Genomic DNA, 57,671 nt, shown 5'->3' with positions numbered 1-57,671 from the left:
AACAGATCCCGGCGGTCGTGATCTACGCCCGGGAGAGCGGTCTGACCGCCGAGGACCGGGCGACGATCACGGCGGACGTACGGGAGCTCAAGCAGCTCACCGCCCACGGCATCATGGGCGACCAGACCCGCGGCCCGGTCTACGACCGTGAGGTCGATCCGAGGGCCGCCCAGGTCCTGGTGCCGATCACGATGGACGAGAAGGGCTGGGAGCGGATCGCGCCGGCGGTCGACTCGATCCGCGACGATGTGGGCGAGGGCGGCGGCGGGATGTCGGTGCACATCACCGGCCCCGGCGGTACGTCCGCCGACTTCTCGGAAGCCTTCGAGGGCATCGACTCCACGCTGCTGATGTCGGCGATGGCCGTCGTCATCGTGATGCTGCTGCTCACCTACCGCAGTCCGACCCTCATCCTGGTGCCGCTCCTCGCGGTCATCGCCGCGCTGTTCACCGCCCAGGCCCTGATCTATCTGCTGGCGGAACACGCCGGTTTGACCGTGAACGGCCAGAGCGCGGGCATCCTCACCGTCCTCGTCTTCGGCGCGGGCACCGACTACGCCCTGTTGCTGGTGGCCCGCTACCGCGAGGAACTGCGCCGTCACGAGGACCGCCACGAGGCGATGGCCCTCGCCCTGCACCGGGCGGGCCCGGCGGTGCTGGCGTCCGGTGCGACGGTCGTGCTGAGCATGCTGGTGCTGCTGGCCGCCGAGATGAACTCGACGAGCGGTCTGGGCCCGGTGGCGGCCATCGGCGTCGCGGTCGCCCTGCTGGCGATGATGACGCTGTTCCCCGCCCTGCTGGTGATCTTCGGCCGCTGGATCTTCTGGCCGGTGATCCCGCACCTCGGCACCGCCGACCCGACCGAGAGCGGTGTGTGGGCCCGGATGGGCCGCCGGTTCTCCCGCCGTCCCCGCACGGTCTGGGTCGCCACGGCCGCCGCCCTCGCCCTGTGCTCGCTGGGTCTGATCCAGCTCCGCGCGGAGGGCATCAGCAACGCGGACGCCTTCACCGGCACCCCGGACTCGATCGTCGGCCAGGAGGTCTCCGAGCGGTACTTCCCGGCGGGCAGCGGCGACCCCCTGGTGATCATCAGCAACCAGGGACAGTCCAGGGAGGTGGGGCGCGTCGTCGCCGACACGGAAGGCGTCGTCGCGGACTCGCTCGGTCTGCCACCCGGCACGAAACCCGCCCACGACGGCCAGGTCCTTTTCGAGGCGACCATGTCCGACCCCGCCGACAGCGAGGCCGCGAAGCAGACCGTGGAGCGGGTCCGCGACGCCGTGCACGCGGTGCCGGACGCCGACGCCCAGGTGGGCGGCGGTACGGCGGCCCTGCTGGACATGGACGAGGCGACCACCCACGACAACATCCTGATCATCCCGCTGGTGCTGCTGGTGGTCCTGCTGATCCTCTGTGCCCTGCTCCGCGCCCTGATCGCCCCGCTCCTGCTGATCGGGACGGTGATCCTGTCCTTCGCCGCCGCGCTGGGCATCAGCGCGCTCGCGTTCAGACACCTCTTCGACTACGCGGGCGAGTCGACCGACTTCCCGCTCTTCGTCTTCGTGTTCCTGGTCGCCCTGGGCATCGACTACAACATCTTCCTGACCACCCGTATCCGCGAGGAGGCCGCCCACCAGGGCACCCGCAAGGCCGTGGTGACGGGCCTCGCGACGACGGGCGCGGTGATCACCTCGGCCGGCCTGGTCCTCGCCGGCACCTTCGCCGCCCTGGGCACCCTCCCCATGGTCGCCTTCGCCGAGATCGGCTTCGCGGTCGCCCTGGGCGTCCTCCTGGACACCTTCATCGTGCGGTCCGTGCTGGTGACGTCCCTGTTCCTGGACATCGGCCCGAAGGTCTGGTGGCCCCACCGGCTCGCCCACGAGGACGGCGGCGATGCCCCGCCACCCCCGAAGGAACCGGTGGCTACGCGACCCGGCGGATGAGTGCCAGGTACATGGCGTCCGTGCCGTGCAGATGCGGCCAGAGTTGTACGTCGGGGCCCTCGCCCAGCGCCGGGACGCCCTCCAGCAGGGGCCGCGCGTCGATGAGGTCGGCCGCGTCGCCGTACTGCTTGAGCACGTCGTCGACGACCGCGCGGGTCTCGGCGAGGTGGGGCGAGCAGGTGGCGTAGCCGACGACCCCGCCGACCCGTACGGACTCCAGCGCGGTCCGCAGCAGCGCGCGCTGGAGCGGGGCGAAGCCGTCCAGGTCCTCGGGGCGCCGCCGCCAGCGGGCCTCGGGCCGCCGCCGCAGGGCACCCAGCCCCGTACAGGGCACGTCCATCAGCACCCGGTCGAACGACCCCGGCCGCCAGGGCGGACGGGTCCCGTCGGCGGCGATCACCTGGTACGGCCCCGGATTGCCGTGCAGGGCCTTGGCGACCAGCCCCGCCCGGTGCGGCTGCTTCTCGGACGCGAGGAGTACGGCCCCGCGCTCGGCGGCGAGGGCGGCGAGCAGCGCGGCCTTGCCACCGGGCCCGGCACACCCGTCGAGCCACGCCTTGTCGGACCCCTCCAACGGGGCGTTGGCGAGAGCGAGCGCCACCAGCTGGCTGCCCTCGTCCTGCACCCCGGCCCGGCCCTCCCGTACGGCGTCCACGGCACCCGGCTCCCCGCCTTCGGAGAGCCGCACCGCGTAGGGCGACCAGCGCCCCGCCACGGCGGCCTCCTCCCGGAGGAGTTCCTCGGTGGTGGCGCGGCCGGGCCGGGCGACGAGGGTGACCTCGGGCCGCTCGTTGTCGGCCTCCAACAGATCCTCGATGCCGGCGCGCCCGCCGCCCAGGGAGTCCCAGAGCGCGGAGACGACCCAGCGGGGATGCGAGTGGACGACGGCGAGATGGTCCTCGGGATCGTCGTCGTAGGGCGGCGCGACCCGCTCAAGCCAGCCGTCGAGGTCGTGCTGCGCGATCTTGCGCAGCACGGCGTTGACGAACTTGGCCCGCCCGTCCCCGAGCACGACCCGCGCGAGATCGACCGAGGCGGACACGGCGGCATGGGTGGGAATCCGCGTCCCGAGCAGCTGGTGCGCCCCGAGGCTCAGTACGTCGAGCACCGGCGGGTCGACCTCGCGCAGCGGCCGGTCCACGCACTCCGCGATCACCGCGTCATAGGTGCCCTGCCGCCGCAGCGTCCCGTACACCAGCTCGGTCGCCAGCGCCGCGTCCCGCCCGTCGAACTTCTCGGGCCCCTCCTTCTCCCGCGCCCTGCGCAGCAGCGACGGCAGAACGAGGTTCGCGTACGCGTCCCGTTCGTCGACGGCCCGCAGCGCCTCGAAGGCGAGCATGCGGACGGGGTCCTTCTGGGGACGGCGGTACGGCTTGCCCGGCTTGCGCGGACGGGACTGCTCACTCACGAAAAAGGTGCTCCGGATACGGGACGAGATGCCAGGCCCAGGGTACGCCGCGAGGGCGGGGACCGTGTCGGCCCCCGCCCCTCGGCCGGTCAGTCTCCGACGGACTCGCCGGACTCGATACGCACCCCGCGCGCCCAGTCGGCGGCCCGCATCGGCTTCTTGCCCTGCGCCTGCACCCAGAGCAGTTCCACGGCGTACGAGCCGGTCCCGACGTACAGGTGGTTCTTGCCGACCTCCAGCGCCCCCGGGGCGAGTTCGGCGTGGTCGGGCACGGGCGCGACCTGGATGAGCTTCAGCCGCTCACCGCGGAACGTCGTCCAGGCGCCCGGCGCGGGCGTGCAGCCGCGCACCACCCGGTCGACGCGCAGGGCGGGCGTGGACCAGTGGATCTGCGCGTCCTCCACGGTGATCTTCGGAGCGAGGGTGATGCCGTCCCCGGGCTGGGGCACGGCCTTCAGGGTCCCGTCCTCGATCCCGTCCATGGTGGCGGCGAGCAGCCCTGACCCGGCGAACGCGAGCCGGGTCAGCAGGTCACCGCTGGTGTCCGTGGGCCGGATCATCTCGGTGACCGTCCCGTAGACCGGTCCGGAGTCGAGCCCCTCCTCGATCAGGAAGGTGGACGCCCCGGTGATCTCGTCCCCCGCCATGATCGAGTGCTGCACGGGGGCGGCGCCCCGCCAGGCGGGCAGCAGGGAGAAGTGCAGATTGACCCACCCGTGCGCGGGCACGTCGAGGGCGACGCGGGGCAGGAGGGCGCCGTACGCGACGACCGGGCAGCAGTCGGGCGCGATCTCCCTCAGCCGTGCGAGGAAGTCCTCGTCCCGGGGGCGGTGCGGCTTCAGCACCTCGATGCCGGCCTCCTCGGCCCGCTGCGCCACCGGGCTCGCGACCAGCCGCCGCCCCCGCCCCGCCGGCGCGTCCGGCCGCGTCACGACCGCGGCCACCTCATGCCTCCCCGACGCGAGCAGCGCGTCCAGCGCGGGAACAGCGACCTCTGGGGTACCAGCGAAGACAAGCTTCATGGATGACTGACGGCCTCTCACACGGAAATTCGTCCACCCCGCAGGCGACGACGCGGGACAACGCCCCAGTCTATGTTCCGCACCTGACCCGACGACGGTCCGCAGCCGCCGACGGCGAAGCACCCCCACAGGAGACCTGGACTCCTCCACCAAGGAGTAACGGGCGGTGCGCGGGTGGGAGACCCCCAAAACCCAGCCGCAGCGGGGGCGCACCCCCACCCACGCGCCCCACGCATATGCCCCCACGCCCCCACCCCGTTACCAGCGGAGCGAATTCGCGTTGGTCAAGAAAGAGTTGACACTACGGGCCGCAATCGCGGCACCTCCCCTTTTCAACGCCGGTTCGAGAGGCTTGTTCATGGCCGACCACGCAACCCACGACGCCCAGGCTCGGGCCAGCCTGCACTTGCTGGTGCGGGACATCGAGCGGGTCCGCCGGCAGGTGGACGCACTGCGCACCCTCACCGCCCAGTTGGGCAACGTCTACCGCCCGCGCCGCTCCGGCCCCTCCACGGGCTTCGTCGTCTACGGACGCGCCCCCGCCCCGACCGTCCGCCTCGCCCAGGAGCTGCGGGACAGCGTCGAGACCCTGGTCACGGCCGCCGTGGACTTCGACCGCTCACTCGGTTTCTCATGGGACGCGGTGGGCTCGGCCCTCGGAGTCACCAAACAGGCCGTCCACCGCCGTTACGGCGCCCGCCGTGCCGCCGCCCAGGCCGCGGCGGAGGCGGAGCGTACGGGAGAGCCCCAGGGCACCCGGACCGTCACCGTCGGCTCCGGCATCCCCACGGTCCCCGCGGCCCGCTCGATGCCCGCTCCCCTGCCGGCCTCGTTGCCCGCCCCGATGCCCGCGCAGATGCCGACCCAGCCGACAGCGGGCAGCCCCACCCTCCGCGAGGACGTCAGACCGACGGCGTTCCCCGGCCCGCGCAACGGCTGACCCACCCCGAACTGCCTCCCGGTCTCCGACCGGGAGGCAGTCGCACACCGGACGACACCCGATCCGCCCCGCCTCCGCTCCAGGCACGCACGCACGCAGCCGACGTACGCCCGACGCACAGCCGTCAGGCGGCGGACGGGCGGCTCACCCGATGTCCAACGGATCCACCCGGATCCGCACCCGCGCCCCCTCGCTCACCCCTCGCGCCATCCGCGCCGCCTGCGCACTCTTCAACGCGCCGGCCAGCGCCGCCCCGCTCCCCGGCGGCACCCGGATCAACGCCCGCTCCCACGACTCCCCCGCAGTCTGCTCCCCGGCCCGCCGCGCCCTCCGCGCAGCCGCACCCGCATCCGCAGCGGCCCCCGCCCCGGGGACCGGCGGCGCGGCCACCGGAACAGGCCCCAACACCTCGGCGTCCGACGGCAGTTCGACCGCTCCCAGAAAGTCGGCCACGGCCTGGGCGGGCCCGGACACCGCCGCCATCCTCGACACGGGCGGGAACCCCAGCTCGGCCCGCTCCGCGAGTTCCCGCACCGCGTGCCCCACCGGATCCCATCGCACGAGGGCCTGCACGGGCCGCAGGGTCGGTTCGGCGACCACGACGACCGTGCCGCCCACCCCCTGGTTCCGTACGAGTGCGGCGGCGCCGATCCACCGGCGCAGCGCGTCCTCCCCGGCCCGCAGATCGGGCCGTCCGAGCATGGCCCAGCCGTCGAGCAGCAGGGCGGCGGCGTACCCGCCCTCGGCGACCGGCTCGGCCCCGGGCGTGCTCACGACCAGCGCCGGTGTCCCCGGGACGGTGTCGAGCACATGCTCCCGCCCGGAGGTCCGTACGGGCACGGTGGGAAAGGCCCGCCCCAGTTCCTCGGCGGTCCGCCGCGCCCCGACGATCTGCGCCCGCAGCCGGTATCCCCCGCACTCGGGACAGTGCCAGCCGCCCTCCTCGCGCCCGCACCACCCGCACACCAGGGCCCCGGCGCCGTCCCTTGCCTCCAGCGGTCCCGCACAGTGCCGGCACCGCGCGGGCTCCCGGCAACGCGCGCACGCCATCCGCGGCACATACCCGCGCCGGGGCACCTGCACGAGCACCGGCCCGTCCCGCAAGCCGTCCCTGGCCACCTGCCAGGCCAGGCTGGGCAACCGCGCCGCCCTGGCCGCCTCGTCCCGGGCCAACTCCCCGTCCCCGACGGTCCGCACCAGCGGCGCGACGGTCCGCACCTGCTCCCGCCCGGCGACGATCGGCGCGGCCCAGCCACTCTCGACGAGCTGCGCGGCCTCGACCGTACAACTCCAACTCCCCAGCAGGAACGCGCACTTGTCCCGGGTGGCCCGCAGCTCCAGCACCTCCCGCACATGCGGGAAGGGAGCGTTGTCATCACTGTGACCGGCGTCGCCGTCGTCCCAGACGACGACCAGTCCGAGGTCCCGGACAGGCGCGAACATGGCCGCCCGGGTCCCGACCACGGCCCGTACGGCCCCTCGCCGGACGGCCAGCCACTCCCGGTACCGCTTCTCCTGCCCGGCATCGGCGGTCAGCAGCGCGTGCCGCCCCTCGCCGAGCAGCGCCCCGAGCGCCTCGTCGACCCGCGCGGCGGGCCGCCCGGCCGGGACGACGACGAGCGCCCCCCGCCCGGAGGCCAGCGTCGCCTGCACGGCACGCGCGATCTCCTCGGCCCACTCCGGCCCCGGCAGCGCCGTCCACACGGCCCGGGGCGCGCCCCCGCCGGCCAGCGCCCGCAGAAATCCCTCGCCCCGCCCGTACCGCGACCATGTTCCGGGCTCGGGCGGGACCGGAGGCGGCGCCGGCTCCCCCGTCTCCACGGCCTCCGCCCGGGCGTGCCGGGGCGGCACGGCCAGCTGCAGCACATCCGCGAGACTCCCCGCGTACCGGTCGGCCACCGCCCGCGCCAGCCCCAGCAGCTCCGGCCCCAGCACCGGCTCCGGCGAGACGACCTGCGCGAGCGCGGCCAAGGGCCCGGAGTAGTCCGATTCGGCGACCCGCTCGACGAGGAACCCGTCGATCAGCGAGCCGCCCTCCCGCCGCCCCTGCCTGACATTCCGGCCCCCGGCCCCGAACCGCACCCGCACCCGCACCCCGGGCTGAGCGACGGCGTCCAGCTCCTCCGGCACGGCGTAGTCGAAGTACCGATCAAGATGCAGCACCCCCTTGTCGACCAGCACCCGGGCGACCGGCAACTCCTTCGCCAGCGCCGCCCCCCGCCAGGTCCGCGGCTTGGCCCGCGGCACCTTCGCCTTCCGCACCGCCTCCCGAACGAGCGCGAGCTGCTCCGGCACCGCGTCCCCCGCCGCGCCACCACTCCTCTGCCCGCCCTCGCCACTCACACCACGCATTCTTCCAAACACCACTGACAGCCGACGCCGCCCTAGATCGCGGAACGCCGAGGCCCGGCATCCCCTGAGGGACGCCGGGCCTCGGCGGAGTACGGAAAGACGCGCGGCCTACAGCCCCGCCGCCGTGCGCAGCGCCTCGACGCGGTCCGTGCGCTCCCAGGTGAACTCGGGGAGCTCGCGGCCGAAGTGGCCGTACGCGGCGGTCTGGCCGTAGATCGGGCGGAGGAGGTCGAGGTCGCGGATGATGGCGGCCGGACGGAGGTCGAAGACCTCGTCGATGGCCTTCTCGATCCGGTCGGTGTCGACCTTGGCGGTGCCGAAGGTCTCGACGAAGAGACCGACGGGCTCGGCCTTGCCGATGGCGTACGCGACCTGGACCTCGCAGCGCGAGGCGAGACCGGCCGCGACGACGTTCTTGGCGACCCAGCGCATCGCGTACGCGGCCGAGCGGTCCACCTTGGACGGGTCCTTGCCGGAGAAGGCGCCGCCGCCGTGGCGGGCCATGCCGCCGTACGTGTCGATGATGATCTTGCGGCCGGTGAGGCCGGCGTCGCCCATCGGGCCGCCGATCTCGAAGCGGCCGGTCGGGTTGACCAGCAGACGGTAGCCCTCGGTGTCCAGCTTGATGCCGTCGTCCAGGAGGGCCTTCAGCTCCGGCTCCACGACGAACTCGCGGATGTCGGGGGCGAGGAGGGACTCCAGGTCGATGTCGCTGGCGTGCTGCGAGGAGACCACGACCGTGTCCAGACGGACCGCCTTGTCACCGTCGTACTCGATGGTGACCTGGGTCTTTCCGTCGGGACGGAGGTAGGGGATCGTGCCGTTCTTGCGGACCTCGGAGAGGCGCTTCGACAGGCGGTGCGCCAGGAAGATCGGCAGCGGCATCAGCGTCGGCGTCTCGTCCGACGCGTAGCCGAACATCAGACCCTGGTCGCCGGCGCCCTGCTTGTCGAGCTCGTCGTCGTCACCCTCGACCCGGTTCTCGTAGGCCGTGTCCACACCCTGCGCGATGTCCGGGGACTGCGCGCCGATCGACACCGACACACCGCAGGAGGCGCCGTCGAAGCCCTTCTTCGACGAGTCGTAGCCGATGTCCAGGATGGTGTCGCGCACCAGCTGGGCGATCGGCGCGTACGCCTTGGTCGTGACCTCTCCGGCCACATGCACCAGGCCGGTCGTGATGAGCGTCTCCACGGCGACACGGGACGTGGGGTCCTCGCGCAGGAGCGCATCGAGAATGGCATCGCTGATCTGGTCAGCGATCTTGTCGGGGTGACCCTCGGTCACAGACTCCGAGGTGAACAGACGACGGGACACAACGCTCCCTGGGGTTGCAGCGGCTGCTGGCTGATCATTGGCGGACGTGCTCGGGGGCTGCGCCCGGCGTCGTCCGAGAACAGTTTATCGGTCGGGCTCGGCCACCGGCCCACCTGTCTCGCCTCTCGGGAGCTCTGTGACCTGCGGCACGTGCATTCTGCCCAATGGCCGTCGCTGTCCGCCAGGGTCGCCACGCCTCAATGTGCGAGGTTCGCGGGTGACGTGACGCGAATGGCACTGTCAGCCGAGCCGGCTCGCGACGAGGTCCCACACCGTTTCGGCCAGGGCCTCCTTCGGGCCGTACGGCACCGGGGTCTCGCTGCCGTCGGCGCCCAGCACCACGGCCTCGTTCTCCTCAGAGCCGAAGGTCTTGCGCTCCCCCACCTCGTTCACCACCAGCAGATCGCATCCCTTGCGTGCCAGTTTGGCGCGGCCGTTGGCGAGGACGTCGTCGGTCTCGGCGGCGAAGCCGACGACCACCTGGCCGGGCCGGGGGCGGTCCGCGGAGATCTCCGCGAGGATGTCCGGATTACGCACCAGGACGATCGGCTCCGGTTCCTGACCGTCCTTTTTCTTGATCTTGCCGGATGCGTACGTCCGGGGGCGGAAGTCCGCCACCGCCGCCGCCATCACCACGACGTCCGCGTCCGGCGCCGCCTTGAGCACCGCCTCGCGCAGCTGGACCGCCGTGCCGATCCGGACGACGTCCACGCCCGCGGGGTCCGGCAGTCCGGTGTTGGCCTCGATCAGCGTCACCCTGGCGCCTCGCGCGGCAGCCGTACGGGCGAGGGCGTAGCCCTGTTTGCCGGAGGAACGGTTGCCGAGGAAGCGGACCGGGTCGAGGGGCTCACGGGTGCCGCCGGCGGTGACGACGACGTGCCGGCCGACGAGGTCCGGCTCGGTGACGCCCCGGGCCAGCACCCGGCGGCAGACCTCGAAGATCTCCACGGGGTCGGGCAGCCGTCCCTTGCCGGTGTCGACGCCGGTGAGGCGGCCCACGGCGGGGTCGATGACGAGGGCGCCCCGGCGGCGGAGCGTCGCCACGTTCTCCTGGGTGGCCGGGTGTTCCCACATCTCGGTGTGCATCGCGGGGGCGAAGACGACCGGACAGCGGGCGGTGAGGAGGGTGTTGGTGAGGAGGTCGTCGGCGAGGCCGTGCGCGGCCTTGGCCAGCATGTCGGCGGTCGCGGGGGCGACGACCACGAGGTCGGCCTCCTGTCCGATGCGGACGTGGGGCACCTGGTGGACGCTGTCCCAGACCTCGGTGGAGACGGGGTTGCCGGAGAGCGCGGACCAGGTGGCGGCGCCCACGAAGTGCAGCGCGGAGTCGGTCGGCACGACCCGGACGTCATGTCCGGACTCGGTCAGCCGGCGGAGCAGCTCGCACGCCTTGTAGGCGGCGATCCCACCACTGACCCCCAGAACGACTTTGGGCTTGCCCACTGTGCCTCCCCGCACTCGGAAAACGTCCGACGCCGTCCGACGTCCGACTCCATGACACACCACAGGCCCGGCAGGAGCACTGCCGGGCCTGTGGATAAACCCACTGCGATCTGCAAATAAGACTTACGCGGGGCCCTCGACGGCCTCGGACGTCAGCAGACCGGCGTTGATCTCACGCAGGGCGATCGAGAGCGGCTTCTCGTGGACGTGCGTGTCGACGAGGGGACCGACGTACTCCAGCAGGCCCTCGCCGAGCTGCGAGTAGTACGCGTTGATCTGGCGGGCACGTTTGGCCGCGTAGATCACGAGGCTGTACTTCGAGTCGGTGGCCTCAAGCAACTCGTCGATCGGCGGGTTGATGATGCCCTCGGGCGCGGAGATGGAAGAGGACACGCTCTACCTTCCGATGGATGGGAAAAGACTGGTCGTGATCACAGATCGGTCACGATCACAGAAAACGGACAGATGTCGTGATCACACAACATCCATCAAGGCTAGCAGCTCGCGGGCCACGTCCTCGACGGAGGTGTTGACCAAGGTCACGTCGAACTCCGGCTCGGCCGCCAGCTCGATCTTGGCCGCCTGCAGTCGGCGTTCGATCACGTCGGGCGGTTCGGTGCCCCGCCCGGTGAGCCTGCGTACCAGCTCCTCCCAGGAGGGCGGAGCCAGGAACACCAGCTGGGCGTCCGGCATGGTCTCGCGGACCTGCCGCGCACCCTGGAGATCGATCTCCAGCAGGACGGGCTCGCCCCGCTCCAGGCGTTCGAGCACGGCGCCCCGGGGGGTGCCGTAGCGGTTGCCGGCGAACTCGGCCCACTCCAGCAGCTCACCGTTGGCGATCAGCTTGTCCATCTCGTCGTCGGTGACGAAGAAGTAGTGGACTCCGTGCTGCTCACCAGGGCGCGGCTTGCGGGTCGTTGCCGACACCGAGAGCCAGACCTCGGGGTGTGCCTTGCGCATATGGGCGACGACCGTGCTCTTGCCGACCCCGGAGGGGCCGGAGAGCACGGTCAGCCGCGGACGTACGTCCGGGGGCTCGGGGGTCGTCCCCCGGAATGTTGCAGCCATGCAGCGATTATTCCAGCAATCCCGGAGTGCCCGGGACTCCCTTCCCGTCAGGGGACGGGATCAGGAACCGGTGCTGCCGAACTCACGCTCCAGGGAAGCGATCTGGTTGGAACCGAGGCCGCGTACACGACGGCTCTCGGAGATGCCGAGTCGCTCCATGATCTGCTTGGCGCGGACCTTGCCCACGCCGGGCAGCGACTCGAGCAGCGCGGAGACCTTCATCTTGCCGATGACGTCGTTCTCCTGGCCCTGCTTGATGACCTCGTGCAGGGAGGCGCCGGAGTGCTTGAGTCGATTCTTGACCTCGGCCCGCTCCCGGCGAGCCGCGGCGGCCTTTTCGAGCGCGGCTGCGCGCTGTTCAGGGGTAAGGGGCGGAAGAGCCACGCCTACGTCACCTCGGATGTCGAACTGTCGGATACGGACCGGTGAGGAACCTAGTCGCCCCACACCTGGGGAGCCACGAGCAACACGCTTGCCCGTTCACCCTGCTCGGAGACTAGCGGCCAAGTCCGCCAGAGTCAGCGAGAACAGCGGAAAAGTCCTGGTCAGCCTCCATGGAGTCGGACATAAGCCTCATATCGCCCCGGATTTGAGGATGTATTCAGACTCAAGGCGGCCGGGAACCGACCCCCGGCCACTCATCGGAGGTCTCAGGCGGCCGTCGTCGCGGTGCGGATCTCGTCCGCGAAACGACACGAGGCGTCACGCAGCGCGACGACGTCGGGACCGTGACGAAGGACACCTCGGCTGACGTTCGGCACCACATGGCGCACGGCCGCCCCGAAGACCGCCGGAAGATCGGCCGGCGTGGCCCCCTGGGCGCCGATCCCGGGCGCGAGGAGAGGTCCGTTGATATTCAGGTCGTACGACGAGAGGTCACCCAGCGTGGCGCCGACGACCGCGCCGAAGGACCCCAGGGGCGTCTCCCCCGCGTTCTCGGCGGCCAGGTGCGCCAGCATGGTCGCGCCGACGTTCCGCCCGTCGCCGCGCACCGCGTGCTGCACCTCCCCGCCCTCCGGGTTGGAGGTGAGCGCCAGCACGAAGAGCCCGGCGCCGCTCTCACGGGCCAGCTCCACGGCGGGCTTCAGGGAGCCGTAGCCCAGGTAGGGCGAGACGGTCAGCGCGTCCGAGAACAGGGGCGCGTCCTTGTGCAGAAAGGTCTCGGCGTACGCGGCCATGGTGGAGCCGATGTCACCGCGCTTGGCGTCCATGACGACCAGCGCGCCGGCCGCCCGTGCCTCCTGGACGGACTTCTCCAGCACCGCGACGCCGCGCGACCCGAAACGTTCGAAGAACGCGCTCTGCGGCTTGAGGACGGCCACCCGGTCCGCCAGCGCCTCCACGACCGTGCGGCTGAACCGCTCCAGCCCGGCGATGTCGTCGTCCAGGCCCCACTCGGCGAGCAGGGAGGCGTGGGGGTCGATGCCGACGCAGAGCGGCCCGCGCTCGTCCATGGCACGGCGCAGCCGCGCACCGAAGGACTCGGTCATACCGTCTTCCTCACGTCGGCGCCGACCGCGTCGGCGAGGGTGGCGTACGGGCTCGTGCGCAGGCGGGCGGCGAGGCCCTTGTGGACGGAGCGCGCCCAGAAGGGGCCCTCGTAGACGAAGGCGCTGTAGCCCTGGACCAGCGTGGCGCCCGCCAGGATGCGCTGCCAGGCGTCCTCGGCGTTCTCGACGCCGCCGACGCCCACCAGGGTGATCCGGTCGCCCACGCGCGCGTAGAGGCGGCGCAGGACGGCGAGGGAGCGGTCCTTGACGGGGGCGCCGGACAGACCGCCCGTCTCCTTCACCAGGGTGGGTTCGGAGGTCAGACCGAGTCCCTCGCGCGCGATGGTGGTGTTCGTGGCGATGATCCCGTCCAGGCCGAGTTCCACGGCGAGGTCGGCGACGGCGTCGATGTCCTCGTCGGCGAGGTCCGGCGCGATCTTCACCAGCAGCGGCACACGGCGGGTGCGGACCGTACGGTCGGCGGCCTCGCGGACGGCCGTGAGCAGCGGGCGCAGTGCCTCGGTGGCCTGGAGGTTGCGCAGGCCGGGCGTGTTGGGCGAGGAGACGTTGACGACCAGGTAGTCGGCGTACGGCGCGAGGCGCTCGGTGGACTTCACGTAGTCCCCGGCGGCCTCGTCCTCCGGGACGACCTTGGTCTTGCCGATGTTGACGCCCACGACGGTCCTGAAGACGGGCGTACGGGAGGCCAGGCGGGCCGCGACGGCGAGGGAGCCCTCGTTGTTGAAGCCCATGCGGTTGATCAGGGCGCGGTCGGCGACCAGGCGGAACAGCCGCTGCTTGGGGTTGCCGGGCTGGGCCTCGCCGGTGACCGTGCCGATCTCGACGTGGTCGAAGCCGAGCATCGACATCCCGTCGATCGCGACGGCGTTCTTGTCGAAGCCTGCGGCCAGCCCGAACGGGCCGTGCATCCGCAGGCCGAACGCCTCGGTGCGCAGCTCCTCGTAGCGGGGCGCGAGCGCGGCGGCGAGGAAGGTGCGCAGGACGGGGATGCGGACGGCGAGGCGGATCCAGCGGAAGGCCAGGTGGTGGGCCTGTTCGGGATCCATCCGTTGGAAGACGAGCCGGAAGAAGATCTTGTACATGTTCGTGTCCTCGAAGGAGCGCCTCATGGAAGAGGTCTCGCGAAGAGGGGGACACCGTTTCCGGTGTCCCCCTCAGGGCTGCTAGTCGCGGGCCGCGATCAGGTGTTCGGCGTGTTCCTGGAGCGAGCGCACGCCCACGTCTCCGTGGTTGAGCGCGTCGATGCCCTGGACGGCGGCGGCGAGCGCCTGGACCGTCGTCAGGCAGGGCACGGACCGGGCCACGGCCGCCGTACGGATGTCGTAGCCGTCGAGGCGGCCGCCGGTGCCGTACGGGGTGTTGACGATGAGGTCGACCTCGCCGTCGTGGATGAGCTGGACGATGGTCTTCTCACCGTTCGGGCCGGTGCCCTCGGACTGCTTGCGCACGACGGTGGCGTTGATGCCGTTGCGCCGGAGCACCTCGGCCGTGCCGGACGTGGCGAGCAGCTCGAAGCCGTGGGCGACCAGCTCACGCGCCGGGAAGATCATCGAACGCTTGTCGCGGTTGGCGACCGAGATGAACGCGCGGCCCTTGGTGGGCAGCGGCCCGTACGCGCCGGCCTGCGACTTGGCGTACGCCGTGCCGAAGACCGAGTCGATGCCCATGACCTCGCCGGTGGAGCGCATCTCCGGGCCGAGGATGGTGTCGACACCGCGCCCGTGGATGTCGCGGAAGCGCGACCACGGCATCACGGCCTCCTTGACGGAGATCGGCGCGTCGAGCGGCAGCTCACCGCCGTCCCCGTTGGCCGGAAGCAGACCCTCGGTCCGCAGCTCGGCGATGGTCGCGCCGAGCGAGATCCGGGCGGCGGCCTTGGCCAGCGGCACCGCGGTCGCCTTCGAGGTGAAGGGGACCGTGCGGGAGGCGCGCGGGTTGGCCTCCAGGACGTAGAGGATGTCCCCGGCCATCGCGAACTGGATGTTGATCAGACCGCGCACGCCGACGCCCTTGGCGATGGCCTCGGTGGAGGCGCGCAGCCGCTTGATGTCGAAGCCGCCGAGGGTGATCGGGGGGAGGGCGCACGCCGAGTCGCCGGAGTGGATACCGGCCTCCTCGATGTGCTCCATGACGCCGCCGAGGTACAGCTCGTGGCCGTCGTACAGGGCGTCCACGTCGATCTCGATGGCGTCGTCGAGGAAGCGGTCGACGAGGACCGGCCGGGAGGGGCTGATCTCAGTCGACTCGGCGATGTACGACTCCAGGCGGGCCTCGTCGTACACGATCTCCATGCCGCGTCCGCCGAGCACGTACGACGGGCGGACCAGGACCGGGTAGCCGATCTCGTCGGCGATGGCCTTGGCGCCGGCGAAGGTGGTCGCGGTGCCGTGCTTGGGCGCGGGGAGTCCGGCCTCGGCGAGGACCTGGCCGAAGGCGCCGCGGTCCTCTGCGGCGTGGATGGCCTCCGGCGGGGTGCCGACGACAGGGACGCCGTTGTCCTTGAGCGCCTGCGACAGGCCCAGCGGGGTCTGGCCGCCCAGCTGGACGACGACGCCCGCGATCGGGCCGGCCAGCGACTCGGCGTGCACGATCTCCAGCACGTCTTCGAGGGTCAGCGGCTCGAAGTAGAGGCGGTCGGAGGTGTCGTAGTCCGTGGAGACGGTCTCCGGGTTGCAGTTGACCATCACGGTCTCGTAGCCCGCGTCGCTCAGCGCGAAGGAGGCGTGGACGCACGAGTAGTCGAACTCGATGCCCTGGCCGATGCGGTTCGGGCCGGAGCCGAGGATGATCACGGCCGGCTTCTCGCGCGGGGCGACCTCCGACTCCTCGTCGTAGGAGGAGTAGAAGTACGGCGTCTTCGCGGCGAACTCGGCGGCGCAGGTGTCGACCGTCTTGTAGACCGGGCGTACGCCCAGCGCGTGCCGGACCTCGCGCACGACGTCCTCGCGCAGCCCGCGGATCTCGGCGATCTGCTGGTCGGAGAAGCCGTGGCGCTTGGCCTCCGCCAGCAGGTCCGGGTCGAGCTTGTCGGCGGCGGCCAGCTCGTCCGCGATCTCCTTGATCAGGAAGAGCTGGTCGACGAACCACGGGTCGATCTTCGTGAACTCGAAGACCTCCTCGGCCGTGGCGCCCGCGCGGATGGCCTGCATGACGGTGTTGATGCGCCCGTCGGTCGGCCGGACCGACTCCTCCAGCAGCTCCGCCTTGTCGCCGGGCTCGCCGACGAAGACGAACTGGCTGCCCTTCTTCTCCAGCGACCGCAGCGCCTTCTGCAGCGCCTCGGTGAAGTTGCGGCCGATCGCCATGGCCTCGCCGACCGACTTCATGGTCGTGGTCAGGGAGGAGTCGGCGGACGGGAACTTCTCGAAGGCGAACCGCGGGGCCTTGACGACCACGTAGTCGAGCGTCGGCTCGAAGGAGGCCGGGGTCTGCTCGGTGATGTCGTTCGGGATCTCGTCGAGCGTGTAGCCGACGGCGAGCTTCGCGGCGATCTTCGCGATCGGGAAGCCGGTCGCCTTGGAGGCCAGCGCCGAGGAACGGGACACGCGCGGGTTCATCTCGATGACGATGACCCGGCCGTCCTCGGGGTTGACCGCGAACTGGATGTTGCAGCCGCCGGTGTCCACGCCGACCTCGCGGATGATCGCGATGCCGACGTCACGCAGCACCTGGTACTCGCGGTCGGTCAGCGTCATCGCGGGCGCGACCGTGATCGAATCGCCGGTGTGGACGCCCATGGGGTCGAAGTTCTCGATGGAACAGACGACCACGACGTTGTCGTTCTTGTCGCGCATCAGCTCCAGTTCGTACTCCTTCCAGCCGAGGATGGACTCCTCCAGGAGCACTTCGGTGGTGGGAGACAGGGTCAGGCCCTGGCCGGCGATGCGGCGCAGCTCCTCCTCGTCGTGGGCGAAGCCGGAGCCGGCGCCACCCATGGTGAAGGAGGGGCGGACGACGACGGGGTAGCCGCCGAGGGTCTCGACGCCCGCGAGGACGTCGTCCATGGAGTGGCAGATGACCGAGCGGGCGGACTCGCCGTGCCCGATCTTGGCGCGGACGGCCTCGACGACGTCCTTGAAGAGGTCGCGGTCCTCGCCCTTGTTGATGGCCTCGACGTTGGCGCCGATCAGCTCGACGCCGTACTTCTCCAGCGTCCCGGCCTCGTGCAGCGAGATGGCCGTGTTGAGGGCCGTCTGACCGCCGAGGGTGGGCAGGAGGGCGTCCGGGCGCTCCTTGGCGATGATCTTCTCGACGAACTCGGGGGTGATCGGCTCGACGTAGGTGGCGTCGGCGATCTCCGGGTCGGTCATGATCGTCGCCGGGTTGGAGTTGACGAGGATCACGCGCAGGCCCTCGGCGCGCAGGATGCGGCATGCCTGGGTGCCGGAGTAGTCGAACTCGGCGGCCTGGCCGATGACGATCGGGCCGGAGCCGATGACCAGGACGGACTGGATATCGGTGCGCTTAGGCACGCTGGCCCTCCATCAGGGATACGAAGCGGTCGAACAGGTAGGCGGCGTCGTGCGGGCCCGCTGCCGCTTCGGGGTGGTACTGGACGCTGAAGGCCGGCCGGTCGAGGAGCTGGAGCCCCTCCACCACGTTGTCGTTGAGGCAGACGTGGGAGACCTCGGCGCGGCCGTAGGGGGTCTCGGAGACCTGGTCGAGCGGGGCGTCGACGGCGAAGCCGTGGTTGTGCGCGGTGACCTCGACCTTGCCGGTCGTACGGTCCTGCACCGGCTGGTTGATGCCCCGGTGGCCGTACTTCAGCTTGTAGGTGCCGAAGCCGAGCGCGCGCCCCAGGATCTGGTTGCCGAAGCAGATGCCGAAGAGCGGGGTGCCGCGCTCCAGGACCGCCCGCATGACGGAGACCGGGTGGTCGGCGGTGGCCGGGTCGCCGGGGCCGTTGGAGAAGAAGACTCCGTCCGGGTTCACGGCGTAGACGTCCTCGGCGGTCGCCGTGGCGGGCAGGACGTGCACCTCGATGCCGCGCTCGGCCATGCGGTGCGGGGTCATGCCCTTGATACCGAGGTCGACGGCGGCGACGGTGAACTTCTTCGTGCCGATCGCCGGGACGACGTACGTCTCCTTGGTGGCGACCTCCGCGGAGAGGTTCGCGCCCTTCATCTCGGGGGCCTCGCGGACCTCGGTGAGCATGACGCCCTCGTCGGGCAGCGCGTTGCCGGAGAAGATGCCGACGCGCATGGCGCCGCGCTCACGGAGATGGCGGGTCAGAGCGCGCGTGTCGATACCGGAGATGCCGACGACGCCCTGGGCGCGCAGTTCGTCGTCCAGGGAGCGCCGGGAGCGCCAGTTGGAGGGCACGCGCGCGGGGTCGCGGACGACGTATCCGGAGACCCAGATCTTCTTCGACTCGGGGTCCTCGTCATTGACACCGGTGTTGCCGACGTGCGGGGCGGTCATGACGACGACCTGGCGGTGGTACGACGGGTCCGTCAGCGTCTCCTGGTAGCCGGTCATCCCGGTGGAGAACACGGCCTCGCCGAAGGTCACCCCCACGGCCCCGTAGGCACGGCCGCGGAAGATCCGGCCGTCCTCCAGGACGAGTACGGCGGGAACCCTGGTGGCTCCCCGGGTGGAGGTCGTCATCGTGCGCCTTCCGTTTCCGTCTTGTTGATCATCTGGTTCAGGGTCTCGACCCACTCGTTGTGCTCGGCCGCGCGGTCGGAGCGGAACCCGGAGTCGAGCAGCCTGCCGCCGTGCTCCCAGGTGACGATCAGCAGCCCGCCCTCGGTGAGGACCTTGCCGGCGATGCCCTTGTCGAGCCGGGCCTCGCGCAGCGCCTCGACCGGGACGAAGAAGTCCGTCGCTCCGGGGCGTACGACGTCCAGGCCCGCGTCCGTCAGGGTCAGCTCGACCCGGCTGCGGGTGCCCAGGCCGTGCGCCACGATCCGGTCGAGCCACTGCCCGGCGGTGGTGGAGCCGTGGTAGCGGCCGCTCATCGTCAGTCTGGCCGCACCGGGCTCCTCCGGCGAGGTGGGCAGCTCCGGAAGATCGCCCTGGAGCGTGCCGCGCCACTTCCAGCCCTCGCGCATCAGCCAGTAGACGAGCGCGACGAAGAGGGCGAGTCCGACGACCCAGCCGATGCGCGCGGCCCAGTCGGTGACCTCGGCCGATTCCTTCTCGGCGGCCAGCAGAATTACAGGTGTCACGTGAGCTTCCCGTCGACGAGCGTGGCCTTGCCCCGCAGCCACGTGTGCGTGACACGGCCCGGCAGCTCGCGGCCCTCGTAGGGGGTGTTGCGGCTGCGCGAGGCGAAGCCCGCGGGTTCCACCGGCCCACGGTATGCCGTGTCGACGAGCGTGAGGTTGGCGGGCTCACCTGCCGAGACGGGACGTCCGTGACCGGACGCCTGTCCGATCTTCGCGGGCTTGACGGACATGCGGTCCGCGACGCCCGCCCAGTCGAGCAGACCGGTGGCCACCATCGTCTCCTGGACCACCGACAGCGCGGTCTCCAGGCCCACCATGCCCATGGCGGCGGCGGCCCACTCGCAGTCCTTGTCCTCGTGCGGGTGCGGGGCGTGGTCGGTGGCCACGATGTCGATCGTGCCGTCGGCGAGCGCCTCGCGCAGGGCCAGCACGTCGCGCTCGGTGCGCAGCGGCGGGTTGACCTTGTAGACGGGGTTGTAGGTGCGCACCAGCTCGTCGGTGAGGAGGAGGTGGTGCGGGGTGACCTCGGCGGTGACGTCGATGCCACGGGACTTGGCCCAGCGGACGATCTCGACGGACCCGGCGGTCGACAGGTGGCAGATGTGGACGCGCGAGCCGACGTGCTCGGCGAGCAGGACGTCCCGGGCGATGATCGACTCCTCGGCCACCGCCGGCCAGCCGCCGAGGCCCAGCTCCGCGGAGACGATGCCCTCGTTCATCTGGGCGCCCTCGGTCAGCCGGGGCTCCTGCGCGTGCTGGGCGACGACCCCGCCGAAGGCCTTCACGTACTCCAGGGCGCGGCGCATGATCACCGCGTCGTCGACGCACTTGCCGTCGTCGGAGAAGACGGTGACCCCGGCGGCCGACTCGTGCATGGCCCCCAGCTCGGCGAGCTTCTTGCCCTCCAGGCCGACGGTGACGGCGCCGATCGGCTGGACGTCGCAGTAGCCGTGCTCCTGGCCGAGCCGGTAGACCTGCTCGACCACACCGGCGGTGTCGGCGACGGGGAAGGTGTTGGCCATGGCGAAGACGGCCGTGTAGCCGCCGGAGGCCGCCGCGCGCGTGCCGGTCAGCACGGTCTCGGAGTCCTCGCGGCCGGGCTCGCGGAGGTGGGTGTGCAGGTCGACGAGGCCCGGCAGCAGCACCTTGCCGTCTGCCTCGACGACCACCGCGCCCTCGTCCGACAGGCCGGTGCCCACCTCGGCGATGATCTCGCCGTCGATCAGGACGTCCTGCGGCTCGCCGCCCAGCACCTTCGCACCACGGATCAGGATCTTGCTCATGGACTTACTTCTCCTCGGTGGTGCGGAATTCAGAGGTGGGCGCGAAGCGCCTCGTTGAAAGGGTGGTGGCGGGCGACGGGTGGGCGACGGCGGGCTCGTTGCCGCCCAGCAGCAGGTACAGCACGGCCATGCGGATGGAGACGCCGTTGGCGACCTGCTCGACGACGGTGCAGCGGTCGGAGTCGGCGACCTCGGCGGTGATCTCCATGCCCCGGACCATCGGGCCGGGGTGCATCACGATGGCGTGCTCGGGCATCCGCGCCATGCGGTCGCCGTCGAGGCCGTACCGCCGCGAGTACTCGCGCTCGGTCGGGAAGAACGCGGCGTTCATCCGCTCCCGCTGCACCCGCAGCATCATCACCGCGTCGGACTTGGCGAGCGTGCTGTCGAGGTCGTACGACACCTCGCAGGGCCAGGTCTCGACGCCGACCGGGACCAGGGTGGGCGGGGCGACCAGGGTGACCTCGGCGCCGAGGGTGTGCAGCAGATCGACGTTGGAGCGGGCGACACGGCTGTGCAGGACGTCGCCGACGAGCGTGATCCGCTTGCCGGACAGGTCCTGGCCGAGCCCGGCGTCCCGGCCGACGAGACGGCGGCGCATGGTGAAGGCGTCCAGCAGTGCCTGGGTGGGGTGCTGGTGGGTGCCGTCGCCGGCGTTGATCACGGCGGCGTCGATCCAGCCCGAGGTCGCCAGGCGGTACGGGGCCCCCGAGGCGCCGTGCCGGATGACGACCGCGTCGACGCCCATGGCCTCCAGCGTCTGGGCGGTGTCCTTCAGGGACTCGCCCTTGGACACGCTCGATCCCTTGGCGGTGAAGTTGATGACGTCCGCCGAGAGGCGCTTCTCGGCGGCCTCGAAGGAGATCCGGGTGCGGGTGGAGTCCTCGAAGAAGAGGTTGACGATCGTGCGGCCGCGCAGGGTCGGCAGTTTCTTGATCGGCCGGTCGGCGACCCGGGCCATCTCCTCGGCGGTGTCGAGGATCAGGACGGCGTCGTCACGGGTGAGGTCGGCGGCCGAGATGAGATGACGCTGCATCTTTCAGGCTCCGTAAGGCAGTTCGGGAGATTACGGGCAGTCAGGGGCATCGCGAGGGGACGTACGGCACAGGGCCGCACGCGCGCGTGCTACTGCTGGGCGGTCCGCTTCGCACCGAGCAGGACGGTGTCCCGACCGTCCTCCTCGGCGAGCTGGACCTTGACCGTCTCCCGCAGCGACGTGGGGAGGTTCTTGCCGACGTAGTCGGCGCGGATGGGCAGTTCGCGGTGGCCCCGGTCGACGAGGACCGCGAGCTGCACCGCGCGCGGGCGGCCGATGTCGTTCAGCGCGTCGAGCGCCGCGCGGATCGTCCGGCCGGAGAAGAGCACGTCGTCGACGAGGACGACCAGACGGCCGTCGATGCCGTGACCGGGGATCTCGGTGCGGGCCAGCGCACGCGGCGGGTGCATGCGCAGGTCGTCGCGGTACATGGTGATGTCGAGCGAGCCGACCGGGATCTTCCGGTCGGTGATCTCGGCGAGCTTGGCGGCGAGCCGCTGGGCGAGGAAGACGCCCCGGGTCGGAATGCCGAGGAGCACCACGTCGTCGGCGCCCTTGGCACGTTCGACGATCTCGTGGGCGATACGGGTCAGCACGCGCGCGATGTCGGGGCCTTCGAGAACGGGCCGCGCATCGGACGACTGCGGATCCTGGGGCAGGTCCTGCCGCGTGTTCTGCGGGTCTTGCGTGTCCATAAGAAACGGACCTCCTTCTCCGCCTCACGGGACGGACCTTAAAGGACGTCGGATTTGCGCCGTCAACGTTAGCAGGCCCCGACAACGCCCCTGATCACCCCCCTGGCCCAACGGAACGCGGTTACCACGGAAGAGTCGGTCCGGACCATTCGGCTTGACGGGGCAGAGTCACGCTGCGTAACCTCACAGTGAGTCACCAGCCTTCGTCCGGGGAGCTATATGTCCAGCGAATACGCCAAACAGCTCGGGGCCAAGCTCCGGGCCATCCGCACCCAGCAGGGCCTTTCCCTCCACGGTGTCGAGGAGAAGTCCCAGGGACGCTGGAAGGCGGTCGTGGTCGGTTCGTACGAGCGCGGCGACCGCGCCGTCACCGTGCAGCGCCTCGCGGAGCTGGCGGACTTCTACGGGGTCCCTGTGCAGGAGCTGCTTCCTGGGACGACCCCTGGTGGCGCCGCCGAGCCGCCGCCGAAGCTGGTCCTGGACCTGGAGCGTCTGGCGCACGTGCCGGCCGAGAAGGCGGGCCCGCTGCAGCGTTACGCGGCGACGATCCAGTCCCAGCGCGGTGACTACAACGGCAAGGTGCTCTCGATCCGCCAGGACGACCTGCGCACACTCGCCGTCATCTACGACCAGTCCCCCTCGGTCCTCACCGAGCAGCTGATCAGCTGGGGCGTCCTGGACGCGGACGCGCGTCGCGCGGTCTCCCACGAGGACAGCTGACACCCCGGGCAGCGCCCAGCAGAAACGTGCCGCCGGGGTGCCCCGAACCATTCGGTTCGGGGCACCCCGGCGGTTTTTCGCACTTGAGGGGTTTCCCCCCGCGTCGTACCTGCGCGTCGTGCCTAGGCGTCGTCCCGGCGGAGCGAAGGCTTCAGGTCCTTCAGCCGCCCCAGGAGACCGTTCACGAACGACGGTGAGTCGTCCGTGGAGAACTCCTTCGCCAGCTGCACCATCTCGTCCAGCACCACCGCGTCCGGCGTCGCGTCGACCCAGATCAGCTCGTACGCCCCGAGGCGCAGGATGTTGCGGTCGACGACCGGCATCCGGTCGAGCGTCCAGCCCACCGAGTACTGCGCGATCAGCTCATCGATCCGCTTCGTGTACTCGGCATAGCCCTCGACGAGCTGCATCGTGTACTCGCTGACCGGCGGCTGCCGGGTGTCGCTGTGGGCGTGCCGGATCCAGTCCGCGAGGACGGTCAGGACGTCGACCCCGCGCTGGTCGCCCTCGAAGAGGATCTGGAAGGCGCGCTTACGGGCCGTGTTACGGGCAGCCACGGTTAGCTGTTCACCCGGCCGAGGTAGTCGCTGGTACGGGTGTCGACCTTGATCTTCTCGCCGGTGGTGATGAAGAGCGGCACCTGGATCTGGTGGCCGGTCTCCAGCGTGGCGGGCTTGGTGCCACCGGTGGAGCGGTCGCCCTGGACGCCCGGCTCGGTCTCCTGGATCACGAGCTCGACGGCGGCCGGCAGCTCCACGAAGAGCACCTCGCCCTCGTGCTGCGCGACGGTGGCGGTGAAGCCCTCGATCAGGAAGTTGGCGGCGTCGCCGACGGCCTTGCGGTCGACCATCAGCTGGTCGTAGGTCTCCATGTCCATGAAGACGAAGTACTCGCCGTCCATGTAGGAGAACTGCATGTCGCGCTTGTCGACAGTGGCCGTCTCGACCTTGACGCCGGCGTTGAACGTCTTGTCGACGACCTTGCCGGAGAGCACGTTCTTGAGCTTGGTGCGCACGAAGGCCGGGCCCTTGCCGGGCTTGACGTGCTGGAACTCGACGACGGACCAGAGCTGGCCGCCTTCGAGCTTGAGCACCAGGCCGTTCTTGAGGTCGTTCGTGGAAGCCACGGTTGCGGAATCTCCTGGACTGACGTGGACGACCCCGGGCCACGCGCCCAGCCGATGAGCTAGAGCGCGAGCAGCTCCTTGGTCGTGATGGTGAGTAGCTCGGGTCCGCCGTCCGCCTCGGGGCGTACGACGAGCGTGTCATCGATCCGGACGCCGCCCCGGCCCGGGAGGTGGACCCCCGGTTCGACGGTGACCGGCACGCAAGCGTCCAGTTTACCCATGGCCGCGGGGGCCAACTGCGGGTCCTCGTCGATTTCCAGTCCGACCCCGTGCCCCATCAGTACCGGGAGGCCTTCTCCGTACCCCGAGGAGTCCAGGACCTGGCGGGCCGCGCGGTCCACGGCACGGTAGGCCGCGCCGGGTGCCAGCGCCTCCCGTCCGGCCCGCTGGGCTGCGAAGACCAGGTCGTACAGCTCGATCTGCCAGTCCGCGGGCGAGGTCCCGATCACGAAGGTACGGCCGATCTCACAGCGGTAGCCGCGGTACGTCGCGCCGAGGCAGACGGAGAGGAAGTCGCCCTCCTCGACCCTGCGGTCGGTCGGGATGTGACCGGGGCGACCGGAGTTCGGGCCGGCGGCGACGGAGGTGGTGAAGGCGGGGCCGTCGGCGCCGTGGTCGACGAGGCGGCGCTCCAGTTCCAGGGCGAGGTGGCGCTCGGTGCGGCCGACGAGGATCGATTCGAGGAGTTCACCCAGGGCCTGGTCGGCGATCTCCGCGCCGATCCGCAGACAGGAGATCTCCTCCTCGTCCTTGATCACCCTCAGCTGTTCGACCGCGCCACCCAGGTCGGCGAGCCGCAGCCGGGGCGCGACCGAGCGGATCGCCCGGTGCCGGCCGACGGTGAGGTGGTGTTCCTCCACGGCGAGCGACTCGGCGCCCGGAGCGGTGGCCAGGTCGGCCGCGGCGACCGCCGGGTCGCCGCCGGGGCTCGGCAGCACCTGGACGCGTACGGCCTCGTCGGGCCGGCCCTCGCCGATCTCACCGCTCGGCGGGGCACCGCAGACGAGGATGTCCTCGCCCCGGCCCAGCAGCAGGACGGCTCCCCTGGGTGCCGCGCCCGCCAGGTACCGGACGTTGGCGGGGCGGGTCACGAGTGCGGTGGCGCTGCCGCCGGCGTGGCAGCGTTCTCTCAGCCGGGCTCGGCGAGCCGCGTAGACCTCAGACATGTGCCGAGCGTATGAGCTTCGCCGGTGGGGCGCCGGTCGAGTGGGGCCGACTGGGGGCACTGTGCGGAGCACGGGGGTGCGGTCGGGGGTTGTGTGCCGTCCGCGAGCCGGTGGGGGCTTGTCGCGCAGTTCCCCGCGCCCCTGTCGGGGCGCGGGCTTCAGTGCGCTGTGCCTACCACTTCGGGGGGCTGGCGATCGACCGTGCCAGGACCTCGTCCAGGACTCGGGCCGTGGCCGGGACGTCGAGCTGGGAGTTGTCGATGATCGGCAGGCCCGAGCCGTACCAGCCCGCCATCCGGCCGTGGATGCGGGCGACCTCTTCGTCGGTGAGGCGGCGGTTGCCCGAGCGCTCGGCGTTGCGTTCGAGGACAATCTCCAGGCCCGGCAGGAGGACGACGGGCAGCAGACCGGGGCCGACGTGCCGTTTCCAGCCGCCGAGGCCGACGACCGGGCGGTCGGGGAACACGGCGTCGTCGAGAATGCAGGAAATGCCGTTGGCCAGGAAGTTCCGGGCGGAGAAGCCGCAGGTGCGGCGGGCGAGACGATACTGCGCCTCGGAGTTGTCGTTCCAGCCTGACTGCGGGTCCGCGAAGCCCGAGCGCACCCATTCCCGTACGTCGTCCAGGCTGATGTGCGCGGTGGGCACCCGGCGGTGGTCCGCCCAGTACTTGGCGACGCTCGTCTTGCCCGCCCCGGCGGGCCCGATGAGCAGGACGGCAAGGGTGGTGGCCGTGACGTCGGGCGCGCCGGTGGCGGGCGGCGGCATGGTGACCGGGCCGCCCGGCGGCAGTTGCACGTGTCCGGTGGTGTCCCGCGGGATCCCGGGCTGCTGCGGGGCCGAGGTGTGCGGATGCCCGGGGCTCCCGGCGAAGCCCGGCGCGGGCGGCACCGAGCCGGGAGGGGCGGGCGGGGGCGCGGAGGCGGGCGGCCCGGCCGGTGTGGGCGGGGCCATGGGCGCGGGCGGGGGTGGCGGCACGGGGCCCGGGTGCGTGCCCGGAGGCACCGGGTGGCCCGCTCCTGTGTGCTGCGGGGGATGCGCGCCCGGCGCTCCCGGGTGCTGAGGAGCCGGGTGTCCCTGCTGGTTCGCGGGCGGCGACCAAGGGGCCGCCGGGTCCTGCCCCGGCCGATGGGGCGGCGGCAGCGGAGCTCCCACTGCGTGCTGCATCCGGTGCCACTCCGTCTCGTACAGTCACATCGACACTGGCGGGCGGGGCCTTTCGACCCCGCCCTTACCGAACGGTACCGTCCCCGGCCGCCGTTTGGTGAACGGCCGGGGACAGCCCGAAGTGCCCAAGTGGCCATGGACACAAGGCGAATCGGGCAAGTCGTCCCCGAGCGTGCGTTACTGTCCCACTTCGCCGTAGGCGGCGAGGAGGATCGCCGGGTCGGGCCCCTCCAGCACGGTGGGCTTGGCCAGACCGTCCAGGACGATGAAGCGCAGCAGATCGCCCCGGGACTTCTTGTCGACCTTCATCGTCTCCAGCAGCCGGGGCCACTGGTCGTAGCGGTAGGTCAACGGCAGCCCCACCGCTTCCAGGACCGTGCGGTGCCGGTCGGCGGTCGCGTCGTCCAACCGGCCCGCCAGGCGCCCCAGTTCGGCTGCGAAGTGCATGCCGACGGACACGGCCGCGCCATGGCGCCACTGATAGCGCTCGTTCTTCTCGATCGCGTGGGCCAGCGTGTGCCCGTAGTTGAGGATCTCCCGGCGCCCGGACTCCTTCAGGTCACCGGAGACGACCTCGGCCTTGACCCGGATCGACCGCTCGATCAGCTCCGAGGTGTGCGGCCCGGCGGGCGTACGGGCCGCCTGCGGGTCGGCCTCGATCAGGTCCAGGATCACCGGGTCGGCGATGAACCCGGCCTTGATGATCTCCGCGAGACCGGAGACGTAGTCGTTGACCGGCAGGGAATCGAGCGCGGCCAGGTCGCACAGCACCCCGGCCGGCGGGTGGAAGGAACCCACCAGGTTCTTGCCCTCGGCGGTGTTGATACCGGTCTTGCCGCCCACCGCCGCGTCCACCATCGCCAACACGGTGGTCGGGATGGCGATCCAGCGCACCCCGCGCAGCCAGGTCGCCGCCACGAAACCGGCGAGGTCCGTGGTGGCGCCACCACCGACACCCACGATCACATCGGTCCGGGTGAACCCGGACTGCCCCAGCGCCTTCCAGCAGTACGCCGCGACCTCGGCCGTCTTGGCCTCCTCCGCGTTCGGCACCTGGATCGCCACGGCCTCGAACCCCTGCTCGGCCAGATCGGCCCGCAGCGCCTCTCCCGTGCCCTCCAGCGCCTCCGGGTGGATCACCGCGACCCGCTTGACCCGGTTGCCGATCAACCCGCCCAGCTCACCCAGGAGTTGACGCCCCACCAGGACCTCGTACGGCTCGGTACCCGCCGTACCGCCGACCTGGATACGGGTCACTGTCTCGCTCATGCTTCCTTCAACTCCAGTGCGTCCAGGGCCGCTCGGGTGACTTCCTCGGGCGTACGGCCGTCGGTGGCGACGACGGCCGTGGCGACCTCCTCGTACAGGCTCCGCCGGGCCTCCATCAACTCCCGCCACTGCTTACGGGGGTTGACGGCCAGCAGCGGGCGGGCGGCGTTGAGGCCGGTGCGCTTGACCGCCTCCTCGACGTCCATGGAGAGGTAGACGACCCGCTGCCCGGCCAGCAGGGCGCGCGTGTCGGCGTCGAGGATGGCGCCGCCGCCGAGGGCGAGGACGCCGTCGTGGGCGGCGAGTGCCGTGTGGACGGCCTGCTTCTCGATGGCGCGGAAGGCGGGCTCGCCCTCGTCGACGAAGATCTCCGCGATCTCACGGCCCTGTGCGGCCACGATGTCGTCGTCGGTGTCGCGATAGGCGACGCCGAGCCGCTCGGCGAGGAGCTGTCCGACGGTGGACTTGCCGACGCCCATGGGGCCGACGAGGACGACCAGAGGCACCGGGCTCACCGGATCGCGAGGTGGTCGAGGTAGGAGCGGACGTTGCGGGCCGTCTCGACGACGTTGTCGCCGCCGAACTTCTCCGCGACCGCGTCCGCGAGGACCAGGGCGACCATGGCCTCGGCGACGATGCCGGCGGCCGGGACCGCGGAGACGTCGGAGCGCTGGTGGTGGGCCTGCGTGGCCTCGCCCGTGGTCACGTCCACGGTCTGCAGGGCGCGCGGCACGGTCGCGATCGGCTTCATCGCCGCCCGGACCCGCAGCAACTCGCCCGTGGTCAGCCCGCCCTCGGTGCCGCCGGAGCGGCCGGAGACACGCCGGATGCCCTCGGGGGTGTTCACGATCTCGTCGTGGGCCTTGGAGCCGGGCACCCGCGCCAGCTCGAAGCCGTCGCCGATCTCGACGCCCTTGATCGCCTGGATGCCCATCAGCGCACCCGCCAGGCGGGCGTCCAGCTTCCGGTCCCAGTGCACGTGCGAGCCCAGGCCCACGGGCACGCCGTACGCCAGGATCTCCACGACTCCGCCGAGGGTGTCGCCGTCCTTGTGGGCCTGGTCGACCTCGGCGACCATCGCCTTCGACGCGTCCGCGTCGAGGCAGCGCAGCGGGTCCTCGTCCAGCTTCTCCACGTCGGCCGGGGTCGGGTACACGCCCTGCGGGGCCTTCACCGAGCACAGCTCGACGACATGGCTGACGATCTCGATCCCGGCCGTCTCCTTCAGGTACGACCGGGCGACGGCACCGAGGGCCACACGGGCGGCGGTCTCACGGGCCGAGGCGCGCTCCAGGACCGGCCGGGCCTCGTCGAAGCCGTACTTCTGCATCCCGGCCAGATCCGCGTGACCGGGCCGGGGACGGGTCAGCGGGGCGTTGCGGGCCAGCCCGGCCAGGATCTCCGGGTCGACCGGGTCCGCCGCCATGACCTGCTCCCACTTCGGCCACTCGGTGTTGCCGACCATGATCGCCACCGGGGAGCCCATGGTGAGGCCGTGCCGCACACCGCCGAGGAAGGTGACCTCGTCGCGCTCGAACTTCATCCGGGCACCGCGCCCATAGCCCAGTCGCCGCCGGGCCAGGTGGTCCGCCACCATCTCCGTGGTGATCGGCACGCCGGCGGGAAGACCCTCCAGCGTCGCGACAAGTGCGGGACCGTGGGACTCCCCCGCGGTCAGCCAGCGCAACCTGCTCAACGGTGCTCCTCAGTGCTCGCGCCCTGTACTGCGTGCTGCCTACGTGTACGCGCGTCCTCGCGTACGGCGACGGCTCCCGGGTGCGCGGCCCCGGCCCGCCGTCTCCGATCCTCCCACGTCCGGGGCGGGACCCGGTCACGGGTCCAGCAGACGGACGGGCCCGCACGCGGCGCGGCGCGCCGCCGCGGGTCACGCCATCTTCGCCGCCGCGCTCTTGATCGCCTCGCGGATGCGGAAGTACGTGCCGCAGCGGCAGACGTTCGCGATCGCGTCGATGTCGGCGTCGGTGGGGTCGCTGGTCCGCTTGAGCAGGGCGACGGCGGCCATGATCTGGCCGGGCTGGCAGTAGCCGCACTGGGCGACGTCCTGCTCCAGCCAGGCCTCCTGGACGGGGTGCAGCCGGTCCCCGTCGGCCAGGCCCTCGATGGTGGTGACCTCCCGGCCCGCCGCCTCGGCGACCGGCACGACACAAGGCCGTACGGCCTCGCCGTCGAGGTGGCTGGTGCAGGCCTTGCAGACGTCGATGCCGCAGCCGTACTTGGGGCCGCGGACGCCGAGCAGATCGCGCAGCGCCCACAGCAGGGGCAGGTCGTCGGGGGCGTCTACGGTGACGGTCTCGCCGTTGACGGTGAAGGTGTGCGAGGGCATGGATGTGCTCCTGGTTTCTCCGGCCGGCTCAGCGGGGGAAGGGCGTGAAGTCCACGTCGAAGTTGACGGGGAAGCTGCGCGGCTTGGTGCCGGTGGCTCGCGCGTAGGCGTTGGCGACGGCGCCGACGGCGGCCGGGACGCCGAGTTCGCCCGCGCCGCCGGGTTCGTCGGCGCCCTCGATGACGAAGATCCTGACGTCCTTCGGGGAGTCCTTCTGGCGGGCGTAGTGGAACTGCGAGTAGCTGCCTTCCAGCGGCAGCCCCTCGTCGATGTGCAGCCCGGCCCGCAGGGTGGTGGAGATGGCGTCCGTGAGCCCGCCGAGCAGTTGGGCCTCCAAGCCGCGCGGGTTGATCACCCGGCCCACGTCGGCCGCGATGACCGCCTTGGTCACCCGGGGTTTCTTCGGGTCGGTGGCGTCGATCTCGACGAGACAGGCCGTGCAGGCCTTGTACTCGTCGTGGAAGCCGACGCCCTGCGCCCAGCCCTCGGGCAGGCTCCGCCCCCACTCCCCTTCCTCCGCGACCTTGGCGAGTACGGCCCGCTGCCGTGCCGTTTTCAGGAACTCGCGCCGGAAGGCGACCGGGTCCTTGCCGAGCTTCGCCGCCAGCTCGTCGACGATGATCTCCTCGGCGCCGCGGGTGTTGGCCGAGTACACGGACCTCCACGACCCGGTGTGCATCCTGATCGGCACCTCGGTGAGCGTCTGCGTGGTGAGCCCGAAGTGGTACGGGGACTTCACCGTGGTGAGGAACAGGGTCTGCGCGAAGGTCGCGTTGCCGATGCCGGACGGCAGGCTCGCCGCGGCCGCGGTGATCGCGTCGCCGAGGCCGTGCCGGAAGTCGGTCTCCACCGCTGCCACCTGATGGGTGAAGGTGAGCACCTGCCCGGCCGCGTACGTGGCCCGGACCCGGTGGTGGGTGGCGGGCCGCATCCGCCCGTGCCGCATGTCGTCGATCCGCGACCACATCAGCCGAACGGGCCGCCCGCTCCTCTTGGACACGACGGCGGCCTCCAGCGCCGCGTCGAAGAAGAGCCGCCGCCCGAAGGACCCGCCCGACTGCACGACGTGGACCTTCACCTTGGACACCGGCAGTCCGACGGCCTTGGCGATGGCGGCCTGCGCGACGATCGGCGACTTGAGCCCCGACCAGACCTCGGCCCGGTCCTCCCGCACATCCGCGACCGCCGAGTTCGTCTCCAGAGGCGCGTGACTGGCGAACGCGAAGTCGAACTCCCCCTCCACCTTCTTCACCAGCGGCCCGAGCACATCCAGCGACGGCGTGGCCGTCTTCAGCTTCGCCCTGATGCCCGCGTCCGACAGCGCGTCGACGCTCCCCGGGCCCCAGGTGACATCCAGCGCCTCCTTGCCGCCGAGGGCCTGCCCGAACGTTTCCGCGACGACGGCGACCCCCGTGTCGATCGTGACCACGTCCAGGACACCCGGCATGGCCCGTACGGCGGCCTCGTTGTTCACCGCCTTCACCGTGCCGTTGATCGTCGGCGGCCGGCGCACCATGCAGGGCTTGGCCCCGGGTATGTCGAGGTCGAGTGTGTAGGCCTGCTTGCCGGTGACCAGGGCACGGGCGTCGATGCGGGAGGTGGGGGTGCCGACGAGGGTGTGCTCCGACTCCTTCTTCGGCGTGACGACGAGGGAGCCGAGGTCGAGGGAGGCGGCGGCCACCGACAGTGAGCCGTAGGAGGCGGTACGCCCGTCCGGTGCGACCACGACCCCCTGACGCACCGTCAAGTCCTGGGCACCGAGCCCCCATTGCTTGGCGGCGGTCCCGACCAGCCGGGCCCGCGCGGCAGCCGCCGTACGCCGCACCGGGTCGTACAGCGAGCGGATGGAGTTGGAACTGCCGGTGAGCTGGTTGAAGAGCAACTCGGGGCGGGCGTCGTCCAGTTGAACACGCACCCGGTCGAGCGGGGTGTCCAACTCCTCCGCCACCAGCATCGCCACCGCCGTGGTGAGCCCCTGCCCGACCTCTTCCCTCGGCAGCCGGAAGTGGGCGACGCCCTCCTCGTCGACGCTCAGCACCAGCATGTTCGCCGTGGGCGCCCCGGCCAGGATCAGCAGATCGCCGAGGTCCACCAGGTCCGCCGGCGCCGGCAGCGTGGGGATCGCCGCCTCCGCGCTGCCCGGTTCATAGACGTCCAGACCGATCTTGGTCGCGACGGCGAGTGTGGGCGCGGCCACCAGATACGTGAGAAACCTGCGCCGGGAGTGCCGGGAGTGACGTGACATGGAGGCTCCGTTCAGCGCCCCGCCTACGCCGCCGGGCCGCTCGGTGATGATCGCCGCTGGTTACCGCCTGGTACAGCGGTTTCACGGGATCAGCACACCCCGTCTCGCAGCCCCGGACGCTCAGCCGCGCTCGGCCAGCGCCCGCTCCCCCGCCGTGCGCATGGCCGCCACCGGTGCCGCCTTGCACCCGGTCATCTGCTCGACCTGCAGAACCGCCTGGTGGACCAGCAGATCGAGCCCGCTGACCACGGCACCTCCGTACGCGGACCAGCGCGCCGCCAGCTCGGTGGGCCAGGGGTGGTACAGCACGTCGAACAGCGTCGTCGGCCGCTCGGGCACCGCCCCGGAGAGCACATCCGTCGCCCCGGCCGGGGTGGTGGCGATGACCAGCGGAGCGCTCAGCGCCCGCTCGGCCTCCGCCCAGTCCGCCGTACGCACCTCGATGCCCAGCCGCTCGCCCCACTCCCGCATCTCGGCGGCCCGGGCCTCGCTCCGTACGTACGCCACGACCTCGCCGGTGCAGATCCGGGCGAGCGCGGCCAGCGCGGACGACGCCGTGGCGCCGGCGCCGAGGATCGCGGCCGACTCCACCTGCTCGATGCCCCGCTCCCGCAGGGCGGCGACCATCCCGGGGATGTCGGTGTTGTCGCCGACCCGCCGTCCGTCCTCCGTGAACACCAGCGTGTTGACGGCCTCGACCGAGGTCGCCGTCTCGCTGATCTCGTCCAGCAGCGGAATGACCGCCCGCTTGAGCGGCATCGTGAGCGACAGCCCCGCCCACTCCGGCCCCAGCTTCTCGACAAACCCCGGCAAAGCCTCCTCGTCGACCTCGAAACGGTCGTACGACCAGTCGGCGAGGCCGAGTTCGGCGTACGCGGCGCGGTGCAGCACCGGGGAGAGCGAGTGGGCGATCGGCGAACCGAGCACGGCGGCGCGGCGGTTGGTGGCGGTGCGGCTCATCTATCCGTTCTGTTCTTCCTGGTACTTTCTGCGGTTCTTGTTGTGCTCTTCGTTGGTCACGGCGAACAGCGTTTCGTCACGCAGTGACACGAAGTAGTACCAGTCGCCCTTTGCCGGCTTGAGAGCGCCCTCGATCGCCTCGTCACCAGGATTTCCGATCGGCCCGGGCGGCAATCCGTACACCTTGTATGTGTTGTACGGGTCATCGATCTGCCGCAGCGAGTCGACCGAGCCGGTCGCCAACTTCGATTCACCGCGCAGGTAATTGACCGTCGAGTCGAAGTCGAGCAGTCCGGCCGTCTCCGCGTTATTGGGCTCAAGCCGGTTGTAGACGACCCGCGCGATCTTCTTGTAGTCCTTCGCGTTGTTCCCCTCGGCCTGTACGAGGCTCGCCACGGTGAGCACCTGGAGCGGATTCTCCAGCTTCAGCCCCTTGGCCTTGTCCTCCAGATCGAACTGCTCGTACTTCGCCTTGGCAAGGTCGACCATTTCCTTGAGGACAGCCTCGGGCTTCATGCCCTTGGCGACCGGATACGTGGACGGGTAGAGGAATCCTTCCAGCGGGTCCTTGATGTCGTCGTTGTCGTTCGCCCAGTCGGGAAGACCGAGTGTCTCCCACTTTTTCTCGGCGAATTCCTTGGTTGTCCCCTTCTTGATCCCCAACTCCGTGTCGATCTTGGCGTAGACGTCGTTGTTCCGCTCGCCTTCGATGACGGTGAAGTTGTTCTGGCTCTTCGGGTCGAGCATCAGAGAGATAGCGCTTTCAGCGGACATCTCCTTCTTGAGGAGATAAACGCCCGCCTGAATATTGGGCCGGTCGGGATTCTGCGCCAGCGCCGTTGTGAAGGCATCCACGCTCTTGACGACGCCGGCCGCCTTCAGTTTCTGCCCGATCACCGAGCCGAACTCACCCTTGGCGACCGTGATCGTCACGGTCTCGTTCGTGCCGTTACCCGAGTAATCAGGCACATCGCCGAAGCGGCTCTGGAAGAACTGGTACCCGAAATAGCTCACTCCGGCGAACCCACCACCGAAAACCATGACGACCACCAGGCACGCACACCCGCTGCGGCGCTTCTTGCCACCTTTGCCCGGCTTCTTGGACTTGCCGCCGCGGCCCTTGCGGTCGCCCCGGCCGGTGCGCTCCTCGGCCTCGTCGGCTTCGTCGTCATCGGCGCCGCCCGCGAAGAACGCGTGTTCGCCCTGGTCCGGCCCGGGATCCCAGTCGGTCCGCTCGGCGGCCGGCGGCTTCTCGGCCTCGGGGTCCGGCGCGGGCGTGGTCTCCGCGCGTCGGCGCGAGGGCGGCTCCGGTGGCGGATACGCGTCGGGGGTGCCGTAGAAGTCCTGCTGGCCGGCGCCGTAGCCGATCGCCTGCTGCTGACCGTAGGGGTCGGCCGGGTCGGGGACGTACGCACCCTGTGCCTGCTGGTGGGTATGTGTTCCGTTGTTCCAGGCGCCGTTGCCCTGGTCGTACTGCTGCTGGCCGTGACCCGTGTACTGCTGCTGGTGCTGGTCCTGGCCGGGGTACTGCTGGCCGGGGGCGCCGTACTCCTGCTGGTACTGCTGGTGGGCGTAGCCGTCCTGGTGGCCCTGATGGCCGTTGTTCCAGCCGCCGTTGCCGTTTCCATCGCCGTACTGCTGGTACTGCTGCTCCGGGTAGTGCTGCTGCGGCTGGCCGCCGTAGCCGGACTGCTGGCCCCCCTGGGCCTGCTGTCCGTCCCATCCGCCGTCCCCGTACAACGGGTCGTCCGGATGCCACGGTTCGGAGCCTGGGCCCCGGCCATACTCAGTCATCGATCCCCTAGAGCCGCGAGGCGGCGGTCACGCGGGGCCTGTGGCTCGGCTTTCGTCCCCGCCTCTTTTTGTGCGGTGGCTGTTCGAAGGCCACCACATCGCGCGGAACGTTACCGTATCGCGATCAGATGACCACTTCGACGCCCTCGCCCGGAGCTTTACCTGACGCCCGTTCGGATTCCAGCGCCTGTTGCAGGATGATCACGGCCGCTGCCTGGTCAATGACCGACCTGCCCTTTTTGGATTTCACACCTGAGGCACGCAGTCCTTGACTCGCCGTCACTGTGGTCATCCTCTCGTCGAGAAGTCTGACCGGAACGGGCGCGATCATGCGCGCCAACTCCTGGGCGAACCCCCGCACCTTGACCGCGGCCGGGCCCTCTCCTCCCTTGAGGGAGCGCGGGAGTCCGATGATTACCTCGATAGGTACGTACTCGTCGATCAGTTGTCTCAATCGCCGCTGAGCCGCGGGGACATCGCGTCCCGGCACGGTCTCCACGGGCGTGGCAAGGATCCCGTCGGGGTCGCAGGAGGCGACCCCGATCCGGGCGTCGCCGACATCGATCGCGAGCCGACGGCCGCGGCGCATGGCCGGGCCGTCGTCTTCGCTGCTGTGATCGTGCGTACTCACTTGGCCGTCTCGGCGACCAGGCGTTCGACCGCGTCCACGGCCTCGCCGATGGCGGCCGGGTTCTGGCCACCGCCCTGGGCGACGTCCGGCTTGCCGCCACCGCCGCCGCCGAGGGTCTTGGCGGCCGTACGGACCAGGTCACCGGCCTTCAGGCCACGCTCGCGGGCGGCCTCGTTGGTGGCGATGACCGTCAGCGGCTTGCCGTTCACGGCGGTGAACAGGGCGACCACGGCGGCCCGGCCGCCCTGGATGCGTCCGCGTACGTCGAGCACGAGCTTGCGGAGGTCGTCGGCGGTCGTGCCGTCCGGGACCTGGCCGGTCACCAGGGCGACGCCGGAGACGTCCTTGGCGGACTCGGCGAGCCCGGCGGCGGCCTGCAGCACCTTCTCGGCGCGGAACTTCTCGATCTCCTTCTCGGCGTCCTTCAGCTTGCCGAGCATGGCCGAAACCTTCTCCGGAAGCTCCTCCGGGCGGCCCTTGATCAGCTCCTGGAGCTGGGCGACGACCGTGTGCTCACGGGCGAGGAAGTTGTAGGCGTCCACGCCGACCAGGGCCTCGATACGGCGCACACCGGAGCCGATGGAGGACTCGCCGAGCAGCTTGACCAGGCCGAGCTGCGAGGTGTTGTGGACGTGCGTACCGCCGCACAGCTCCTTGGAGAAGTCGCCGATGGTGACGACGCGGACCCGCTCGCCGTACTTCTCTCCGAACTCGGCGATGGCGCCCTGCTTCTTGGCCTCGTCGAGGCTCAGGATCTCCGCGTGGACGTCCAGGTCGCGGGAGAGCACCTCGTTGATCTTCTGCTCGACGTCGGTCATCACGGCCGTCGGGACGGCGGACGGGGAGCCGAAGTCGAAGCGGAAGCGGCCGGGCTGGTTCTCGGAACCGGCCTGGGCGGCCGTCGGGCCGAGGGCGTCGCGCAGGGCCTGGTGGGTGAGGTGGGTGGCCGAGTGGGCGCGGGCGATGGCCGTGCGGCGGCGGCCGTCGATGGAGGCCTGGGCCTTGGCGCCGACGGTCACCTCGCCGACCTGGACGACGCCCTTGTGGACGTACACGCCCGGGACCGGCTTCTGGCAGTCGCGGATCTCGATGACGGCACCGGAGTCGACCTTGATCCGGCCGGTGTCACCGATCTGACCGCCGCCCTCGGCGTAGAACGGGGTGCGGTCGAGGACGATCTCGACCTCGTCGCCCTCGGTGGCGGCGGGCGAGGACAGCCCGTCCACGAGGATGCCGACGACCGTGGACTCGCCCTCGGTGTCCGAGTAGCCGATGAACTCGGTCTCGCCGGCGGCGTCGGCGATCTCACGGTAGGCACCGAGGTCGGCGTGGCCGGTCTTCTTGGCACGGGCGTCGGCCTTGGCGCGGTCCCGCTGCTCCTTCATCAGGCGGCGGAAGCCGTCCTCGTCCACGGAGAGGCCCTGTTCGGCGGCCATCTCCAGGGTGAGGTCGATGGGGAAGCCCCAGGTGTCGTGGAGCAGGAAGGCCTTGTCGCCGGAGAGGACCTGGCCGCCGGCCTGCTTGGTCTCGGTGACGGCGGTGTCGAGAATGTTGGTGCCGCCCTTGAGGGCCTTGAGGAAGGCGGCCTCCTCGGCGAGGGCCACCGTCTCGATGCGCTTGCGGTCGGTGACGAGCTCCGGGTACTGCTGCCCCATCATGCCGATGACGACGTCGATGAGGTCCTGGACGACCGGTCCGGTGGCGCCGAGGAGCCGCATGTTGCGGATGGCGCGGCGCATGATGCGGCGCAGGACGTAGCCGCGTCCCTCGTTGCCGGGGGTGACGCCGTCGCCGATGAGCATCACGGCGGTGCGGATGTGGTCGGTGACCACGCGCAGGGAGACGTCGGACTGGTGGGCGTCGCCGTAGCGGACGCCGGTCAGTTCGGTGGCCTTGTCGATGACGGCCATGGAGGTGTCGATCTCGTACATGTTCTGCACGCCCTGCAGAATCATGGCGAGGCGCTCCAGGCCGAGGCCCGTGTCGATGTTCTTGCTGGGCAGCTCGCCGAGGATCTCGAAGTCTTCCTTCGAGGTGCCCTCGCCGCGCTCGTACTGCATGAAGACCAGGTTCCAGATCTCCACGTACCGCTCGTCGTTGACGGCCGGGCCGCCCTCGACGCCGAACTCGGGGCCGCGGTCGTAGTTGATCTCGGAACACGGGCCGCACGGGCCGGGAACGCCCATGGACCAGTAGTTGTCCTTCTTGCCGAGGCGCTGGATGCGCTCCTTGGGCACGCCGATCTGCTCGTGCCAGATGCGCTCGGCCTCGTCGTCGTCCTTGTAGACGGTGATCCAGAGCTTCTCCGGCTCCAGGCCGTAACCACCCTTGTCCTGGGGGCTGGTGAGCAGCTCCCAGGCGTGCTGGATGGCGCCTTCCTTGAAGTAGTCGCCGAAGGAGAAGTTGCCGCACATCTGGAAGAAGGTGCCGTGCCGGGTGGTCTTGCCGACCTCCTCGATGTCCGGCGTACGGACGCACTTCTGCACGCTGGTGGCACGGTTGAAGGAGGGCTTGACCTCACCGAGGAAGTACGGCTTGAACGGGACCATGCCCGCGTTGACCAGGAGCAGAGTCGGGTCGTCCGCGATGAGCGACGCCGAAGGGACAACGGTGTGACCGCGCTCCTCGAAGAAGCTCAACCAGCGGCGACGAATCTCGGCCGACTCCATCAGTGGTCCTCATTCCGGTTGTACGGGTAAGTCGAGGTCTCGGTGTACCTCGGGGGTGTGCGGTTCTCGATGGCGGTGTACCGCCGGGGCGCGGGGAGTTCGGGGTCCTCCTGGATGCCGAGCGCGTCCTCGAGTTCCGCCTCCCGCCGCTCCATGTTGTGGCGGACGTCGAGCGCGAAGCCGACCGCGCGGTCCTTGACGCGCGCCCCCGTCTCCAGCGCCTTGTTGGCCGCGGTCGCGGCGAGGCTCTCGGGGGTCAGCTGCTTCAGCTTGCGGTTGACCTTGGTGGTGGCCCAGACACCGGCGGCGACGCCGGTGGTGAACCAGAAGGTTCGGCGGAACATGGCTGGCTCTCAGTCCCTCTTTTCACGGGCGCTGCGCTTCTCCCGCCGGGAGAGGGTCCGGCCCACGATCACGGTACGCCGGGGCTCCCTGGCGGGCGCTTCGTCCTTGCGGCCGAGGGCGCGGCGGACGCCGTACCCGAAGGCGGCGACTTTCACCAGGGGGCCGCCGAACGTGGACGCGACGGTCGTGGAGAGCGCCGAGGCGTTCGACGTGACCTCCTGGACGTCGGACGCGATGGCGTCGACCCGCTCGATCTGGGTCTGCGCGGAGCGGACGGCGGTGGACGCCTCGGCGAGGAGGGGGACGGCCTGGTCGGTCACGTCCGCCACGAGCTTGGTGGTCGCCTTGAGCGTCTGGGCCAGCCTCGCCAGCGCGACGGCGAGGAAGGAGACCAGGATCGCCCAGAAGACGGCCACCAGGATCCCGGCCACCTCGCCACCGGACACTGTGCGCACCCGCTCCCTGGAACTCGCCTGAACGTCGGAAAGTCGTGCCCCCGAGCCTATCGCGCCGGGGCGATCGCTCAGAACCGCATTAATGCCGAGCGGAACACCCGTCTCAGCAAGGCGAGAGCCCGCCGTCCCACCCGCCGGAAAGGGCGGGGGGACGACGGGCTGACGCTCGGTGCGGGTGTCCTACGACCGCCGAGAACCCTGGGGAGGGATCAACGGGCGTAGTACTCGACGACGAGCTGCTCGTCGCAGATGACCGGAACTTCCTTGCGGTTCGGCTCGCGGTCCAGGCGGAACGCCAGGGCCTTGAGGTTCACCTGCAGGTAGCGGGGGGTCTCACCGTCCGCGGCGAAGCCACCCTCGCGGGCGACCTCGAACAGCGGCTTCTGACGGCTGCGCTCACGGACCATGACGACGTCGTCCGGCTTGACGCGGAAGGACGGCTTGTCGACCTTGTGGCCGTTGACCTCGATGTGGCCGTGGACGACCATCTGGCGGGCCTGGTAGATCGTGCGGGCGATGCCCGAACGCAGGACCAGCGCGTCGAGACGGCGCTCCAGCTCGATGATCAGGGCCTCACCGGTCTTGCCCTGGACCTTGGAGGCACGCTCGTAGGCGCGGACGAGCTGACGCTCGGACACGTCGTACTGCGCGCGCAGACGCTGCTTCTCGAGCAGACGGACCTTGTAGTCCGAGTTCTGCTTGCGGCCGCGGCCGTGCTCACCCGGCGGGTAGGGGCGGGCCTCGAAGTACTTGACGGCCTTCGGGGTCAGCGCGATGCCGAGGGCACGCGACTTCTTGACCTTGGGGCGGGACTGGTTCGCCACTTCTTTTCCTTTTCCTCTTCGGCTGCCTCAGGGTTACGGGAGGTCGCATCCGCAGCCGGGGAATCCCGTCAGTCCGCGAGGGACGTGTCGGGTAGCCGCTCCCCTGGTCTGGGCACATACGTGCAGCACACGAACGGCCCACCGACCGGTCCCGGAACTCCGAGTGGTGGTGGGCTGCCCGCGACACCTACGACGGTGCGCGACGCTCCTGGATCATGAAGATCCGGCTGGATGTCCCGCCTGAGGCGCCGACCGGAGCCGGACACGGGACGCAGCACTGTGGAGGAGTCTACAGGGGGTTCAGGACTGCTTCCGACCGAGGTTCTTCCTGGTCCACTCCACCGCGTCCGCGTACCGGGCCTCGGCCCCGTGTCTGGTCGGCGTGTAGTACTCCCGGCCCTTGATCTCGTCCGGCGCGTACTGCTGGGCGGCGATCCCCTCGGGCAGGTCGTGCGGGTACACATACCCCTGGGCGTGCCCGAGCTTGGCCGCGCCCTTGTAGTGCCCGTCCCGCAGATGCGGGGGCACGGGGCCGGCCAGACCTTTGCGTACGTCCTCCATGGCGGCGCCGATGGCGAGGGTCGCGGCGTTGGACTTGGGCGCCAAGGCGAGGGCGATCGTGGCGTGGCTGAGGGTGAGCGCGGCCTCGGGGAAGCCGATCATGGCGACGGCCTGGGCGGCGGCGACGGCTATCGGCAGCGCGTTCGGATCGGCGAGGCCGATGTCCTCGCTGGCGGAGATCATCAGCCGGCGGGCGATGAACCGGGGGTCCTCGCCCGCCTCGATCATGCGGGCCAGGTAGTGCAGGGCCGCGTCCACGTCGGACCCGCGGATGGACTTGATGAGGGCGCTGGCCACGTCGTAGTGCTGGTCGCCGTCGCGGTCGTACTTCACGGCGGCGCGGTCGACGGTCTCTTCGAGGGTCTGGAGGCCGATCTCCTCCTCCCCTTTGTCCAGCGCGGCTCCGGCGGCGGCCTCCAGCGCGGTGAGGGCGCGGCGGGCGTCGCCGCCGGCGATCCGCAGCAGGTGGGCCTCGGTGTCCTCGGGGAGGGTGACGGCGTTCTTGAGGCCGCGCTCGTCGGTCAGCGCGCGCCGCAGCAGGCCGCGCAGGTCGTCGTCGGTGAGCGGTTCGAGGGTGAGCAGGAGGGACCGGGACAGCAGCGGGGAGATCACCGAGAAGTACGGGTTCTCCGTGGTCGCCGCGATCAGGGTGACCCAGCGGTTCTCGACGGCCGGGAGGAGGGAGTCCTGCTGGGCTTTGCTGAAGCGGTGGATCTCGTCGAGGAAGAGGACGGTCTCCTTGCCGTACCCGCCGGTGGCGCGGCGGGCGCCCTCGATGACCGCGCGGACCTCCTTGACGCCGGCGGTGATCGCGGAGAGCTCCACGAAGCGCTTGTTGGTGGCCTTGGAGACGACGTAGGCGAGGGTGGTCTTGCCGGTGCCGGGCGGGCCCCAGAGGATCACCGAGGAGGGGCCGGCCGGGCCGCCGCCGGACTCGCCGACCAGTCGGCGCAGCGGGGAGCCGGGCTTGAGCAGGTGCTGCTGGCCCACCACCTCGTCGAGGGTGCGCGGGCGCATCCGGACGGCCAGGGGGCTGCTCGTCGGGTCCTTCTCCTGGCGTTCTTCTGCGGCGGCGGTGAACAGATCGGGCTCCACGCTGAAAACCCTATGTCACCGCACTGACAGTCCGGTCGGGGCCGGTGGGGGCCCGTGGACGGTCAGCTGGTCCAGAAGTCCCACCAGCGGGTCAGGATCAGCATGCCGATGACGCCGATGTGCATGACCGGCAGGACCCAGGTGAACTCGCCGAAGAAGTTCTTGAGCCGGCTCGGCGCGGGCAGGAAGCCGTTGCGGATGTTGGAGGAGGTGACGTACCAGAACATCAGGATGGTGGCGACCCAGGCGAGGCAGCACCACAGGCAGAGCGAGTTGATGTTGTACAGCGACTGGTACTGGAGCCAGGTCACGAAGCCGACGCCGAAGAGGGTGCCCGCGTTGAAGGTGAGCCAGTACCAGCGCGGGTAGGTCGCGCGGGCGAGCAGGCTCACGCCGACGCAGATGACGATGCCGTAGGCGACGAGGCCGAGCATCGGGTTGGGGAAGCCGAAGACGGAGGCCTGGTCGCTCTTCATGATGTTGCCGCAGGAGACGACCGGGTTGAGGCTGCACCCGGGGGTGAAGTTCGGGTCCTCCAGCAGCTTGAACTTGTCGAGCGTGATGACCCAGGAGGCGAGCAGTCCGGCCGCGCCGGTGATCAGCAGCAGGATCGCGAAGGCCCGGCTGCCGCCCACCGTGCGCGGGGCCTCGGTGTGTTCCCGCCGGGCGGCGGGGACGTCCTTGACTGTCGTCTTGCTCATCACGTCGATTCCGTCGATTCCATAGCGTCGAAGGGGCCGCGGGGGCACGGTCATTGTGCCGTACACCCTCGCGCGCGCACCGTTCGCTGGACATAAAAGTCGCCCCTACCGCCCGTAAGGGACGGCAGGGGCGACAAGGGTTCGACTCAGCCGAGCCGGGCCTCCAGTTCGGCCACGATCTCGTTGACGCCGACGGCGACCTGCTCGCCGGACTCCATGTCCTTGAGCTGGACGACGCCCTCGGCGAGATCGCGCTCGCCGGCCACGATGGTGTAGCGCGCGCCGCTGCGGTTGGCGTTCTTCATCGCGCCCTTGAGGCCCTTCCCGCCGAACGAGAAGTCGGCCGCGATGCCCACCTTGCGCAACTCGGTGACCTTGGCGAACAGCAGGCGGCGGGCCTCGTCGCCGAGCGGGACGGCGAACACGCTGGTGGCGGCGGGGAGTTCGAGCTCGACGCCCTCCGCCTCCAGGGCGAGGACCGTGCGGTCGACACCGAGGGCCCAGCCGACCGAGGGCAGCGCGGGGCCGCCGATCATCTCGGAGAGACCGTCGTAGCGACCGCCGCCGCCCACCGCGGACTGGGAGCCCAGACCGTCGTGGACGAACTCGAAGGTCGTCCGGGTGTAGTAGTCCAGGCCGCGCACCAGCTTGGGGTCGTCCTCGAAGGCGACACCCGCCGCCGTGATCAGCTCGCGCACCTCCTCGTGGTACGCCCTGCAGGCGTCGCAGAGGTAGTCGCGCAGCAGCGGGGCGTCCCCGAGCTGCTTCTGGACCGACTCGCGCTTGTCGTCGAGGACCCGCAGCGGGTTGATCTCGGCGCGGGCGAGTGTGTCCTCGTCCAGGTCGAGGCCGCGCAGGAACTCCTGCAGCGCGGCCCGGTAGACGGGACGGCACTCCTTGTCGCCGAGGCTGTTGAGGAGGATGCGGAAGTTCCTGAGGCCCAGCGAGCGGTACGCCTGGTCGGCCAGGATGATCAACTCGGCGTCCAGGGCCGGGTCCTCGGCACCGATGGCCTCGGCGCCGACCTGGGAGAAGTGGCGGTAGCGGCCCTTCTGGGGGCGCTCGTAGCGGTAGTACGAGCCGGAGTACCAGAGCTTGACCGGGAGGTTGCCCGCCTTGTGCAGGTTGCCCTCCAGGGCGGCGCGCAGGACGGAGGCGGTGCCCTCGGGGCGCAGGGCGAGCCGGTCGCCGCCCTTGGTCTCGAAGGCGTACATCTCCTTGGTCACGATGTCGGTGGACTCACCGACACCGCGCGCGAACAGCTCGACGCTCTCGAAGCCGGGCGTCTCGATGTAGCCGTAGCCGGAGTCGCGCAGCGGCGCGGCGATGGCCTCGCGGACGGCCAGGTACTTGGCGCTGTCCGGGGGCAGCAGGTCGTACGTGCCCTTGGGGGCCTGAAAGGTGCTCACGGAAGGTCTCTCGTCACATTCCTCGTCGGGGAGGGGTCGTCGGACCCGCTCCCTGGCCGCCGGCGGCCACCTGCCGCAGATACGGGTTGGTGGCGCGCTCCTGGCCGATGGTCGTCTGGGGGCCGTGGCCGGACAGCACCACGGTCGAGTCGTCGAGCGGCAGGCACACGCGGGCCAGCGAGTCGAGCATCTCGGCCATGTCACCGCCGGGCAGGTCGGTGCGTCCGATGGAGCCGGCGAAGAGCAGATCCCCGGAGAAGAAGACGGAGGGGATCTCCGTGTTCTCGGGCATCCGGAAGGTCACCGACCCCTTGGTATGGCCCGGCGCGTGCGCGACGGACAGCTCCAGACCGGCCAGCTCCAGCTTGGCGCCGTCGGTCAGCTCCTTGACGTCACCGGGCTCCCCGATGGTCAGCTCGCCCATGAGCGGCATGCCGATGGAACGGCCGAGCGCCTTCTCGGGGTCGCTCATCATGTACCGGTCCTCGGGGTGGATCCAGGCCGGCACGTCGTGCGCGCCGCACACCGGGACGACCGAGGCCACGTGGTCGAGGTGGCCGTGGGTGAGGACGACGGCGACGGGCTTGAGCCGATGCTTCTTCAGCGTCTCCTCGACACCCTGGGTGGCCTGGTGGCCCGGGTCGATGATCACGCACTCCTCACCGGCGGCGGGGGCGACCAGATAACAGTTGGTCCCCCAGGCCCCGGCGGGGAACCCGGCAATGAGCACGATCGTCCTTCTTGTGGCGTACGAGGGTGGTGGGTTGCTGTGGATCAGAGCCTACCGGCGCTGCCGTTTCCTCAGCGAACCCATATACGGTACGGGTCACACGCAATCAGTCCACTCAACGGACGCGCGACGCACCCGTCGACGTACGAGACGCATGAGGAGAGAACCCCGTGGTCAGCCAGGATCAGCGGCGGCGTCAGCTCGCCCGGGAGAAGTTCTTGCGGCAGCAGCAGCGGCGTACGTCCGCGCGGCGCAAGGCACGAGTCCGCAACGCGTCGATCGCTTCGGTGCTCGGTGTGATCCTGGTGGGCAGTGTGGCGCTCTACACGACCGATGTCCTCAAGGGCGACGACAAGAAGGACAACGTGAACGCGGAGGCGAGCCCCAGTGCCTCGCCCAGCAAGGCGCCGGACCCCTGTGAGAAGGCGGCCGCGGGCAAGGTGAAGGAGCTCACCTTCAAGAAGGAACCCGCGATCACCATCGACAAGACCGCGAAGTACACGATGGATCTGCAGACGACCTGCGGTTCCATCCCCATAACGATGGACGCGGCGAAGGCCCCGCACACGGTCAACTCGTTCGACTTCCTGGTGAACAAGGGCTACTTGGACCACACCAAGTGCCACCGCCTCACGACGCAGGGCATCTACGTGCTGCAGTGCGGTGACCCCCAGGGCACCGGCATGGGCGGCCCGGGCTACACGATCCCCGACGAGAACCTGAAGGACCCGAGCCTGAAGGGCGACACGTACCCGGCGGGCACGGTCGCGATGGCGAACCAGTTCAACGCGCAGACGGGCGAGGGCAAGAACAGCGGCGGCAGCCAGTTCTTCCTGGTGTTCCAGGACAGTCCGTTGCCGGCCAACTACACGCCGTTCGGCACGATCTCCGAGGCCGGGATGAAGGTCCTGACGAAGATCGCCAAGGCCGGTGAGAACACCGGGATGGGTGATGGGACGCCCAATGCGACCGTGGTGATCAACAAGGCGACGGTCAAGAAGTCCTGACCACCAACGGTGAAATTTCGGTCGCGCGGGATGCGGACAGGCAACCCGCCGGTCGCCTATGTTGGCCGTGACGAAACTGTGGACGATGCCCGGGGGTGCTGAGGCCCCTTGCAGGCATCATGTGGAGGAGGCGCTGTGAGCAGCGACCCGTGGGGCCGCGTCGACGAGACGGGGACCGTGTACGTGCGTACGGCCGACGGCGAGCAGGTCGTCGGTTCCTGGCAGGCCGGCTCCCCTGAGGAAGCGCTGGCCTACTTCGAGCGCAAGTACGAGGGCTTGGTCGTCGAAATCGGCCTCCTCGAGAAGCGGGTGAAGACCACCGACCTGTCGGCGAAGGACGCGCAGATCGCGATCGACCACATTCGCGAGCAGGTGGTCGCCCACCACGCGGTCGGTGACCTGGACGCGCTCAAGGTACGGCTGGACAAGCTCGTCGAGACGGTCGAGGCGCGCCGTGAGGAGCGCAAGCAGCAGCGGGCGAAGCAGTCGGACGAGGCCCGGCACGCCAAGGAGGCCCTGGTCACCGAGGCGGAAGAGCTGGCCCAGTCCGACCAGTGGCGGTCCGCGGGTGAGCGGCTGCGCGCGCTGGTGGACACCTGGAAGGGTCTGCCGAGGCTGGACCGGAAGTCCGACGACGAGTTGTGGCATCGCTTCTCGCACGCCCGCTCGGCGTTCTCCAAGCGTCGCAAGGCCCACTTCGCGCAGCTCGACGCGCAGCGCGAGGACGCCCGCAAGACCAAGGAGAAGCTGGTCGCGGAGGCCGAGGCGCTGTCGAACTCGACGGACTGGGGTCCGACGGCGGCGCGCTACCGCGAGCTGATGGCCGACTGGAAGGCCGCCGGCCGGGCCCAGCGCGAGCACGAGGACGATCTGTGGAACCGCTTCCGCGGTGCCCAGGACGTGTTCTTCGCCGCCCGCAGCTCGGTGTTCGCCGAGCGGGACGCGGAGCAGACGGAGAACCTCAAGCTCAAGGAGGAGCTGGCCGGGGAGGCGGAGAAGATCCTGCCGGTCACGGATCTGAAGACGGCCCGTGCCGCCTTCCGCTCGGTCAACGAGCGGTGGGAGGCCATCGGCCACGTCCCGCGTGACGCCCGCCCGAAGGTCGAGGGCCGGATGCACGCGGTGGAGCGCGCGATCCAGGAGGCCGAGGAGGCCGAGTGGCGGCGCACCAACCCGGAGGCCCGCGCCCGCGCGGCCGGTCTCACGGGCCAGCTCCAGGCCGCCGTGGACAAGCTGACGACCCAGATCGAGGCGGCCCGCGCCCAGGGCAACAACGCCAAGGCCGACAAGCTCCAGCGCGAGCTGGACGGCCGCCAGGCCCTGCTGGACCAGGCGCTGAAGGGTCTGCAGGAGTTCGGCGGCTGACACCCGCGGTCGGAGACACAGGAGAGGGGCTCCCGTACGGTCCGTACGGGAGCCCCTCTCCTGTCTGTCGTGGTTACGGCCTGCGCGCCGATGTCACCCGGTACACGTCGTAGACGCCCTCCACCCCGCGTACGGCCTTCAGGACGTGGCCCAGGTGCTTCGGGTCGCCCATCTCGAAGGTGAAGCGGGAGGTGGCGACGCGGTCCCGGGAGGTCTGGACGGCCGCCGACAGGATGTTGACGTGCTGGTCGGACAGGACGCGGGTGACGTCCGACAGCAGCCGGCTGCGGTCCAGGGCCTCGACCTGTATGGCGACGAGGAAGACCGAGGACTGGGTCGGGGCCCACTCGACGTCGAGGATGCGCTCGGGCTCACGGGAGAGCGACTCGACGTTGACGCAGTCGCTGCGGTGAACCGATACGCCACTGCCCCGGGTGACGAAGCCGATGATGGGGTCGCCGGGGACGGGCGTACAGCAGCGGGCGAGCTTGACCCAGACGTCGTCGACGCCCTTGACCACGACCCCGGGGTCGTTGCTGCCGCGGCGCTTGCGGCTGCGGCCGCGGGTGGGCGGTACGGCCTCGTCGATCTCCTCGGTGGCGGCCTCCTCGCCGCCGAGGGCCTGGACGAGTTTCTGCACGACGCTCTGCGCGGAGACATGGCCTTCGCCTATGGCCGCGTAGAGGGCGGAGATGTCCGGGTAGCGCATCTCGTGCGCGAGGGTGACGAGGGAGTCGCCGGTGAGGATGCGCTGGATGGGCAGGTTCTGCTTGCGCATCGCGCGGACGATGGCGTCCTTGCCCTGTTCGATGGCCTCGTCGCGGCGCTCCTTGGAGAACCAGGCGCGGATCTTGTTGCGGGCGCGCGGTGACTTGACGAAGCCGAGCCAGTCGCGGGAGGGGCCCGCGCCGGCCGCCTTGGAGGTGAAGACCTCCACCAGGTCGCCGTTGTCGAGGGTGGATTCGAGCGGGACGAGGCGGCCGTTGACCCGGGCGCCTATGGTGCGGTGGCCGACCTCGGTGTGGACCGCGTACGCGAAGTCGACGGGGGTCGCGCTGGCCGGCAGCGCTATGACGTCGCCCTTCGGGGTGAAGACGAAGACCTCGTTGCGGGACAGGTCGAAGCGGAGGGACTCCAGGAACTCGCCGGGGTCCTCGGTCTCCTTCTGCCAGTCCAGCAGCTGGCGCAGCCACGCCATGTCGTTGAGGTGGTCGTCCTTGCCGGTGGTCCGGGGCGCGTCCGTGCGCACCTTGGAGGCGCCGGCGACGGCCTCCTGCTTGTACTTCCAGTGCGCGGCGATGCCGTACTCGGCGCGGCGGTGCATGTCGAACGTACGGATCTGGAGTTCGACGGGCTTGCCGTTGGGTCCGATGACCGTCGTGTGCAGCGACTGGTACATGTTGAACTTGGGCATCGCGATGTAGTCCTTGAACCGCCCCGGAACCGGGTTCCAGCGGGCGTGGACGGTGCCCAGGGCCGCGTAGCAGTCGCGGACGGTGTCCACCAGGACGCGGATGCCGACCAGGTCGTAGATCTCCGCGAAGTCCCGGCCGCGGACGATCATCTTCTGGTAGACGCTGTAGTAGTGCTTCGGGCGGCCGGTGACGGTCGCCTTGATACGGGCGGCCCGCAGGTCCTGCTGGACCTCGTCGGTCACTATGGCCAGATACTCGTCACGCTTCGGTGCCCGCTCGGCCACCAGCCGGACGATCTCGTCGTACATCTTGGGGTAGAGGATCGCGAAGGCGAGGTCCTCCAGCTCCCACTTGATGGTGTTCATGCCCAGGCGGTGGGCGAGGGGCGCGTAGATCTCCAGGGTCTCGCGCGCCTTCTTCTCCTGCTTCTCGCGCTTGAGGTAGCGCATGGTGCGCATGTTGTGCAGGCGGTCGGCGAGCTTGATGACCAGGACGCGGGGGTCCTTGGCCATGGCGACGACCATCTTGCGCACGGTCTCGGCCTGGGCGGCCTCGCCGAACTTGACCTTGTCCAGCTTGGTGACGCCGTCGACGAGGAGGCCCACGGAGTCGCCGAAGTCGCGGCGGAGCTGGTCGAGGCCGTACTCGGTGTCCTCGACCGTGTCGTGCAGCAGCCCGGCCATCAGGGTGGCCGGATCCATACCCAGCTCGGCGAGGATGGTGGTGACGGCGAGGGGGTGCGTGATGTACGGGTCGCCGCTCTTGCGCTTCTGGCCGCGGTGCCAGCGCTCGGCGACCTGGTAGGCCTTCTCGATCTGGCGGAGCGTCGACGTCTCGATCTTCGGGTCGTTGCTGCGCACGATCCGCAGCAACGGTTCCAGGACCGGGTTGTACGGGTTGGAGCGCTGGACGCCGAGGCGGGCGAGCCGGGCGCGTACGCGGTTGGAGGAGCCGGAGCGCGCGGGCTGGCCCGTGGACGCGGGGCGGGGCGGGGGCGCCGGAGTGGGCGCGGGCGCGGGGCTCTCGGCCGCGGGCGGCTTGGGGCGGGACGGCCCGGCGGTCTTCTCGGCGGGCGCGGACTGGGCGTGCTCGACCGGGCCCTGCGCGGACGTCGCGGAAGTCGCGGGGTTCGCCTTCGCCGCGTTCTGCGCGGGCTTGGCCGCTGGGCCCGAGGCGGGCTCGGGCTTGGCGGCGGTCAGGTGCTGGGCCTCGTCTGCCAAGAGGGCTCCTCGTGCGCGATCCGGGTCCCCCGGTCAGGCTCCGGAGCACCCATGGTAGCGATCCCGCGCCCCGGGATCGCCTTCAGGCCACTGTGAGGGCGGTCTACCTGTGGAACACGAGGTGCGCGCGGCGGATTCCGGGAGGCCACCGCGGCCTTGGTGGGCGTACGACGCGGCGGGCGCCCCGGGAAGGGATCCCGGGGCGCCCGCCGTGTGCGTGTGCTGGGTCAGACGGTGATCAGGGCCTCCAGCGGGGCCCCGGCCAGGGCTGTCTCCAGGCGCTGCCGGCCCGGGAGGAAGGACAGCTCCATCAGGACCGCGACGCCGGCGACCTGGGCGCCCGCGCGGCGGATCAGCTGGACGGAGGCCTCGGCGGTGCCGCCGGTGGCGAGGACGTCGTCGATGACCATGACGCGGTCACCCGCCGTCAGGTCCTCGGCGTGGACCTCGATCTCGGCGGAGCCGTACTCCAGGTCGTAGGCCTGGCTGAGCGTGGCTCCGGGGAGCTTGCCCGCCTTGCGTACGGGGATGAAGCCGACGCCCGCGCGGACGGCGGCCGGGGCGCCCAGGATGAAGCCCCGGGCCTCCAGGCCGACGATCTTCGTGGCGCCGTGCCGGACGGTCAGCTCCGCCAGCGCGTCCGTCAGCGCGGTGAACGCCGCCGGGTCGGCCAGCAGCGGGGTGATGTCCTTGAACAGCACCCCCGGCTCCGGGTAGTCCTCGACATCACGGATGCGGCTGAGCAGCAGTTCCTTGATGTCCGTCATCGCCGCTTACCACCCCGGCCGCGGCTGCGGCTGCCGGACTGGGCGCGCGGGCCGACCACCGCGGGGGTGGCGTCCGCCGGCTCGTCGTCGTACGGACCGTCGGCCGCCGGCTCCGAGTCGTCGTGCTCGGCCTGGGCCCGCTTGGCGAGGACGCGCTTCTTGAGGGCCTTCAGCTGCGGCTCGCGCTCCTTGAGGTCGGCGACGAGCGGCGTGGCGATGAAGATCGACGAGTACGCACCGGCCGCGAGGCCGACGAACAGCGACAGCGAGATGTCGTTGAGCATGCCCGCGCCGAGGACACCGCCACCGATGAACAGCAGGCCGGCCACCGGCAGCAGCGCGACCACCGTGGTGTTGATCGACCGCACCAGGGTGCTGTTGATCGACCGGTTGGCGATCTCGGCGTACGTCCAGCGGGTCTGCTTGGTGATGTCCTTCGTCTGCTCCTTGAGGCTGTCGAAGACGACGACCGTGTCGTAGAGCGAGTAACCGAGGATCGTGAGCAGACCGATCACCGTGCCCGGTGTGACCTCGAAGCCGACGAGGGCGTAGATACCGATCGTGATGGTGATGTCGTGGATCAGGGCGACGAAGGCGGCGATGGCCATCCGCAACTCGAACGCGATCGCCAGATAGATCACCACGAGGACCAGGAAGATCGCCAGGCCCTGCCAGGCCTTGTTGGCGACCTGCTCACCCCAACTGGGGCCGACCAGATCGGCGTTGATCGTGTCCGAGTCGACCTTGAGGTCCTTGGCGAGTTGCTGCTGGATCTCGTCGGACTTGGCCGTGTCCACACCGGAGATCTGGATGCGCAGGGTGTCGTTGCCGAGCTTCTGGACGATCGCGTCGTGGCCGGAGGCGTTCTCCGCGTATGTCTCGGCCTGGCTGACCGAGACGCTCGTCTTCTCCGTGGTGAAGACCGCGCCGCCCTGGAACTCGATACCCATGCTGAGGCCGCGGACGGCCAGGCCGACGATGGCCGTGATGGTGATGAGGATCGAGACGCCGTACCAGATCTTGCGGTTGCCGACGAAGTCGTAACCGACCTCGCCGCGGTGGAGTCGTGCTCCGAGGTCACCGAGTTTCGACATCTCAGGCCTCCTTCGGGTCGGCGGGGACGGGACGGCGGGTGCGGCGCAGCGGCGGCCGGGCGCCCAGTCGCTTCGGGTCGAGACCGGACCAACTGTGGCCGTTGCCGAAGAACTTCGTGCGGGCCAGCAGCGTGAGCAGCGGCTTCGTGAAGAAGAAGACCACGACGACGTCGAGCAGGGTGGTCAGACCCAGCGTGAACGCGAAGCCCTGGACCTTGCCGACGGTGACGACGAAGAGGACCGCGGCGGAGAGGAACGACACGAAGTCGGAGACCAGGATCGTGCGCCGGGCGCGCGGCCAGGCGCGCTCGACGGCCGGGCGCAGTGAACGGCCCTCGCGGACCTCGTCCCGGACCCGCTCGAAGTACACGATGAACGAGTCCGCCGTGATGCCGATCGCGACGATCGCGCCGCAGACCGCCGGGAGGTTCAGCGCGAAGCCGATGGCCGGGCCCAGCAGGGCCATGAGCACATAGGTCAGGGCCGCGGAGATCAGCAGCGAGGCGATGGCGATCAGCGACAGACCGCGGTAGTAGACGATCAGGTAGATCATGACCAGGGCCAGACCGATGGCGCCGGCGATCAGACCGGCGTGCAGCTGGTCGTCACCGAGCGCGGGGCTGACGGTGTTGACGCTGGACTCCTTGAAGGTCAGCGGGAGCGCGCCGTACGACAGCATGTTGGCGAGGTTCTGGGCCTCCTCCTGCGTGAAGCTGCCGGAGATCTCGGCCTTGCCGCCGGTGACCGCCGCCTGCACGAAGGGGTGGGAGACGACCTCGTCGTCGAGGACGATCGCGAACTCGTTCTGCGGAGTGGTCTGGGTCGCCAGCTGACCGGTGATGTCGGCGAACTTCTTCTCACCCTTGGAGTCGAAGTCCATGACGACCTGCCAGCCGCTGCCGCTCTGGGTGTCGAGCAGTGCCTGGGCCTTCTCGACCTCGGTGCCGTCGACGCCGACCGGGCCGAGCACGAACTTGCTCCAGCTGCCGTTGTCCTCACCGCAGGCGACGACGACGTCGGTGGTCTTGCCCTTGCCGGCCGCGGCGCGCTGCTTGGGGTCGTTGCAGTCGAGGGCGGCGAACTTGGCCTGGAGTGCCTGGGTCTCCGCGTCGACGCTCGCGCTCGCCGAGGGCGAGGCGCTGTCGGAGGCCTGGTCGGAGGCCTTCGCGGACGCCGAGCCGCTGCCGGAGGGCGTGGGGTCGGCCTTCAGTGCGTCGGTCAGGGCGCGGCCCTGGGACGTGGCGGAGGACGACGGGCCGGCGGAGTCACCGGACTCGGGCGAGGTCGCCTCGTCCTTGCCGTCGGAGCTCGACGGGCTCGGCGAGCCGCTGCCACTGGGGCTGGTGCTCGGCGAGGCGCTGGGCGCCTCGGTCGCGGCGGAGCCGACCTGGCTCTGCAGGACCGGGCGGAAGTACAGCTTCGCGGTGGTGCCGACCTGATCCCTGGCCTCTTCGGAATCCGTGCCCTTGGGGATGTTGACAATGATGTTCTCATTGCCCTGGGTCTGGACCTCCGCCTCGGACACGCCCAGACCGTTGACACGGCGGTTCATGATCTCGACCGCGGTGTCCATGTTGGTCTTGTTGATCGCGTTGGGCTGGCCGGGCTCGTTGACGGCCGTCAACGTGATGCTCGTGCCACCGGCGAGGTCGATGCCGAGACGCGGTGTGGTGTGTCCGGAGGCAAACATTCCCCCGGTGAGCGCCACAAGGGCGATCAGGATGAGGGCCAGCGCGCGCCCAGGCTTGCTCTGGGCGCTCGCGCTCCGGCCCTTCTTCGGTGCTGCCACCTTCTCGTACTCCCTCTCGGGCCGCCGTGCGCGGGGTCAGCGCGGGGACGGCCATGACTGGTGTCGGGAATCCGGGCGAAAACGGCACGTTCCCGGGGCGCGGGCGGTTCTCGCTCGCACTCCCGGGACGTGACTACTTCGCGTCGGACTCGCCGTCGGTCTTCTTCGGCTCTGCTTCGACGTCCTTGGCCTCGTCGGCCTTGACCTCGTCGGCCTTCGCCTCGGCGGTCTCGTCGGCCGCGTCGTCGGACGCGTCCTTCTTGCCGAGGTCGATGGGCTTGTCGTCGGAAGCGGCGGAAGCGTCGTCGGAGGGCTCGTCGGTCTCGGTGAGGGAGGAGGCGTCGTCCGGGACGACGTCGGACTTCAGGTCGTGCTCGATGCCGTGGACGATGCGGTTGTACTCCTCGTCGCTGAGGACGGCACCGATGGAGTTCTTGGCGAACAGCAGCTCGACGCCCGGCCCGGCGTCGAGGAGGACCGTGTCCTCACTGACCTCCTTGACGGTCGCGTACATGCCCCCGATCGTGCGGACGCCGGAACCGGGCTGCATCTGGTTCCGCATGTCGACGGCCTGCTGCTGCTTCTTCTTGGCCGATCGGGTCATCAGGATCATGGCCCCGATGAGCACGATGAACGGGAGGAGGGTCACGAGACTCACGGGTCGGAACTTCCTTCACACGACCGCGATGGCGAGCGGCCTGATGGTTGGGGGTATGTGTGCTGCCGACAAGGGCGGCATCGGCGGAGTCTAAGCGAGTCCACCGTGATGGAACAACGCACAGCATGTCACCGGGGTTCCATGCCGGGCGAGTACCGCGCCGTCACGAGACGGTCACGCCCCGAACAGGTCCTGTTGTCCGTTTCCGCCGGTCGTACCGCGTGGCGGGGTGAGTCCGAGGTGGGCCCAGGCGGCGGGGGTCGCGACCCGGCCGCGGGGGGTGCGGGCGAGCAGTCCCTCCCGGACGAGGAAGGGCTCGGCGACCTCCTCGACGGTCTCGCGCTCCTCCCCCACGGCGACCGCGAGCGTGGACAGTCCGACCGGTCCGCCGCCGAAGAGCTTGAGCAGGGCTTCGAGGACGCCCCGGTCGAGGCGGTCGAGGCCGCGGCCGTCCACCTCGTAGACGGCGAGGGCGGCTCCGGCGATGTCGCGGGTGATGAAGCCGTCGGCCTTGACCTGCGCGTAGTCCCGTACGCGGCGCAGCAGACGGTTGGCGATACGCGGTGTGCCGCGGGAGCGGCCGGCGATCTCGGCGGCGCCGGCCGTGTCGATCTCGACGTCGAGGAGGTTCGCCGAGCGGTGGATGACGCGCTCCAGTTCGGCGGGCTCGTAGAACTCCATGTGCGCGGTGAAGCCGAAGCGGTCACGCAGCGGCGGCGGCAGCAGACCCGCGCGCGTGGTGGCGCCGACCAGGGTGAAGGGCGGGAGTTCGAGCGGGATCGCGGTGGCGCCCGGGCCCTTGCCGACGATCACGTCGACGCGGAAGTCCTCCATCGCCATGTACAGCATCTCCTCGGCGGGCCGGGACATGCGGTGGATCTCGTCGAGGAAGAGGACCTCGCCCTCCTGGAGGGAGGAGAGGATCGCGGCGAGGTCGCCGGCGTGCTGGATGGCGGGCCCGGAGGTGATGCGGATGGGGGCGCCCATCTCGGCCGCGATGATCATCGAGAGGGTGGTCTTGCCGAGGCCCGGGGCGCCGGAGAGCAGCACGTGGTCGGCGGTGGCGCCCCGCGCGCGGGCGGCCCGCAGCACCAGGTCGAGCTGTTCGCGGACCTTCTCCTGGCCGATGAACTCGCCCAGGTCCTTGGGGCGCAGGGCGGCCTCGACGGCCTGGTCCTCACGGTCGGCGACGGAGCCCACCAGGCGGTCGGGGGCGGTGTCGTCGGTCGTGTCGTCCCAGTTCATTGCGTGTGCCTCGTGGTCGCGTTCGGATGGGCGGGGCTGCTGCGGTACGCGGGTCGGCGTGGCCGGCCGGGGTCTTCGCCGGCCGGCTTCAGCGGGTTCTGTTCAGGGTCTGGAGGGCGGACTTCAGCAACTGGCCCACCTGGGGCGTGCCTTGGGCGGCCTCCGCCTGGGGGGCCACGGCCGACACGGCCTCGTCGGCCTCGCGGGTGGCGTACCCGAGGCCGATCAGGGCGGCGTGCAGCTGGTCGCGCCAGCCCTGGGTGACCGGGGTGCCGATCGCGGGGGCGCCGAGCGGCTCGCCGAGGCGGTCCTTCAGTTCGAGCAGCAGCTTCTGGGCGCCCTTCTTGCCGATGCCGGGGACGGCGATCAGCGCCTTCTCGTCACCGGTGGCCACCGCGCGGCGCAGTGCGTCGGGGGTGTGCACCGCCAGCATGGCCTGGGCCAGGCGGGGGCCGACGCCGCTCGCGGTCTGCAGCAGTTCGAAGACCTGGCGTTCGTCGTCGTCCACGAAGCCGTACAGGGTGAGCGAGTCCTCGCGGACCACCAAGGACGTGGCCAGCTTGGTCGGTTGTCCCCTGCGCAGCCCGGAGAGGGTGTTGGGCGTGCACTGCACCGCGATGCCGATCCCGCCCACCTCGACCACCGCGGAGTCGGGGGCGAGGGCGGCGACCGGGCCGGTGACGAAAGCGATCATGCCGTACGGCCTTTCGAAGCGTGCAGGGCCACGGCCTGCTGGAGGCGGTTCTGCGCGGGGGCCCGCCAGATGTGGCAGATGGCGAGCGCGAGGGCGTCGGCGGCGTCCGCCGGCTTCGGGGGTGCGTCGAGCCGGAGGAGACGGGTGACCATGGCGCCGACCTGGGCCTTGTCGGCCCGACCGCTGCCGGTGACGGCGGCCTTGACCTCGCTGGGGGTGTGCAGGGCGACGGGGATGCCACGGCGCGCGGCGCACAGCATGGCGACGGCGCTGGCCTGGGCGGTGCCCATGACCGTCCGTACGTTGTGCTGGCTGAACACCCGCTCCACCGCGACGACTTCGGGGCGGTGCTCGTCGAGCCACTGCTCGATGCCCTGCTCGATCGCGACGAGCCGGTGGCCCAACTCGGCGTCGGCGGGCGTCCGTACGACTCCGACGCCCAGCATCGTGAGCGGTCGGCCCGCGACCCCCTCGACCACGCCCACGCCGCACCGCGTGAGTCCGGGGTCCACCCCGAGTACGCGCACCGCGTCCCCTCCCACTCGAATCGCCTGTTTGTGCAGGCTATCTGCTGCCACCGACAACGGCGGCGGGCCGGTGGGTGTGTCCCACCGGCCCGCCGGATCCGCTCGGTTCGCGGCAGCGTTACGCGTCGACCTTGGCCATCACGTCGTCGCTGACATCGAAGTTGGCGAAGACGTTCTGCACGTCGTCGCTGTCCTCCAGGGCGTCGATCAGCTTGAAGATCTTCCGGGCGCCCTCCTCGTCCAGCTCGACCTGCATGGTCGGGACGAAGTTGGCCTCGGCGGAGTCGTAGTCGATCCCGGACTCCTGGAGGGAGGTGCGGACCGCGACCAGGTCGGTGGCCTCGCTGAGCACCTCGAAGGACTCGCCCAGGTCGTTGACCTCCTCGGCGCCCGCGTCGAGCACGACCTCCAGGACGTCGTCCTCGGACAGCTCGCCCTTGGGGACGATCACGACGCCCTTGCGGTGGAAGAGGTACGAGACGGAGCCGGGGTCGGCCATCGAGCCGCCGTTGCGGGTCATGGCGACGCGGACGTCGGAGGCGGCGCGGTTGCGGTTGTCGGTGAGGCACTCGATGAGCACCGCGACGCCGTTCGGGCCGTAGCCCTCGTACATGATCGTCTCGTAGTCGGCGCCACCGGCCTCCAGGCCGCCGCCGCGCTTGACCGCGGAGTCGATGTTCTTGTTCGGGACCGACTGCTTCTTCGCCTTCTGGATGGCGTCGTAGAGAGTCGGGTTGCCCTCGATGTCGACGCCGCCCATCCGGGCCGCGACCTCGATGTTCTTGATGAGCTTCGCGAAGAGCTTGCCGCGCTTGGCGTCGATCACGGCCTTCTTGTGCTTCGTCGTAGCCCATTTAGAGTGGCCGGACATCTGCCTGTCTCCTTCGCGTAACCCATCTCTGCAACGAACCCCAGAGATCCTACAAGGACTCCGCCACCTTGTTCGCGCGCACCATCTCGACGAACAGCGCGTGCAGCCGGTGGTCGCCGGTCAGCTCCGGATGGAACGACGTGGCGAGGGCGTTGCCCTGGCGTACGGCGACGATGTGGCCCTCGTGCTCGGCCAGCACCTCGGTCTCGGCGCCCACGGACTCGACCCAGGGGGCACGGATGAAGACGCCCTCCACAGGGTCGCCCTCGACGCCCTTGACGTCGACGGCCGCCTCGAAGGACTCGTTCTGGCGTCCGAAGGCGTTGCGGCGCACGATCATGTCGATGCCGCCGACGGTCTCCTGGCCCGAGCGGGGGTCGAGGATCTTGTCGGCGAGCATGATCAGGCCGGCGCAGGTGCCGTACACGGGCAGTCCGTCGCGCACGCGCGCGCGGAGGGGCTCCAGTACGCCGAAGAGGACGGCGAGCTTGGAGATGGTGGTGGACTCGCCGCCGGGGATGACGAGGCCGTCCACCTCGGCGAGTTCCTCGGGGCGCCGCACCGGCCTGGCCACGGCGTCGGCCGCGGCCAGGGCGACGAGGTGCTCCCGTACGTCGCCCTG

51 protein-coding genes (2 of these 51 only partly in view) are annotated in these 57,671 nt (G+C 70.4%); 5 read left to right on the top strand and 46 right to left on the bottom strand.

All coding sequences use genetic code 11. The features are described 5' to 3' along the window. A protein-coding gene (locus tag ACZ7MG_RS36090) for an MMPL family transporter (RefSeq protein ID WP_471389887.1) crosses the window boundary here: on the top strand, positions 1 to 1,943 show its 3' portion. The gene continues 205 nt to the left of window position 1, outside the view; 1,943 of the gene's 2,148 nt are visible here — the last part of the coding sequence; the start codon falls outside the window, past its left edge; its stop codon occupies positions 1,941 to 1,943. Here the strand turns inward: ACZ7MG_RS36090 and ACZ7MG_RS36085 are convergent. Beyond that, on the bottom strand, positions 1,924 to 3,351 hold the full coding sequence (locus ACZ7MG_RS36085; RefSeq protein WP_471389884.1) for an RsmB/NOP family class I SAM-dependent RNA methyltransferase: 1,428 nt from the start codon (positions 3,349 to 3,351) through the stop codon (positions 1,924 to 1,926). The two genes, ACZ7MG_RS36090 and ACZ7MG_RS36085, sit on opposite strands and share 20 nt — an antisense overlap. Positions 3,352 to 3,440: 89 nt before the next feature. Next, positions 3,441 to 4,373 carry a methionyl-tRNA formyltransferase gene (gene fmt / locus ACZ7MG_RS36080; protein WP_471389881.1) on the bottom strand — a complete coding sequence of 311 codons (933 nt, stop codon included), beginning with the start codon at positions 4,371 to 4,373 and terminating at the stop codon, positions 3,441 to 3,443. Between the two features lie 358 nt (positions 4,374 to 4,731). Here fmt and ACZ7MG_RS36075 point away from each other — a divergent pair, with 358 nt between their 5' ends. Then, complete coding sequence (locus tag ACZ7MG_RS36075) at positions 4,732 to 5,313, top strand: hypothetical protein (RefSeq protein WP_471389878.1); 582 nt, start codon at positions 4,732 to 4,734, stop codon at positions 5,311 to 5,313. 144 nt (positions 5,314 to 5,457) lie between these two features. Here the strand turns inward: ACZ7MG_RS36075 and ACZ7MG_RS36070 are convergent, their stop codons facing one another. The 14 genes from ACZ7MG_RS36070 to pyrR form a co-directional block, all read right to left on the bottom strand. Further along, complete coding sequence (locus ACZ7MG_RS36070; protein WP_471389875.1) at positions 5,458 to 7,656, bottom strand: primosomal protein N'; 2,199 nt, start codon at positions 7,654 to 7,656, stop codon at positions 5,458 to 5,460. Between the two features lie 117 nt (positions 7,657 to 7,773). Further along, a complete protein-coding gene (metK, locus tag ACZ7MG_RS36065) occupies positions 7,774 to 8,982 on the bottom strand; it encodes a methionine adenosyltransferase (protein ID WP_471389873.1) in 1,209 nt (402 codons plus the stop codon). A gap of 240 nt (positions 8,983 to 9,222) precedes the next feature. Further along, positions 9,223 to 10,425 carry a bifunctional phosphopantothenoylcysteine decarboxylase/phosphopantothenate--cysteine ligase CoaBC gene (gene coaBC, locus ACZ7MG_RS36060; RefSeq protein ID WP_471389871.1) on the bottom strand — a complete coding sequence of 401 codons (1,203 nt, stop codon included), beginning with the start codon at positions 10,423 to 10,425 and terminating at the stop codon, positions 9,223 to 9,225. A 123-nt stretch (positions 10,426 to 10,548) separates the two neighbouring features. Continuing rightward, a complete protein-coding gene (gene rpoZ, locus ACZ7MG_RS36055) occupies positions 10,549 to 10,818 on the bottom strand; it encodes a DNA-directed RNA polymerase subunit omega (protein WP_005485492.1) in 270 nt (89 codons plus the stop codon). 81 nt (positions 10,819 to 10,899) lie between these two features. Next, complete coding sequence (gmk, locus tag ACZ7MG_RS36050) at positions 10,900 to 11,493, bottom strand: guanylate kinase (RefSeq protein WP_471389869.1); 594 nt, start codon at positions 11,491 to 11,493, stop codon at positions 10,900 to 10,902. Between the two features lie 60 nt (positions 11,494 to 11,553). Then, positions 11,554 to 11,877 (bottom strand): integration host factor, encoded by a 324-nt coding sequence (locus tag ACZ7MG_RS36045; protein ID WP_003977346.1) that lies wholly within the window; start codon positions 11,875 to 11,877, stop codon positions 11,554 to 11,556. Positions 11,878 to 12,143: 266 nt separating this feature from the next. Continuing rightward, positions 12,144 to 12,983: an orotidine-5'-phosphate decarboxylase gene (gene pyrF, locus ACZ7MG_RS36040; RefSeq protein WP_471389866.1), complete on the bottom strand. Its 840-nt coding sequence runs from the start codon at positions 12,981 to 12,983 to the stop codon at positions 12,144 to 12,146. Beyond that, on the bottom strand, positions 12,980 to 14,086 hold the full coding sequence (locus tag ACZ7MG_RS36035) for a quinone-dependent dihydroorotate dehydrogenase (protein ID WP_471390002.1): 1,107 nt from the start codon (positions 14,084 to 14,086) through the stop codon (positions 12,980 to 12,982). Before ACZ7MG_RS36035 ends, pyrF begins: the two co-directional genes overlap by 4 nt. Before the next feature lie 81 nt (positions 14,087 to 14,167). Next, positions 14,168 to 17,476 carry a carbamoyl-phosphate synthase large subunit gene (gene carB / locus ACZ7MG_RS36030; RefSeq protein WP_471389863.1) on the bottom strand — a complete coding sequence of 1,103 codons (3,309 nt, stop codon included), beginning with the start codon at positions 17,474 to 17,476 and terminating at the stop codon, positions 14,168 to 14,170. Continuing rightward, positions 17,469 to 18,611, bottom strand: a complete 1,143-nt coding sequence (gene carA / locus ACZ7MG_RS36025; RefSeq protein ID WP_471389860.1) for a glutamine-hydrolyzing carbamoyl-phosphate synthase small subunit — start codon at positions 18,609 to 18,611, stop codon at positions 17,469 to 17,471. The genes carB and carA overlap by 8 nt, the downstream gene beginning before the upstream one ends. Next, a complete protein-coding gene (locus tag ACZ7MG_RS36020; RefSeq protein WP_471389857.1) occupies positions 18,608 to 19,174 on the bottom strand; it encodes a PH-like domain-containing protein in 567 nt (188 codons plus the stop codon). Before ACZ7MG_RS36020 ends, carA begins: the two co-directional genes overlap by 4 nt. Continuing rightward, the gene (locus tag ACZ7MG_RS36015) at positions 19,171 to 20,457 is read right to left on the bottom strand and encodes a dihydroorotase (RefSeq protein ID WP_471389854.1); all 1,287 of its coding nucleotides are present in this window, start codon (positions 20,455 to 20,457) and stop codon (positions 19,171 to 19,173) included. The genes ACZ7MG_RS36020 and ACZ7MG_RS36015 overlap by 4 nt, the downstream gene beginning before the upstream one ends. Before the next feature lie 4 nt (positions 20,458 to 20,461). Continuing rightward, a complete protein-coding gene (locus tag ACZ7MG_RS36010; protein ID WP_392311847.1) occupies positions 20,462 to 21,493 on the bottom strand; it encodes an aspartate carbamoyltransferase catalytic subunit in 1,032 nt (343 codons plus the stop codon). 89 nt (positions 21,494 to 21,582) lie between these two features. Next, entirely contained in the window at positions 21,583 to 22,188 is a 606-nt protein-coding gene (gene pyrR, locus ACZ7MG_RS36005; protein WP_471389852.1) for a bifunctional pyr operon transcriptional regulator/uracil phosphoribosyltransferase PyrR, read from the bottom strand. A gap of 219 nt (positions 22,189 to 22,407) precedes the next feature. Between pyrR and bldD the strand changes: the two genes are divergently transcribed. Then, complete coding sequence (bldD, locus tag ACZ7MG_RS36000; protein ID WP_007380685.1) at positions 22,408 to 22,908, top strand: transcriptional regulator BldD; 501 nt, start codon at positions 22,408 to 22,410, stop codon at positions 22,906 to 22,908. Positions 22,909 to 23,030: 122 nt separating this feature from the next. Here the strand turns inward: bldD and nusB are convergent, their stop codons facing one another. From nusB to ACZ7MG_RS35900, 20 genes are all read right to left on the bottom strand, one after another. Next, the gene (gene nusB, locus ACZ7MG_RS35995; protein WP_471389848.1) at positions 23,031 to 23,465 is read right to left on the bottom strand and encodes a transcription antitermination factor NusB; all 435 of its coding nucleotides are present in this window, start codon (positions 23,463 to 23,465) and stop codon (positions 23,031 to 23,033) included. A gap of 2 nt (positions 23,466 to 23,467) precedes the next feature. Then, positions 23,468 to 24,034, bottom strand: a complete 567-nt coding sequence (gene efp, locus ACZ7MG_RS35990) for an elongation factor P (RefSeq protein ID WP_033532566.1) — start codon at positions 24,032 to 24,034, stop codon at positions 23,468 to 23,470. Between the two features lie 59 nt (positions 24,035 to 24,093). Beyond that, positions 24,094 to 25,200: an aminopeptidase P family protein gene (locus ACZ7MG_RS35985; RefSeq protein ID WP_471389845.1), complete on the bottom strand. Its 1,107-nt coding sequence runs from the start codon at positions 25,198 to 25,200 to the stop codon at positions 24,094 to 24,096. A gap of 172 nt (positions 25,201 to 25,372) precedes the next feature. Beyond that, positions 25,373 to 26,365: an AAA family ATPase gene (locus tag ACZ7MG_RS35980; protein ID WP_471389842.1), complete on the bottom strand. Its 993-nt coding sequence runs from the start codon at positions 26,363 to 26,365 to the stop codon at positions 25,373 to 25,375. A gap of 177 nt (positions 26,366 to 26,542) precedes the next feature. Continuing rightward, complete coding sequence (aroB, locus tag ACZ7MG_RS35975) at positions 26,543 to 27,634, bottom strand: 3-dehydroquinate synthase (protein WP_471389839.1); 1,092 nt, start codon at positions 27,632 to 27,634, stop codon at positions 26,543 to 26,545. Next, positions 27,631 to 28,113, bottom strand: coding sequence for a shikimate kinase (locus ACZ7MG_RS35970; protein ID WP_471389999.1), 483 nt, complete (start codon positions 28,111 to 28,113; stop codon positions 27,631 to 27,633). Before ACZ7MG_RS35970 ends, aroB begins: the two co-directional genes overlap by 4 nt. A 32-nt stretch (positions 28,114 to 28,145) precedes the next feature. Then, entirely contained in the window at positions 28,146 to 29,330 is a 1,185-nt protein-coding gene (aroC, locus tag ACZ7MG_RS35965; protein WP_086762239.1) for a chorismate synthase, read from the bottom strand. Positions 29,331 to 29,519: 189 nt separating this feature from the next. After that, positions 29,520 to 29,978 carry a (2Fe-2S)-binding protein gene (locus ACZ7MG_RS35960; protein WP_471389835.1) on the bottom strand — a complete coding sequence of 153 codons (459 nt, stop codon included), beginning with the start codon at positions 29,976 to 29,978 and terminating at the stop codon, positions 29,520 to 29,522. A gap of 28 nt (positions 29,979 to 30,006) precedes the next feature. Next, on the bottom strand, positions 30,007 to 32,223 hold the full coding sequence (locus tag ACZ7MG_RS35955) for a xanthine dehydrogenase family protein molybdopterin-binding subunit (RefSeq protein WP_471389833.1): 2,217 nt from the start codon (positions 32,221 to 32,223) through the stop codon (positions 30,007 to 30,009). 120 nt (positions 32,224 to 32,343) lie between these two features. Then, positions 32,344 to 33,183 (bottom strand): shikimate dehydrogenase, encoded by an 840-nt coding sequence (locus ACZ7MG_RS35950; RefSeq protein WP_471389830.1) that lies wholly within the window; start codon positions 33,181 to 33,183, stop codon positions 32,344 to 32,346. Further along, a complete protein-coding gene (gene mltG / locus ACZ7MG_RS35945; protein ID WP_471389827.1) occupies positions 33,184 to 34,977 on the bottom strand; it encodes an endolytic transglycosylase MltG in 1,794 nt (597 codons plus the stop codon). Between the two features lie 124 nt (positions 34,978 to 35,101). Then, on the bottom strand, positions 35,102 to 35,566 hold the full coding sequence (gene ruvX / locus ACZ7MG_RS35940) for a Holliday junction resolvase RuvX (protein WP_471389996.1): 465 nt from the start codon (positions 35,564 to 35,566) through the stop codon (positions 35,102 to 35,104). A 38-nt stretch (positions 35,567 to 35,604) separates the two neighbouring features. Next, positions 35,605 to 38,277 (bottom strand): alanine--tRNA ligase, encoded by a 2,673-nt coding sequence (alaS, locus tag ACZ7MG_RS35935; RefSeq protein WP_471389824.1) that lies wholly within the window; start codon positions 38,275 to 38,277, stop codon positions 35,605 to 35,607. Beyond that, the gene (locus ACZ7MG_RS35930; RefSeq protein ID WP_471389821.1) at positions 38,277 to 38,621 is read right to left on the bottom strand and encodes a hypothetical protein; all 345 of its coding nucleotides are present in this window, start codon (positions 38,619 to 38,621) and stop codon (positions 38,277 to 38,279) included. Before ACZ7MG_RS35930 ends, alaS begins: the two co-directional genes overlap by 1 nt. Positions 38,622 to 38,630: 9 nt before the next feature. Beyond that, positions 38,631 to 39,077 (bottom strand): DUF948 domain-containing protein, encoded by a 447-nt coding sequence (locus ACZ7MG_RS35925; RefSeq protein ID WP_471389818.1) that lies wholly within the window; start codon positions 39,075 to 39,077, stop codon positions 38,631 to 38,633. A gap of 209 nt (positions 39,078 to 39,286) precedes the next feature. Next, on the bottom strand, positions 39,287 to 39,901 hold the full coding sequence (gene rpsD / locus ACZ7MG_RS35920) for a 30S ribosomal protein S4 (protein ID WP_005485453.1): 615 nt from the start codon (positions 39,899 to 39,901) through the stop codon (positions 39,287 to 39,289). A gap of 300 nt (positions 39,902 to 40,201) precedes the next feature. After that, positions 40,202 to 41,557, bottom strand: coding sequence for a replication-associated recombination protein A (locus ACZ7MG_RS35915; protein ID WP_471389814.1), 1,356 nt, complete (start codon positions 41,555 to 41,557; stop codon positions 40,202 to 40,204). Between the two features lie 62 nt (positions 41,558 to 41,619). Further along, on the bottom strand, positions 41,620 to 42,258 hold the full coding sequence (locus tag ACZ7MG_RS35910) for a vitamin K epoxide reductase family protein (protein WP_471389813.1): 639 nt from the start codon (positions 42,256 to 42,258) through the stop codon (positions 41,620 to 41,622). Positions 42,259 to 42,404: 146 nt separating this feature from the next. Next, positions 42,405 to 43,667: a histidine--tRNA ligase gene (gene hisS, locus ACZ7MG_RS35905; protein WP_471389810.1), complete on the bottom strand. Its 1,263-nt coding sequence runs from the start codon at positions 43,665 to 43,667 to the stop codon at positions 42,405 to 42,407. Positions 43,668 to 43,680: 13 nt separating this feature from the next. Then, on the bottom strand, positions 43,681 to 44,397 hold the full coding sequence (locus ACZ7MG_RS35900; RefSeq protein ID WP_471389807.1) for an MBL fold metallo-hydrolase: 717 nt from the start codon (positions 44,395 to 44,397) through the stop codon (positions 43,681 to 43,683). Between the two features lie 170 nt (positions 44,398 to 44,567). Here ACZ7MG_RS35900 and ACZ7MG_RS35895 point away from each other — a divergent pair, with 170 nt between their 5' ends. Next, positions 44,568 to 45,404, top strand: a complete 837-nt coding sequence (locus ACZ7MG_RS35895; protein WP_471389804.1) for a peptidylprolyl isomerase — start codon at positions 44,568 to 44,570, stop codon at positions 45,402 to 45,404. A gap of 135 nt (positions 45,405 to 45,539) precedes the next feature. After that, the gene (locus tag ACZ7MG_RS35890; protein ID WP_471389801.1) at positions 45,540 to 46,769 is read left to right on the top strand and encodes a DUF349 domain-containing protein; all 1,230 of its coding nucleotides are present in this window, start codon (positions 45,540 to 45,542) and stop codon (positions 46,767 to 46,769) included. A gap of 73 nt (positions 46,770 to 46,842) precedes the next feature. Here the strand turns inward: ACZ7MG_RS35890 and ACZ7MG_RS35885 are convergent, their stop codons facing one another. The 10 genes from ACZ7MG_RS35885 to pdxT form a co-directional block, all read right to left on the bottom strand. Further along, positions 46,843 to 49,404 (bottom strand): RelA/SpoT family protein, encoded by a 2,562-nt coding sequence (locus ACZ7MG_RS35885; protein ID WP_471389798.1) that lies wholly within the window; start codon positions 49,402 to 49,404, stop codon positions 46,843 to 46,845. 227 nt (positions 49,405 to 49,631) lie between these two features. Further along, positions 49,632 to 50,171, bottom strand: coding sequence for an adenine phosphoribosyltransferase (locus ACZ7MG_RS35880; RefSeq protein WP_471389795.1), 540 nt, complete (start codon positions 50,169 to 50,171; stop codon positions 49,632 to 49,634). After that, positions 50,168 to 51,265 (bottom strand): protein translocase subunit SecF, encoded by a 1,098-nt coding sequence (secF, locus tag ACZ7MG_RS35875; protein WP_471389792.1) that lies wholly within the window; start codon positions 51,263 to 51,265, stop codon positions 50,168 to 50,170. The genes ACZ7MG_RS35880 and secF overlap by 4 nt, the downstream gene beginning before the upstream one ends. Before the next feature lies 1 nt (position 51,266). Then, positions 51,267 to 53,054 carry a protein translocase subunit SecD gene (gene secD, locus ACZ7MG_RS35870; protein WP_471389790.1) on the bottom strand — a complete coding sequence of 596 codons (1,788 nt, stop codon included), beginning with the start codon at positions 53,052 to 53,054 and terminating at the stop codon, positions 51,267 to 51,269. A 133-nt stretch (positions 53,055 to 53,187) separates the two neighbouring features. Then, on the bottom strand, positions 53,188 to 53,712 hold the full coding sequence (yajC, locus tag ACZ7MG_RS35865) for a preprotein translocase subunit YajC (protein WP_471389787.1): 525 nt from the start codon (positions 53,710 to 53,712) through the stop codon (positions 53,188 to 53,190). A 174-nt stretch (positions 53,713 to 53,886) separates the two neighbouring features. Continuing rightward, positions 53,887 to 54,957, bottom strand: coding sequence for a Holliday junction branch migration DNA helicase RuvB (gene ruvB / locus ACZ7MG_RS35860; protein ID WP_471389784.1), 1,071 nt, complete (start codon positions 54,955 to 54,957; stop codon positions 53,887 to 53,889). An 88-nt stretch (positions 54,958 to 55,045) separates the two neighbouring features. Further along, entirely contained in the window at positions 55,046 to 55,651 is a 606-nt protein-coding gene (ruvA, locus tag ACZ7MG_RS35855; protein WP_471389782.1) for a Holliday junction branch migration protein RuvA, read from the bottom strand. Next, positions 55,648 to 56,178 (bottom strand): crossover junction endodeoxyribonuclease RuvC, encoded by a 531-nt coding sequence (gene ruvC / locus ACZ7MG_RS35850; RefSeq protein ID WP_471389780.1) that lies wholly within the window; start codon positions 56,176 to 56,178, stop codon positions 55,648 to 55,650. Before ruvC ends, ruvA begins: the two co-directional genes overlap by 4 nt. Before the next feature lie 118 nt (positions 56,179 to 56,296). Further along, positions 56,297 to 57,049 (bottom strand): YebC/PmpR family DNA-binding transcriptional regulator, encoded by a 753-nt coding sequence (locus ACZ7MG_RS35845; RefSeq protein WP_471389777.1) that lies wholly within the window; start codon positions 57,047 to 57,049, stop codon positions 56,297 to 56,299. 49 nt (positions 57,050 to 57,098) lie between these two features. After that, a protein-coding gene (gene pdxT / locus ACZ7MG_RS35840; RefSeq protein WP_471389775.1) for a pyridoxal 5'-phosphate synthase glutaminase subunit PdxT crosses the window boundary here: on the bottom strand, positions 57,099 to 57,671 show its 3' portion. The gene runs 36 nt beyond the window's last position; 573 of the gene's 609 nt are visible here — the last part of the coding sequence; its start codon lies off the right edge, out of view — the gene reads right to left on this strand; it ends in the stop codon at positions 57,099 to 57,101.

Source organism: Streptomyces sp. NPDC107538, from assembly GCF_055657445.1.
The sequence above is the reverse complement of the archived record's forward strand: the minus strand, read 5'-3'. Positions and strand labels throughout refer to the sequence as shown.

What these genes read in the sequence shown, in the direction of transcription:
- fmt (WP_471389881.1), bottom strand. Translation starts at nt 4,373, where the DNA reads ATGAAGCTTGTCTTCGCTGGTACCCCAGAGGTCGCTGTTCCCGCGCTG.
- ACZ7MG_RS36075 (WP_471389878.1), top strand. Translation starts at nt 4,732, where the DNA reads ATGGCCGACCACGCAACCCACGACGCCCAGGCTCGGGCCAGCCTGCAC.
- gmk (WP_471389869.1), bottom strand. Translation starts at nt 11,493, where the DNA reads ATGGCTGCAACATTCCGGGGGACGACCCCCGAGCCCCCGGACGTACGT.
- pyrF (WP_471389866.1), bottom strand. Translation starts at nt 12,983, where the DNA reads ATGACCGAGTCCTTCGGTGCGCGGCTGCGCCGTGCCATGGACGAGCGC.
- ACZ7MG_RS36035 (WP_471390002.1), bottom strand. Translation starts at nt 14,086, where the DNA reads ATGTACAAGATCTTCTTCCGGCTCGTCTTCCAACGGATGGATCCCGAA.
- carA (WP_471389860.1), bottom strand. Translation starts at nt 18,611, where the DNA reads ATGACGACCTCCACCCGGGGAGCCACCAGGGTTCCCGCCGTACTCGTC.
- ACZ7MG_RS36015 (WP_471389854.1), bottom strand. Translation starts at nt 20,457, where the DNA reads ATGAGCAAGATCCTGATCCGTGGTGCGAAGGTGCTGGGCGGCGAGCCG.
- ACZ7MG_RS36010 (WP_392311847.1), bottom strand. Translation starts at nt 21,493, where the DNA reads ATGCAGCGTCATCTCATCTCGGCCGCCGACCTCACCCGTGACGACGCC.
- pyrR (WP_471389852.1), bottom strand. Translation starts at nt 22,188, where the DNA reads ATGGACACGCAAGACCCGCAGAACACGCGGCAGGACCTGCCCCAGGAT.
- bldD (WP_007380685.1), top strand. Translation starts at nt 22,408, where the DNA reads ATGTCCAGCGAATACGCCAAACAGCTCGGGGCCAAGCTCCGGGCCATC.
- ACZ7MG_RS35985 (WP_471389845.1), bottom strand. Translation starts at nt 25,200, where the DNA reads ATGTCTGAGGTCTACGCGGCTCGCCGAGCCCGGCTGAGAGAACGCTGC.
- ACZ7MG_RS35980 (WP_471389842.1), bottom strand. Translation starts at nt 26,365, where the DNA reads ATGCAGCACGCAGTGGGAGCTCCGCTGCCGCCGCCCCATCGGCCGGGG.
- aroB (WP_471389839.1), bottom strand. Translation starts at nt 27,634, where the DNA reads ATGAGCGAGACAGTGACCCGTATCCAGGTCGGCGGTACGGCGGGTACC.
- ACZ7MG_RS35970 (WP_471389999.1), bottom strand. Translation starts at nt 28,113, where the DNA reads ATGGGCGTCGGCAAGTCCACCGTCGGACAGCTCCTCGCCGAGCGGCTC.
- ACZ7MG_RS35960 (WP_471389835.1), bottom strand. Translation starts at nt 29,978, where the DNA reads ATGCCCTCGCACACCTTCACCGTCAACGGCGAGACCGTCACCGTAGAC.
- ACZ7MG_RS35955 (WP_471389833.1), bottom strand. Translation starts at nt 32,223, where the DNA reads ATGTCACGTCACTCCCGGCACTCCCGGCGCAGGTTTCTCACGTATCTG.
- ACZ7MG_RS35950 (WP_471389830.1), bottom strand. Translation starts at nt 33,183, where the DNA reads ATGAGCCGCACCGCCACCAACCGCCGCGCCGCCGTGCTCGGTTCGCCG.
- mltG (WP_471389827.1), bottom strand. Translation starts at nt 34,977, where the DNA reads ATGACTGAGTATGGCCGGGGCCCAGGCTCCGAACCGTGGCATCCGGAC.
- ruvX (WP_471389996.1), bottom strand. Translation starts at nt 35,566, where the DNA reads ATGCGCCGCGGCCGTCGGCTCGCGATCGATGTCGGCGACGCCCGGATC.
- alaS (WP_471389824.1), bottom strand. Translation starts at nt 38,277, where the DNA reads ATGGAGTCGGCCGAGATTCGTCGCCGCTGGTTGAGCTTCTTCGAGGAG.
- ACZ7MG_RS35930 (WP_471389821.1), bottom strand. Translation starts at nt 38,621, where the DNA reads ATGTTCCGCCGAACCTTCTGGTTCACCACCGGCGTCGCCGCCGGTGTC.
- ACZ7MG_RS35910 (WP_471389813.1), bottom strand. Translation starts at nt 42,258, where the DNA reads ATGAGCAAGACGACAGTCAAGGACGTCCCCGCCGCCCGGCGGGAACAC.
- ACZ7MG_RS35880 (WP_471389795.1), bottom strand. Translation starts at nt 50,171, where the DNA reads ATGACGGACATCAAGGAACTGCTGCTCAGCCGCATCCGTGATGTCGAG.
- secF (WP_471389792.1), bottom strand. Translation starts at nt 51,265, where the DNA reads ATGTCGAAACTCGGTGACCTCGGAGCACGACTCCACCGCGGCGAGGTC.
- ruvB (WP_471389784.1), bottom strand. Translation starts at nt 54,957, where the DNA reads ATGAACTGGGACGACACGACCGACGACACCGCCCCCGACCGCCTGGTG.
- ruvA (WP_471389782.1), bottom strand. Translation starts at nt 55,651, where the DNA reads ATGATCGCTTTCGTCACCGGCCCGGTCGCCGCCCTCGCCCCCGACTCC.
- ACZ7MG_RS35845 (WP_471389777.1), bottom strand. Translation starts at nt 57,049, where the DNA reads ATGTCCGGCCACTCTAAATGGGCTACGACGAAGCACAAGAAGGCCGTG.